Here is a 56,767-nt window from a genome sequence, read left to right as displayed (position 1 = left end):
TCCGGGTGAACCGGCCGGCATCCGCCGGCCGGTTTTCCCAAGCATGCCGAATGCAGCCGGACCATGCGGAACGAAGCCGCGTGAACGCTCGATGCGCCTCTGAGGGTCCATGAGGGGCGCATTCCTGGGGAGGAACTGTCATGCAGCAACTGTTATTCGCCATCTTCACGATGGTGGCGGGCGTGCTTGCCTGCGCCGTCTATTTCTTCGGAACGAACTGGCTGCTCGACAGGATCTTCCCCTCCAAGGGGCGGATGGGCGCCGAGGCGTCCCGCAACCTCAGGATCACCAATGCCGTCCGGCCCTGGCTCTTCATGGCGCCGGCGCTCTTCGCGCTCACCGTCTATCTCGTCTATCCGGTCTTCGAATCCGTGCGGCTCTCCTTCCACGACCGCTCGGGCCAGCAGTTCATCGGCTTGAGCAACTTCGCCTGGATGATCAAAGACGGCGAGTTCCGCCAGTCCATCTTCAACAATTTCCTCTGGCTGCTGGTGGTTCCGGCGCTTTCCACCTTCTTCGGCCTCGTCATCGCCGCGCTCACGGACCGCATCTGGTGGGGCAATATCGCCAAGACGCTGATCTTCATGCCGATGGCGATCTCCTTCGTCGGCGCGGCGGTCATCTGGAAATTCGTCTATGACTACCGTTCGGAAGGCTCCGAGCAGATCGGCATCCTCAACGCCGTCGTCGTCGCCCTCGGCGGCACGCCCGAGGCGTGGATGACCATTCCCTTCTGGAACAATTTCTTCCTCATGGTCATCCTGGTCTGGATCCAGACGGGTTTTGCCATGGTCATCCTCTCGGCCGCGCTGCGCGGCATCCCGGAAGAGACGATCGAGGCGGCCGTCATCGACGGCGCGAACGGCGTGCAGATCTTCTTCAAGATCATGGTGCCGCAAATCTGGGGCACCATCGCCGTCGTGTGGACGACCATCACCATCCTTGTCCTCAAGGTCTTCGACATCGTGCTCGCCATGACCAACGGCCAGTGGCAGACGCAGGTTCTGGCCAACCTGATGTTCGACTGGATGTTCCGCGGCGGCGGCGACTTCGGCCGCGGCGCGGCCATCGCGGTCGTCATCATGATCCTCGTCGTGCCGATCATGATCTGGAACATCCGCAACGCCACCAAGGAAATGGAGCGCTGAGATGATCGCCACCTCCCGTTCGCCGCTCATCCTCGTCGTCCATCTCTCGGTCCTCCTCATTGTCGCGCTCTGGACGCTGCCGACCGCCGGCCTTCTGATCTCCTCGCTGCGCGACAAGGATCAGCTCGCCGTCTCCGGCTGGTGGACGGCGCTGTCCACCTCCTCGCAGAACCTCACGGGCCGCGCCGCAACGCCGGAAGCGCAGGTCGAGCGCGAGGGCAAGTTCGTCATTTCCGGCAACCTCATCGACGACGGCGGCAATGCCAAGGTCTCCGCCTTCGGCTTCCGCCCCATGCAGCCCGCCGCCTTCGAGGCGGGCACCGCCGCCGACATTGGCGACGGCCAGATGCTGACCGTCAACGAGGACGGCAGCTACGAGATCGTCTCGCCGGCGAGGATGGAAGGCACGCGCGGCCAGCGCATCTTCTACACCGCCTCCGTCCCGCCGCGCTTCACGCTCGACAACTATCGGGAAGTTCTGAGCGCCGCCGGCATCGGCTCGTCCTTCATCAACTCGCTGACGGTGGCGATCCCCTCGACCATCATCCCGATCCTCGTCGCCGCCTTCTGCGCCTATGCGCTGGCCTGGATGCCGTTTCCCGGCCGGGCGATCCTGATCGCCGTCGTCGTCGGCCTGCTCGTCGTGCCCCTGCAAATGTCGCTGATCCCGCTGCTCCGGCTCTATAACGGCGTCGGTGCCTTCTTCGGCGTGCCGGCCAAGACCTATGTCGGCATCTGGCTCGCGCATATGGGCTTCGGCCTGCCGCTCGCGGTCTATCTGCTGCGCAACTACATGGCCGGCCTGCCGCGCGAGATCATGGAATCGGCCCGCGTCGACGGCGCGTCGGATTTCGACATCTTCGTGAAGATCATCCTGCCGCTGTCCTTCCCGGCGCTCGCCTCCTTCGCCATCTTCCAGTTCCTGTGGACGTGGAACGACCTGCTCGTCGCCATGGTCTTCCTCGGCACGGGCAATGACGAACTGGTGCTGACCGGGCGCCTGGTGAACCTCCTCGGTTCGCGCGGCGGCAACTGGGAAATCCTCACGGCCTCCGCCTTCATCACCATCATCGTCCCCCTCATCGTCTTCTTCAGCCTGCAGCGCTACCTCGTGCGCGGCCTGCTGGCGGGATCGGTCAAGGGTGGCTGACAACTTGCAGACAGGACAAACGGGAATGACGACGTTGGATTCGACTCTTCTCCAGCCGGACAAGGACTGGTGGCGCGGCGCGGTGATCTATCAGATCTATCCGCGCTCCTACCAGGACACCAACGGCGACGGGATCGGCGACATAAAGGGCATCACCGAGCGGCTCCCCCACGTCGCCTCCCTCGGGGTGGATGCGATCTGGGTCTCGCCCTTCTTTACCTCGCCCATGCGGGATTTCGGCTACGACGTCTCGGATTATCTCGACGTCGATCCGATCTTCGGGGAGCTTGCCGATTTCGACGCGCTGATCGCCGAAGCCCACCGGCTCAACATCCGCGTCATGATCGACCTCGTGCTCTCGCACACCTCCGACAGGCATCCCTGGTTCGTCGAAAGCCGCTCGCGCCGCACCAATCCGCGCGCCGACTGGTATGTCTGGGCCGATTCCAGGCCGGACGGCACGCCGCCCAACAACTGGCTGTCGATCTTCGGCGGCTCCGCCTGGCAGTGGGACCCGACGCGCCTGCAATACTACATGCACAACTTCCTGACCTCGCAGCCGGACCTGAACCTGCACAACCCGGAGGTCCAGGACACGCTGCTCGCGGTCGCCCGCTTCTGGCTGCAGCGCGGCGTCGACGGCTTCCGCCTCGACACGATCAACTTCTATTTCCACGACAAGGAACTGCGCGACAACCCGTCGCTCGCTCCCGAGCGCCGCAACGCGCAGACGGCGCCCGCCGTGAACCCCTATAACTACCAGGAACATCTCTACGACAAGAACCAGCCGGAGAACCTGGAATTCCTCAAGCGCTTCCGCGCCCTCATGGAGGAGTTTCCGGCGATCGCTGCCGTTGGCGAGGTGGGCGACAGCCAGCGCGGCCTCGAAATCGCCGGCGAGTACACCTCCGGCGGCGACAAGATGCATATGTGCTATGCCTTCGAGTTCCTGGCGCCCGATCCGCTGACGCCGGCCTTCGTCGCCGAGACGCAGCACGCGCTGGAGAAGGCGGCGCCCGAAGGCTGGGTCTGCTGGGCCTTCTCCAACCATGACGTGATGCGCCATGTCAGCCGCTGGGGCAGCGCCGTCACCGACCACGAGGCGCATGCCAAGCTGCTCGCGAGCCTCCTGATGTCGCTGCGCGGCTCCGTGTGCATCTACCAGGGCGAGGAACTGGCGCTGCCGGAAGCCGAGCTTGCCTACGAGGATCTCCAGGACCCCTACGGCATCCAGTTCTGGCCGGACTTCAAGGGCCGCGACGGCTGCCGCACGCCGATGGTCTGGGACAGCCGGCACGAGACCGGCGGCTTCAGCGCCGGCAGGCCGTGGCTTCCGGTTCCCGCCGCTCATCTGGAGCGCGCCGTCGACGTGCAGGACGGCGACGCGGCGTCGGTGCTTGCGCATTACCGCCGCTTCCTCGCCTTCCGCAAGGAGCATGTGGCGCTGGTCAAGGGCGAGATCGAGTTCCATTCGGCGGAGGGCGCGATCCTCTCCTTCGTGCGCACGCACGGCAACGAGAAGGTCTTCTGCACCTTCAACATGAGCCCGGTTCCGCGCCTGGCCGACCTGCCGTCCGGCACGCTGGAGGTGCTGGAGGGCCACGGGTTCGAAAGCGTGATGCATGCGGAAAGCATAGAGCTTCCGGCCTGGAGCGGGTTCTTCGCCCGCTTCGTATGACGGATCGATCCATGAGGAGCGCGAAGCGGTTCGCACGCGCAATCGGGACACAAGGGGAGGTAGCAACATGACAGGGCTGGTGCTCAAGGATATCCGCAAGTCCTATGGTGCGGTGGACGTGATCCACGGCATCGATCTCGACATCAGGCAGGGCGAGTTCATCGTCTTCGTCGGCCCGTCCGGCTGCGGCAAGTCGACCCTCCTGCGCATGATCGCGGGCCTGGAGGCCATCACCGGCGGCGACATGCTGATCGGCGGCGAGCGCGTCAACGACGTGCCGCCCTCCAAGCGCGGCATTGCCATGGTCTTCCAGTCCTACGCCCTCTATCCCCACATGACCGTCTACGACAACATGGCCTTCGGCATGCGGATCGCCGGCGAGAGCAAGGAGGAGATCGACCGCCGCGTGCGCTCGGCCGCCGACATTCTCCAGCTCACGCAATATCTCGACCGCCTGCCCAAGGCGCTTTCGGGCGGCCAGCGCCAGCGCGTCGCCATCGGCCGCGCCATCTGCCGCGACCCCAAGGTCTTCCTCTTCGACGAGCCGCTGTCGAACCTCGATGCGGCCTTGCGCGTCGCCACCCGCATCGAGATCGCCAAGCTCAACGAGCAGATGGCCGACACGACGATGATCTACGTCACGCACGACCAAGTGGAGGCGATGACGCTCGCCGACCGCATCGTCGTGCTCTCGGCCGGCCATATCGAGCAGGTCGGCCCGCCGCTCGAACTCTACGAGCGCCCGGCCAATCTCTTCGTCGCCCGCTTCATCGGCTCGCCGGCCATGAACATCATCCCCGCCAGGATCACCGCCACAGGGGAGGCGACGTCGCTGGAACTGACCGGAGGCCGCGTCTGCAGCGTCGGCATCCCGACTGTCGCCTCGGAAAACGGCAAGGCGGCAAGCTTCGGCGTCCGGCCCGAGGACCTGCAGATCACGACCGGCGAGGACTTCCTCTTCGAGGGAACGGTCTCCATCGTCGAGGCCCTCGGCGAGGTGACGCTGCTCTATATCGACGGTCTCGTCGAGGGCGAGCCGATCATCGCCAAGATCCCGGGCATCCTCGCCGTCAAGCGCGGCGACAAGGTCCGCTTCACGGCGGACAGGGCCAAGCTGCATCTCTTCGATGCGTCCGGCAGAAGCTACCGCGCGGCCTGAACAGGGAAACCGCCGCGATCCTTGTGCGACATGTCGGCCGGGCTGCAGGATTTAGCCTTGCCGCTCAACCCCGTGTTAAGCCTTGCTCCCCTACGTTTTCCCCGAAAATGGAAAGTGCCGGGGCAGCAGGCGGATGAGCATTCAGGGTCAAGACCCGCGGGGCAATTATCTGAACAAGGAAGAGTCCTTCATGTACGACCGGGAAAAGAGTTTCCCGCTGGAGGACACCTGCAACGAGGCCCGCATCGAGTTCACCGAGAGCGGCGGCCTCGTCAATCTCGTCTCCCGCCGCGGCGTCATCATCAAGCTGTCGCGCAGCGGCGCCGTCATCACCATGACGTCGAAGTTCCAGCTTCCGCGCAACTTCTACCTCGACATCGTCAGCGCCCGCATCCCGATGATCGGCTGCCTGACGCAGCGCGTCTATCCGAACGACGTGGTGGAAGCCCGCTTCCTGCGCCTTCTCTCCGACAAGGACCTGCAGCGCATCTTCGTCTACTCCACCCACCGCAACCACCAGGGCCGTACGCTGGATATCTATGGCTGAGGGTTTGAGGGGCGGCTTGCCCGATTACGCGAACAGCACGCTCGCCCCGTGATCCGCCGGCCCCGCAATCGCCCGGAAGGGGGCGAAGAGCTCGCGGCCCATGCCGAATTCGTTGCCGGAAAGGTCGGCCGCAGCCTGCGGGCGGGCGGCGAACTCGGCGGCGTCCACCAGGACCTCGATGGTGCCGTTGGCGGCATCCAGCCGGATCGTGTCGCCTTCGCGGATGCGGCCGATCGGGCCGTTGTCGACCGCCTCGGGCGTCACGTGGATGGCGGCCGGGACCTTGCCGGAGGCGCCGGACATGCGCCCGTCGGTGAGCAGCGCCACGCGCTGGCCGCGGTCCTGCAGGATGCCGAGCACGGTGGTCAGCTTGTGCAGTTCCGGCATGCCGTTGGCCTTCGGGCCCTGGAAGCGCACGACCGCGATGAAATCGCCCGTCAGCTCGCCGTTCTTGAAGGCGACATTGAGTTCCTGCTGGTCGTGGAAGACCTTGGCCGGCGCCTCGATGACATGGCGCTCCGGCTTGACGGCAGAGATCTTGATCACCGCCTTGCCGATATTGCCGGTCAGCATCTTCAGGCCGCCGGTCGGCTGGAAGGGCGCCTCGATGCTGGCGAGGACCTTCGGGTCGTGGCTGACCTTCGGCGCCGGCTCGCGGTGCACGGTGCCGTTTCCGCCGAGCCTCGGCTCGATCGTGTAGGCCTGAAGGCCCTGGCCGTAGACGGTGCGCACGTCGTCGTGCAGCATGCCGGTCTTCAGGAGCTCCTGGATGAGGAAGCCCATGCCGCCCGCCGCGTGGAAATGGTTCACGTCGGCAAGCCCGTTCGGATAGACGCGGGCAAGCAGCGGCACGACGTCCGAAAGGTCGGAAATGTCCTTCCAGGTCAGCAGGATGCCGGCGGCGCGCGCCATGGCGATGAGGTGCAGCGTGTGGTTGGTCGAGCCGCCCGTGGCGTGGAGCCCCACGACGCCGTTGACGATGGAGCGCTCGTCGATCATCTCGCCGGCCGGTGTGAACTCGTTGTCTTCGGCGGTGATGGCGAGTGCGCGCCTGGCGGCTTCCTTCGTCAGCGCGTCGCGCAACGGCGTGCCGGGATTGATGAAGGAGGCGCCGGGCATGTGGAAGCCCATGATCTCCATCAGCATCTGGTTGGAATTGGCGGTGCCGTAGAAGGTGCAGGTGCCGGGGCCGTGATAGGACTTGGATTCGGCATCGAGCAGTTCGGCGCGGCCGACCTTGCCCTCGGCATAGAGCTGGCGCACGCGGGCCTTCTCGTCGTTCGGCAGGCCCGATGTCATCGGGCCGGCGGGAATGAAGACGGCGGGAAGATGCCCGAAGGTGAGGGCCGCGATCGTCAGGCCCGGCACGATCTTGTCGCAGACGCCGAGATAGACGACCGAATCGAACATGTTGTGCGACAGGCCGACGCCCGCTGCCATGGCGATCAGGTCGCGCGAGAAGAGCGAGAGTTCCATGCCCGGCTGGCCCTGTGTGACGCCGTCGCACATGGCCGGCACGCCGCCGGCGACCTGCGCCACGCCGCCCGCTTCCCGCGCGGCCTCGCGGATCAGCGCCGGATAGGTCTCGAACGGCTGGTGCGCCGAGAGCATGTCGTTATAGGCGGTGACGATGCCGAGGTTGGGAACGCGGTCGCCGGCGAGCGCGTCCTTCTCGGCGGGGGAACAGACCGCAAAGCCATGCGCAAGGTTGCCGCAGGAAAGCACGGAGCGGTGCACGCCCCTGGAGGCGGCGGCGCGCACGCGCGCAAGATAGGGCTCGCGATGCGGCCTGGAACGTTCGACGATGCGGGCGGTAATGGCTTCGATGCGTTTGTCGGCGGACATGGGGCTATCCTGACTTTCTCGATTGCGTTCTGGCGCGGCAAAGCGAGCGGGAAAGCTGCGCCATCCGCGGGTAACGACGGCGCTTCGCGCCGGGCATGTTCGGCTTCAGCCGGCCGGGCGCCCTAGGGCGCCCAGTAGATGTCGACCGGCGTTGCCGCGCGCCGGAGAACGGCACGGATCGGCATGTCGGTTTCCGGGCCGTCGCCCGTGGCGGCGGCAAGCACGTCCTTCTTGCCCTGGCCTTCGATGTGCAGCACCAGAAGGCGGGCATCCTGAAGGCTGGCGAAGGTGAGGGTAAGGCGGGTTTCGCCCGCGCCCTCCGCTTCCATGGTGATCACGCCGCGGGGCGTTGCGGCCGAGATCGCCTCGGCAAGGTTGCTGCCGCCGGGGAAGAACGAGGCCGTATGGCCGTCCGTTCCCATGCCGAGGATGACGACGTCGAAGGGATGGCCGAGGCTTGCGACAGCGGCGGAGGCGATCTTCGCCGCCTCTTGCGCGCTGCCGGCGTCCCGGTAGAGCGGCAGGAAGCATGCGGCCTTCGCCTTGCCCTGCAGCAGGTTGTCGGCGACGAGCAGGTGGTTCGAGCGCGGATTGTCCGCCGGCACGAAGCGCTCGTCGACGAGCGTGACCGTCACCTCGCTCCAGTCGATGTCGCGGGCGGCGAGCGCCCGGAAGAAGGCCTTGGGCGTCGAGCCGCCGGAAACCGCGATGGTCGCGCGGCCGCGCGCGGCGATACCGTCGGCGAGTGCGGCGGAAACGCGGTCCGCAAGCGCTTCGGCCAATGCCGCGCCGTCCCTGAATTCATGCATTTCAGCGCTCATCGGCCTTCCTTACGTTTCGTGCCAGGTGCGGCCGTCGCGCTCGATGAGGGCGATGGCCTGGCTCGGACCCCAGGTGCCGGCGGTATAGCCCTGCACCTGCTGGCCGGTCGCTTCCCAGGCCTTCAGGATCGGGTCGACCCAGCGCCATGCGGCCTCCACCTCGTCGCGGCGCATGAACAGCGTCTGGTTGGCGCGCACGACGTCGAGCAGCAGGCGCTCGTAGGCATCGGCATTGCGCGCGTCGAAGGCTTCCGCAAAGCTCATGTCGAGCGAGACGTTGCGCAGGCGCATGCCGCCCGGGCCGGGGTCCTTGATCATCAGCGACTGCTTGACGCCCTCGTCCGGCTGGAGGCGGATGATGAGCTGGTTCGCCTCGATGCGGCCCGCCGAGGGATCGAAGATCGAATGCGGGATCGGCTTGAACGTGATGACGATCTCCGACACGCGCGCGGCAAGGCGCTTGCCGGTGCGGATGTAGAAGGGCACGCCCGCCCAGCGCCAGTTGCCGATCTCGGCCTTGACGGCAACAAAGGTCTCCGTGTTGGAAACGCCGCCTTCCAGCTCTTCGAGATAGCCCTTGACCGGGCCGCCGGCCGACGCACCGGCACGGTACTGGCCGCGCACCGTCAGGCGCTCGACATTGTACTGGTCGATCGGCTTCAGCGCGCGCAGCACCTTGAGCTTCTCGTCGCGCACGGCCTCGGCGTCCATGGAGGAGGGCACTTCCATCGCCACGAGGCAGAGGAGCTGGAGGATGTGGTTCTGCACCATATCGCGCAGCGCGCCGGCCTTGTCGTAGTAGCCCGCGCGGCTTTCGAGGCCGACCGATTCGGCGACCGTGATCTGCACATGATCGATATGGGCTGAGTTCCACAGCGGCTCGTAGAGCGCGTTGGCGAAACGTAGCGCCATCAGGTTCTGCACCGTCTCCTTGCCGAGATAGTGGTCGATGCGGAAGATCTGCTCTTCGTGGAAGACCTTGCCGATCGTGTTGTTGAGCGCATTGGCGGAGGCAAGGTCCCGGCCGATCGGCTTTTCGACGACGATGCGCGTCTGCTTGGTGATGAGCTTGTGGTCGCGGATCTTTTCCGAGATGTCGCCGAAGATGGCGGGCGCGACGGCAAGATAGAAGGCGCGCACGCGGTCCTTGCCCTCGTCGAGCAGGGTCTTCAGCTTGTCCCATCCCTGGTCGGACTTGGCGTCGACCGCGACGTAGAACAGCCGGTCGCAGAAGGTCTTGACCTGCTCGTCGTCGAATTCGCCGGCCTTCAGGTGCTCCCTCAGCGCATCGACGGCGAACTTGCGGTATTCCGCGTCCGTATAGGCCGTGCGCGAGGCGCCGATGATGCGCGTCGGGTCGGAGAGCTGGCCGGCGAGCTGCCGGTGGTAGAGGGCCGGAAGGAGCTTGCGTTCCGCAAGGTCGCCGGTTCCGCCGAAGACGACATAGTCGAAAGGTTCAACGGGAATGATCTGGCTGCTCATCGGATAATCTCGATCTCGTTCTGTTGCCGGGTGTTATAATCTAATCGATTTAAAAACACCAGCGTGCAACGCAACAAAATCGGTGCTTCCGTTTCGATCAGAGCCTGTCGCGCAGCGCGTACCATGTCATGGCGAGGAACAGAAGCGGCGAGCGCAAGCGCCGGCCACCGGGAAAGGCCGGAATCTTCAGGGCCTTCATCAGGTCCAGCTCGCTGCTGCCATCCGTCACGTCGTCCGCATAGAGCTTGCCGCAATAGTTTGCCAGCATGACGCCATGGCCGGAATAGCCGCCGATGGTGGTGATGCCCGGCATGACCTCGCGCACATAGGGCTTGCGCGGCATGGTGATGCCGACGGAGCCGCCCCAGGCATGGGTGAGCTCGATGCCCTTCAGCTCCGGATAGACCTCCTCGATCTGCCGGCGGATGGGCGGCGTCATGTCGTCGAGGTTTTCCGAATAGGCTTCGCGGCCGCCGAAGAGCAGCCGGCCGTCGCGGGTCTTGCGGAAATAGCGCACGACGAACCGCGTGTCGGCGATGGCCTCGCCGCCGGGAATGACCGAGGGGAACTTGTCGAGCGGCACCGTCGCGCCGATGAAGGAGCGGATCGGCATGACATGCGCCGCCGTCTTCTGCTCCAGGTCGCCGATATAGGCATTGCAGGCGACCAGCGCCTTGTCGGCGCGGATCGTGCCCTTCGCGGTGGTGATCACCGCCTTGCCGCCGGCTCGTTCGATCTTCAGCGCGGGGGTCTTCTCGTGCAGGCTGGCGCCGGCGGCCTTCGCGGCGCGGGCGATGCCGACCAGCAGCTTCATCGGGTGGATATGGCCGGTGCCGGTGTCGCGGATGCCGAAGAAGAAGCGCTTCGAGCCGACGCGCTCCTCCGTCTCCGCCCGGTCCATGTAGGTCATGTGCGGATAGCCGAAACGGGTTGCGGCGATCTCGACATGATCGCGGAAATCCTTCTCGAAGCTTGCCTTGTGGCTGACATTGAGCTGGCCGGGGACGTATTCGATGTCGAGGTTCTGCGCATCGGCGAAGTCCTGGACATGGCGCTTGGCATTCTCGGCGAGGTCGAAGAGGGCCTTCGCGCGCTCGTAGCCGAGTTCGGCCTCCAGCTCCTCCGCCTCGGCGCGCTGGCCGGTGCCGAGTTGCCCGCCGTTGCGCCCCGACGCGCCGTCGCCGAAGCGGTGCGCCTCGATGAGCGTGACGCGGACGCCCTTCCGCGCGAGATTGTAGGCGGCCTGCAGGCCGGTGAAGCCGCCGCCGACGATGGCGACATCGGTCTCCACCGAGCCGTCGAGGGGGGCATATTCGGGGCGGTCTCCGACACTCGCCTCATACCAGGAGATGCCGGGGGAAATCGGGCTTTGCCAGGGCATTGCGCACACTCGTGTTCGAGAGGGTGCGGCGGCGCGCCGGGGCGCCGCCGCTCTCAGGATCGGATCTCTTGCAGCGGCCCGGACCGCCGGCCGCTCAGACGTTGAGCAGCAGGAACTCGCGCTCCCAGGGGCTGATCACCTGCATGAAGGTCTCGAACTCGCCCCGCTTGACGCCGGCATAGAGGCCGATGAACTCGGCGCTCAGCACCTCGGCCAGAGCCGGGTCGGATTCGAGCAGCGACACGGCTTCGAGCAGGCCGCGCGGCAGCTCGATCGAGCCCTCGTTGGCGGTGTCCTCCGTCGGCGCGGTCGGCTCCAGCTTGTTCATGATGCCGAGCAGGCCGCAGCCGAGCGAGGCCGCGAGCGCGAGATAGGGGTTGGCGTCCGAGCCCGGCAGGCGGTTCTCGATGCGCCGCGCCGCGGCATCCGATACCGGCACGCGGAAGGCCGTCGTGCGGTTGTCGTAGCCCCAGGCATTGTTGACCGGCGCCGACATGTCGGGCGTCAGGCGCCGGTAGGAATTCACATAGGGCGCCATCATGACCAGCGTCTTCGGCACATAGGCCTGCATGCCGCCGATGAAGTGGAAGAACTCCTTCGACGCCGAGCCGTCCGGATTGGAGAAGACGTTCCTGCCGGTCTCGATATCGACCACCGACTGGTGGATGTGCATCGCCGAGCCGGCCTGCCCCTGCATGGGCTTTGCCATGAAGGTGGCGTAGATGCCGTGCTTGAGCGCCGCCTCGCGGATCGTGCGCTTGAACAGGAACACCTGGTCGGCAAGCTCCACGGGATCGCCGTGGCGCAGGTTGATCTCGAGCTGCGCCGGGCCTTCCTCGTGGATCAGGGTATCGATCTCGAGCCCCTGCTTTTCCGAGAAGTGGTAGATGTCGTCGATCAGCTCGTCGAACTCGTTGATGCCCGCGATGGAATAGCCCTGGCCGCCCTGGATGGAGCGGCCGGAACGGCCCTTCGGCGGATGCAGCGGATAGTCCGGGTCGTCGTTGACGGCGACGAGGTAGAACTCGATCTCCGGCGCCACCACCGGCTTCCAGCCGCGGTCGCGATACATGTTCACGACGTTCTTCAGGACGTTGCGCGGCGTATAGGGCACGCTCTCGCCGGTCGAGCCGACGATGTCGCAGATGACCTGCGCGGTCGGGTCTGTCTCCCACGGCACCACGGAAAGCGTGGAGAGATCCGGCACGAGCTTCAGGTCGCTGTCGCGCGGCTCGTAGCGGAAATTGCCGGTCTCCTCCGGATAGTCGCCGGAGATCGTGTGGCGGTAGAGCGCCGACGGCAGGGCGAGAGAGGTGTTCGACGTGAACTTCGATGACGGCATCATCTTGCCGCGCGGCACCCCTGCAAGGTCCGGCGTGATGCATTCGATGTCTTCGATGCCGCGGGCGCGAAGCCAGTCTGCGGCGTCCTTCCAGGTCTTTACCCCGCGCGGCACGCTGATGGCGGGAGGGATTTTAGAGGAGCGTGCGGCCTTTTCGACGGTGGGGGTAACGACTTTCTTTTTGGACGGCATGAGACACCGGGTTTGGTTGACGATGCGCCATCATAGCCGGAGTTTGACCCTTGGCTAGCTCCCCCCGGGGGGTAGAAAAGACGATTTTTCAGGAATTTGCGCGCTTTTCGCCGGTTGACTTTCGCCCGCGATGGCCGAAAGGAAGGCGAAACGGGGATCGGACACGTGGCGGAACGGCGGGACGTCGTCATCATCGGAGCGGGTGCGGCGGGCATGATGTGCGCCATCGAGGCGGGCCGGCGCGGCCGCCGCGTGCTGGTGCTCGACCATGCCCGCGCGCCCGGCGAGAAGATCCGCATTTCCGGCGGCGGGCGCTGCAACTTCACCAATATCCATGCCGGACCGAAGAACTTCCTCTCGGCCAATCCGCATTTCTGCAAGTCGGCGCTTGCCCGCTACACGCCGCGCGATTTCCTCGACCTCGTCGAGCGCCACCGCATTCCCTGGCACGAGAAGACGCTCGGCCAGCTCTTCTGCGACAATTCGGCGAAGGACATCATCGCCATGCTGCTGGCGGAGATGAAGGCTGTTGGCGTGGAACTGCGGCTTTCGACGCCGATCGCCGCCGTCGAACACGATGGCGATGCCTTTCGCGTCGTCACCGGTGAGGGAACGGTGGAAGCGTCGTCGCTGGTCATCGCGACCGGCGGCAAGTCGATCCCCAAGATGGGTGCGACCGGCTTTGCCTATCGCATCGCCGAGCAGTTCGGCCTGCCCGTCGTGGAAACCCGCGCCGGCCTCGTCCCGCTGACGCTCGACCCGGCGACGCTTGCCGCCCACGAAGGCCTGCCCGGCGTCTCGGTGGAGGTCGTCGCCCGCCACGGCAGGGCGGAATTCCGCGAGGCGGCGCTCTTCACCCATCGCGGCCTCAGCGGCCCCGCCATCCTGCAGATCTCGTCCTACTGGCGCGAGGGCGAGGAAATCGCCCTCACCATCTGCCCGGACGTCGATTTTTCCGCCGTCATCGCCGCCGCCCGGCGGCAGAACGGCCGGCAGGCGCTGCAAACCGTCCTGGCCGACCACATGCCGAAAAAGCTCGCCCAACTCCTCGTCGCCGAACTCGGCATCGACGGGCCGCTTGCCGAGCTTCCCGGCCGCCGCGTCGAGGCGCTCGTCCAGCGCCTCGGGGACTGGCGCCTGCGCCCGCCGGGCTCGGAAGGGTATCGCACGGCCGAGGTCACCCTCGGCGGGGTCGATACGGCAGCGCTGGATTCCCGCAGCATGGCGGCAAAGGCGGTGCCGGGCCTCTATTTCATCGGCGAGGCGGTGGACGTGACGGGCTGGCTCGGCGGCTACAATTTCCAGTGGGCATGGGCCTCGGGCCATGCGGCGGGCCAGGAAGCCTGACGCCGCGGCGGTCTTTACCATCCCTTAAGACCTCGGAGGGATGCTGGCCGGAAGTCGGCGTTTTCCGCCCTGCCCGAGGGGGAGGACAACATGATGTGGGCCGGCTGGCCGGATCATCCGGATTGCCTTTATCCCGTAACGGAGTATCGCTGCATGTCCGCCAGAAACCGCCCCTCCTGCGCCATCGCCGTCGCCGCGCAGGAAAGCCGCCGCCGCCTCGTCGCGATCGGCATCAATTGCACGCTCGCCGCAACCCTTCTGGCCGCCCTCGCCATCCTCGCGCTCTGACGCTTCGGACTGGTAATAAATCGGTTTAAAAAGTGAGGGAATCTTAAAGATTGCCGCCGAGTATCGCCCGCATAGGGTTCCGGAGGCCGTGTCCCACGATGGGCGCACGCGGCTGGCAATGACTGCTCCCCCCGGATGCGCGGCATTGCGGCCGCATGAAAGTCGGTAATCCGGCGTCCGATCCTGGGGAGGCCCGAAAAGGTCAGGGGTGGAGCACGCCGACAACGGATGTTCCGCCATGTTCATTGACAAGATTCTCGCCCGCTTCAAGATCCAGACCAAGGTTCTTGTCTTCATCCTGCCTTTCGTTCTCAGCATCTGCGCGGTCGGCTTCACCGGCCTTTATGCATCCGGCCTGCTGCAGGGCCGCATGGAGATTTCCAACAGCGTCCTCCAGTCGCTCAGCGGCTTCAAGGACGTCTATGCCGGCATGAACCGCTTCCTCCAGAACACCTCGGAGGAGAGCCGGGACGCCGTGCACCAGCGTCTCAACGCGCAGGGCGCCGTCCTCCAGGCGACGATGGATGCGCTGGCGCCCGATGCCGACAAGTCGCGCCTCGTCGACGCGCAGGCCCAGACCAGGGACATCGAGGCCCGCATGGACGGCCTGTGGGCGCTCTACGTCAACGAGACCGGCCTGCACGATGCGATGACGAAGAACCTCAACGCGCTCACCGCCGAGCAGGTCAAGATCCTCGACGAGGCCACGAAGCTCCAGCGTTCCGTGCGCCAGGACGAGAACAGCGCCAAGAGCATGCTGCGCGAGGCCGAGCGCCTGACCAATGCCGGCAAGTTCTTCGCCGATTTCCTCGCCGATTTCGGCAAGGGCGCGACGCCCGACGAGCAGTTGAAGCTGGTCAGGGAGCGCTACCCGCTGATTGCCAAGACCGACCGTTCGATCACGGCGATCCTGCCGAAGAGCCAGAAGGTCGTCTCCGTCACCATCCGCAACACGATCGAGGAACTCGGCGGCTTCCTGGCCTCGTCCGACCCGGCGGCCACCACCGTGCCTGAGATCGCGCGTCGCGTGAGCCGCTTCCGCCAGGTGGCCATCCAGCTCCAGGGCGCGGCCGCCGAGAAGATGCGCGAGGCGACCCGCATCTTCAGCGCGCTCGACGAACCGATCATCAAGTCCGAGGCGATCCTCGCCTCGACGCGCAAGCTGGTATCGACGATCGACGACATCAAGGTCGCCTCCGCGCGCTTCCTCGGCCAGACCTCGGATACGAACCGCGTCAAGCTTCTCGGTAACCTTTCCATCCTGCGCATCGACATCAAGAGCCTGCGCGGCAGCGCCAGCGGCCTGCCCTTCTTCGACGCGGTCGACGACGGCCTGACGCCGATGCTCGACCGGATCGAGGCCGACAGCGCCGCGCTGGTGAAGATCAGCACCGAGCGTGCCGCCGATTTCGAGGCCGCCGGCCAGTCGATCGATACGATCTGGAACCTGCTCAGCCAGTTCGCCGAGGAGCAGAAGACGAGCGCCGGCACCGAGCGGGAGAAGGCCAACCAGGTCTCGGTCGTCGCCACCGTCGCCGGTGCCGCGATCGCCGTGCTTGCCGGCATCGCCCTGGTGCTGACGCTGAAGGGGCCGATCGGCCAGATTACCGGCGCCATGCGCCGCCTTGCGGACGGCTTCCTCGATACCGGCATTTCCGGCGAGGGCCGCGCCGACGAGATCGGCGACATGGCCCGCGCGCTCGGCGTCTTCAAGGAGAACGCCCTGTCGAAGATACGCATCGAGGAGGAAAGCGAGCAGCAGCGTGCAGCGGCGGAAACCGAACGCGCCCGCAACGACGCCGAGAAGCAGGCCCTCGACCGCCAGATCGACTTCGCGGTCGATGCGCTCGCCGCCGGCCTCGGCCGTCTCGCCCAGGGGGACCTGTCGCGCCAGATCGAGACGCCGTTCACCGGCCGCCTCGAGCAGCTCCGCCAGGACTTCAACGTCTCGCTCGTGCGCCTTCAGGACACGCTCGGCCAGATCCGCAACAATGCGCTGTCGATCCAGCGCAGCGGCTCGGACATGCTGCAATCGGCCGATGCGCTTTCCAAGCGCACCGAATCGCAGGCCTCCTCGCTGGAGGAAACGGCCGCGGCGGTCGAGCAGATCACCGCCACCGTGCGCTCCTCCGCCGAGCGGGCGCATGAGGCGAACCTCGTCGTCGGCACGACCAAGCGCAGCGCCGACAGCTCCGCGGAGGTCGTCAGCAACGCGATTGCCGCAATGGGCCGCATCGAGGGCGCTTCGCGCCAGATCGAGCAGATCATCGAGGTGATCGACGACATCGCCTTCCAGACCAACCTCCTGGCGCTCAATGCCGGCATCGAGGCCGCCCGCGCGGGCGAGGCGGGCAAGGGCTTCGCGGTCGTCGCGCAGGAAGTGCGCGAGCTCGCCCAGCGTTCGGCGAGTGCCGCCCGCGAGATCAAGGGCCTCATCGAGAAGTCGACGAGCGAGGTCAGCGCCGGGGCGCATCTCGTGCAGGAGACGGGGGCGGTGCTCGCCTCGATCAGCCAGCAGATCGTCACCGTCAGCCAGCATGTTGACATGATGGCGACCGCAAGCCGCGACCAGGCGGCCGCGCTGCAGGAGGTCAACGGCTCCGTCAACCAGATGGACCAGATGACCCAGCAGAACGCCTCCATGGTCGACCTGACGACCACGGCAAGCCGCAAGCTCGCGGGCGACGCCGACACGCTGATGATGCTGGTCGAGCAGTTCCGCCTGGAGGCGGACGAACAGGCCAAGTATCGCGCTGCCTGAGACGGCGGCAACGGAACCTGGAAGGCCCGGCATCGCCGGGCCTTCTTCATTTCATGAGGCGGAACAGCCTCGCAATGCGGCGCAGCCGCGCGCGCAGCGGGTGTTTCTCGATGAGGTGGTCGAATTCATGCTTGCGACGGCCATCCTTGCTGGAAAGCTCGAAAAGCATGGCAAAGCCGAACATGTCGTGCATGGCGGTCTCCTTCGCGAAGGCGTGCAAAGCCGTGGCGCCGGAGGGCGCGCGTCGGACTTCTGTCGGGTGAGTGGCGCCGGGCGCTTTGTCTACGAACCGAATGTATCCTTCAGATTGTGGTTCAGAAACGTCGAATTCCGCGCTATGTTTTTCATCCATGAAAGACATGTCCTGGGAATCCTACCGCATCTTTCTCGACGTCGCCCGGCAGGGCGGGCTGACCGGGGCCGCGCAGGCGTCCGGCCTCAGCCCGGCCACGGTGGGGCGGCGCATCCTGCAACTGGAGGAGGCGATGGGCCGCGTGCTCTTCCAGCGCAGCCAGACGGGCTACCGGATGACGGCCGAGGGTCAGGCGCTCCATGACCGGCTTCTTGCCATGGAGGCGATCGCCCGCGGCATCGAGAGCTGGCGGCAGGAAGGGCAGGGCACGACGACGGTGCGGGTCATGGCCGGCACCTGGGTGACATGGCTCGTCTGCGAGAACATGACCGCGATCTGCACCGGGCGCGATCCGTTCCGCCTCGACCTTTCGGTTTCCGAGCGCCGGGCGACGCTGGCGCATCGCGAGGTGGATGTCGCTCTTCGAGCCGTCGAGCCCACCGAGCCGGCCCTCATCAGCCGTCCCGCCGGCGATGTCGCCTATGCCGCCTACCGGCGCAGGAATGCAGGCGACGCGCTCGCCGATCGCTGGCTGGCGGTGTCTGAGGAGGATGCGGTATCGGCCTATCTGCGCTGGCCGCATGAACGGATGGGCGGCTCCATCGCCATCGTCGTCAGTCGGCCGCGCTCGCTGCTCGATCTCGCGCGGTCGGGCGCCGGGCAGGCGGTGCTGCCCTGCTTCGTCGGCGATCTCGATCCGGACCTGGAGCGGGCCGGCGAGGAAATCCGCGAGTTGCGGCACCATCAATGGATCGTCGCCAACGGCGAGGACCGCCATCGGCGCGATATCCGCACCGTTTCCGACCGGCTGTTCCGGCTGCTGAAAAGCTACAGTGACCTCTTTTCCGGCAGGCGGCCGAGCCGGACATGAAAAATCCCCGGCGCAGGGAACGCCGGGGACTTCCTTTTGACCGGATTTCTGCCTGTCAGCCGCGGCCCTGCGTCACGATGACCGGGATCAGCAGGTCGCCCCAGTTGCCCTCGCCGCCGTGGTGGCGGGCGGAGCGGACGAGCTCCACCGAGACACCGGCCTCGACCGCCTTCATGACGGACTGGTTGAGGCGGTGCAGGTCGTTGGCGACCATGCGGATCATGGCCTGCTGGTCGGGGGTCATCGCGGATGCCTGTTCTTCGGCTCGTTCCTTGACGCGGGTCTGGACTGTCATGGCATTTCTCCTCTTCTGAGCATTTTGCAGGCAGGCGGTAGGCCTGCCGTCGCAGGAAATGCGGCTCTATGGGGTTCTTGAAAGGTTGACGGGTCGGGTTACTCGGCGGCCGGGCGGAACTGCTCGTGCTCGGTCGATTCATGCATGGCGGTGGTCGAGGACTGGCCGCCGGTGATGGCCATGGAGACGGCGTCGAAATAGCCGGTGCCGACTTCGCGTTGGTGCTTGGTCGCGGTGTAGCCGTTGGCCTCTGCCGCGAATTCCGCTTCCTGAAGTTCGGAATAGGCGGCCATCTGGCGATCCTTGTAGCCGCGGGCCAATTCGAACATGCCGTAATTCAACTGGTGGAAGCCGGCGAGCGTGATGAACTGGAACTTGTAGCCCATCGCACCGAGCTCGCGCTGGAACTTCGCGATGGTCGCGTCGTCGAGGTTCTTCTTCCAGTTGAACGAGGGCGAGCAATTGTAGGCGAGCAGCTTGCCGGGATGGGCCTTGTGCACGGCCTCGGCGAACCTACGGGCCTGTTCGAGGTCCGGCTTGCCGGTTTCCATCCAGATCAGGTCGCAGTGCGGCGCATAGGAGATGGCGCGGGCGATGCACGGCTCGATGCCGTTCTTGACCTGGTAGAAGCCCTCGACCGTCCGGCCCTTGTCCTTGTCGACGAAGGGCTGGTCGCGCTCGTCGATGTCGGATGTGAGAAGCTTTGCGGCCTCGGCGTCCGTGCGGGCGACGATCAGCGTCGGCACGCCCATGACGTCGGCGGCAAGGCGCGCGGCGTCGAGGTTGCGGATATGGGCAGCGGTCGGGATCAGGACCTTGCCGCCGAGATGGCCGCACTTCTTTTCGGAAGCGAGCTGGTCCTCGAAGTGGACGCCGGCGGCACCCGCCTCGATGAAGGCCTTCATGATCTCGAAGGCGTTGAGCGGGCCGCCGAAGCCGGCCTCCGCGTCGGCGACGATCGGGGCGAACCAGGTGTCGACCGAAAGCCCGTTGCCTTCCGCCGTCTCGATCTGGTCGGCGCGCTGCAGCGTGCGGTTGATGCGCTTGGCAAGCTCCGGCGCGGCGTTTGCCGGATAGAGCGACTGGTCGGGATACATGGCCGAGGCGGTGTTGGCGTCGGCGGCGACCTGCCAGCCGGAGAGATAGATCGCCTTCAGGCCGGCGCGGACCATCTGCATGGCCTGGTTGCCCGAGAGCGCGCCGAGCGCGTTGACGAAGTCCTCCTCGTGGATGAGCTTCCAAAGGCGGTTCGCGCCGTTTTCAGCCAGCGAATAGCGGATCTGGATCGAGCCGCGCAGCTTCTCGACCGTCTCGGCGGTATAGGGGCGCTCGATGCCGTCGAAGCGGCCCTTTGGCGCGCTCGGGACGAGTTTGTAAAAATCAGTCATGATATCCTCCGGTGCGATGTCTCGGGATCGGGACTTGCTGTCTTGCTGCCCCGATTTCATGTGACAGTATTTACATCGCACCGCACAATACGGCGAGAGAAAACCGGAAAACCAGAGGGATAATCGGGTAATGATGTCTTGTCTTTGACAAGTCAGCTCTGTAAAAAAGTAAAATCTGTAAAATTGACCGCGGCGGCCGGTCGTGTAAAGGATTTGACACATGGCGGAGAACAAGATCTTTGCCGGCCCGAAAGTCCGGCGTATCCGCAACGCGCTCGGCCTCACCCAGACGGCGATGGCGGAGGGATTGTCGATCTCGCCGTCCTATCTCAACCTGATCGAGCGCAACCAGCGTCCGCTGACCGTGCAGCTCCTCCTGCGCCTCGCCTCCGTCTACAAGGTGGATCTGGACGAGCTGCAGGGCGAGAGCGCCGGCAATGCGCGCCAGCTCCGCGAGGTCTTCGCCGATCCTCTGCTCGCCGGCGAACTGCCGGGGGATCACGAGCTGGTGGAGATCGCCGATGCGGCGCCGAATGTGGCGAGCGGCATCCTGAAACTCTACCGCGCCTACCGCGAGCAGGCCGCGCGCCTGACCGATCTTGCCGACGTCCTCGCGCGCGAAGGCCATGCCACCACGCTGTCAGGCACGCTGCTGCCGATGGACGAGGTGCGCGACAAGCTGGAAAGCCGCCCCAATTATTTCGGCGCCATCGACGAGGCGGCCGAGCGCTTCCACGCCGCACTCGCGCCGGGCGATGATCTTGCCGCGGCGCTCAAGGGCTGGCTGCGCAAGGAGCACGGCGTCGTCGTACGCCTCTTGCCGGTCCATACCATGCCGAACCTGCGCCGCCGGTTCGACCGGCATTCCATGCGCCTCTTCCTCTCCGAGCGCCTGTCGCCCTTCGACCAGTTGCGCGAGATCGCCATGGAGACCGTGCAGCTTGCCTTGCAGGACGAGATCTTCTCCGAGCTGGGCCTGCTCGCCTTCTCGACGGCGGAGGCGAGGCGCATCGCCCGCTTCGAGCTGGCGCGCTATGCCGCCCATGCCCTGATGATGCCCTACGAGGCCTTTCATTCCACCGCCCAGCGCGTGCGCTACGATGTCGACGTGCTGCGCTCGCGCTTCGGTGTCTCCTACGAGCAGGCGGCGAACCGGCTCACCATGCTGCAGCGGCCGGGCAGGGCGGGCGTGGCCTTCTTCATGCTGGAGATCGACAATGCCGGCCACCGCTTCCGGCGGGCGGGCGCGCAGGGCTTTCCGCAGGCGCGCTTCGGCGGCGGCTGTCCCAAGCTCGGCGTCCATTCCGCCTTTTCCCAGCCGGGCCAGATCCTCGTCGACCGCGTCGAGATGCCGGACGGCGGCGCCTTCCTGACGGTCTCGCGGACGCTGGAGGGGCCGCAGGGTGCCTTCGCCGAGCGGGTGCGCCGTACCGCGCTCCTCCTCGGCTGCGATGCCGCGCATGCCGAGGAGACGGTCTATGGCGAGGCGGTGCGCCGGGAGGGGGCGGTCGCGGTCGGAGCGGCCTGCCGTTTGTGCGAGCGGCAGGGCTGTCTTGCCCGCGCCGAGCCGCCCGTCACGCGCCCGCTCGGGCTGGACGAAATGGTCGCCGGCCTCAGCCTTTTCGACTTCCAGTGAATTTCCGCTTGATTTCCGCCGGGGATGGGGTTTGAAATATGATAGGAATGGGAACAATGTGATACAAAAATTCGCCCTATGTTTGCGTAGAATGCCGCTTGTCGCCTCTTGAAAAAAATCCATAATCGGTGACTGTTCTTCATACGAACTCATAGGCCCCGCGAAAAAACTGGGAGAAAAATCAATGATAAGGCATACTCTTTTGGCGACTGCTGCCGTTGTCGCGCTGTTTGGCGCAAGCGGCGCGCTCGCGCAGGAAAAAGTCGTTAACGTCTACAACTGGTCCGATTACATCGATAGCTCGATCATCGACGATTTCACCAAGGAAACCGGCATCAAGGTCGTCTACGACGTCTATGACTCGAACGAGATCCTGGAGACGAAGCTGCTTGCCGGCGGCACGGGCTACGACGTCGTCGTTCCGACCAATACCTTCCTCCAGCGCCAGATCGCCGCGGGCGTCTACCAGAAGCTCGACAAGTCCAAGCTGCCCAACCTCAAGAACATGTGGGACATGGTGTCAGAGCGCATGCAGCCGTTCGACCCGGGCAACGAATATTCCATCAACTACATGTGGGGCACGATCGGCATCGGCTACAACAAGGCCAAGATCAAGGAAGCGCTCGGCACCGACCAGATCGATAGCTGGAGCGTGATCTTCGATCCGGCCAATGCCGAGAAGCTCAAGGATTGCGGCATCAACATGCTGGATTCGCCGACCGACATCCTCCCGGTCACGCTCGCCTATCTCGGCCTCAACCCCGACAGCCACGACCCGGCCGACATCGCCAAGGCCGAGGAAGCGCTCATGAAGGTCCGCCCCTTCGTGCGCAAGTTCCACTCGTCCGAATTCATCAACGGCCTTGCCAACGGCGACATCTGCATCGCCATCGGCTGGTCGGGCGATATCTTCCAGGGCCGCGACCGCGCCGAAGAGGCCGGCAACGGCGTCGAGGTCGGCTATGCGATCCCGAAGGAAGGCACCCAGATGTGGTTCGACCAGATGGCGATCCCGGCCGACGCGCCGCATGTCGAGGCGGCGCACGCCTTCCTCGACTACATCATGCGCCCGGAGGTCATCGCCAAGGCGTCGACCTATATCCACTACGCCAACGGCAACAAGGCCTCGCAGGCGCTCCTGCCGGACGACATCGTCAAGGACACGACCATCTACCCGGATGACGCGACACTGAAGAAGCTCTTCACCAACACGACGCTGGACGCCAAGACCCAGCGTATGTTCACACGGACCTGGACCAAGATCGTGACCGGCCAGTAACCGGTCCGACGCGAATTGCCCGGAAGCATCTTCCGGGCAATTTCATTTCGACGATCAGAAAAGAGTTGGGGACAGGCAATGAAATCTCTCGGCAACATCCGTCGTTCCTTCGCGCCCTGGACGGATCCGGACGCAAAACCGTTCATCACCTTCCGAAACGTCACGAAGAAGTTCGGCGATTTCACTGCCGTCGACGACCTCACCCTCGACATCTATCACCGCGAGTTCTTCGCCCTGCTCGGTGCCTCGGGCTGCGGCAAGTCCACGCTCCTGCGCATGCTGGCCGGCTTCGAGCGGCCGACGTCCGGCGAGATCATCCTCGATGGCCAGGACATCGCCGGCATCCCGCCCTACAAGCGGCCGGTCAACATGATGTTCCAGTCCTACGCGCTCTTCCCGCACATGACGGTGGAGAGCAATATCGGCTTCGGCCTCAGGCAGGACGGCATGCCGAAGAACGAGATCGCCGAGCGCGTCGCCCAGATGCTCAAGCTCGTGAAGCTCGAGAAATTCGCCAAGCGCAAGCCGCACCAGCTTTCCGGCGGCCAGCGCCAGCGCGTGGCGCTCGCCCGCTCGCTCGCCAAGCGCCCGAAGGTGCTTTTGCTCGACGAGCCGCTCGGCGCGCTCGACAAGAAGCTGCGCGAGGAGACCCAGTTCGAGCTGATGGACCTTCAGCAGGAGCTCGGCCTCACCTTCGTCGTCGTGACGCACGACCAGGAGGAGGCGATGACCATGGCCGACCGCATCGCGGTGATGAGCCACGGCAAGGTCATCCAGGTCGCCACCCCGGCGGAAATCTACGAGGCGCCGAATTCCCGCTTCGTCGCCGACTTCATCGGCGACGTGAACATCCTCGACGGCAAGGTCTCGGCCAGCGGCAACGGCAAGATCGAGCTTGCCGCCAACGAAGGCTTCACCATCCGCACCGCGGCCGCCGGTGACCCGGCGCCCGGCAGCGCGGCCGGTTTCGCGATCCGCCCGGAAAAGCTGAAGGTCTCGCGCAACGCGCCCGCCGATGCCACCTTCAATGCGGCGCAGGGCGAAATCTGGGACATCGGCTATCTCGGCGACATGACCGTCTTCTACGTCAAGCTCGACAGCGGCAAGGTCGTGAAGGCCTCCATGCTGAATGCCCAGCGCGAGGTTGAAAACCCGATCGCCTATGATGAAAAGGTCTGGGTCTCCTTCGGCGAGACGGCCGGCGTCGTGTTGAAGGACTGATGCGATGAACAAGCTCGGCTCCGCCATCTTCAGCCGCCTTGTCATCATCATCCCCTATGCGTGGCTGCTGTTCTTCTTCCTCGTTCCCTTCTTCATCGTCTTCCGTATCTCGCTCTCCACCACCGCGATCGCCCAGCCGCCCTACGAGCCGGTCTTCGCGCTGTCCGACGGCCTTTCCGGCCTCTGGGCAAAGCTCGGCGCGCTGCACTTCGACAATTTCGTCTGGCTCACCGAGGACGCGCTCTATATCAACGCCTACCTGTCGAGCCTCTGGATCGCCGCTGTTTCGACCTTCGTCACGCTCCTGATCGGCTATCCCATCGCCTACGGCATGGCCCAGGCGCCGCGCTCCCTGCGCCCGACCCTGCTGATGCTCGTCATCCTGCCGTTCTGGACGAGCTTCCTGATTCGCGTCTACGCATGGATCGCCATCCTGAAGCCGGAAGGGCTGCTCAACCAGTTCCTCATCGGCATCGGCGTCATCGACCAGCCGCTGATCATCATGAATACCAACTGGGCGATCTATATCGGCATCGTCTATTCCTACCTGCCCTTCATGGTGCTGCCGCTCTATTCGGCGCTGGAGAAGATGGACAACACGCTGATCGAAGCCGCGCAGGATCTCGGCTGCCCGCAGATCTCCGCGTTCTGGAAGATCACCTTCCCGCTCTCCATCCCCGGCGTCGTGGCGGGCTGCATGCTCGTCTTCATCCCGGCGGTCGGCGAGTTCGTCATCCCCGACCTTCTCGGCGGATCGCAGACGCTGATGATCGGCAAGACGCTGTGGAACGAATTCAACGCGAACCGCGACTGGCCGGTCTCGGCCGCCGTCGCAACCATCCTGCTCCTCATCCTGGTCGTGCCCATCGTGTTCTTCCAGAATGCGCAGGCCAAGGCCGAAGAGCAGGGGAGGTAAGCCCATGAACACCTGGTCCCGTTTCAACATCGTCTCTGTCGTTCTCGGCTTTGCGTTCCTCTACCTGCCGATCGTGCTTCTCGTCGTCTTCTCCTTCAACGAATCCAAGCTCGTCACGGTCTGGGCCGGCTTCTCGACGAAATGGTACGTGTCGCTCTTCCATAACCAGGGGCTGATGGATGCGGCCTGGGTGACGATCCGCGTGGGCTTGCTCGCCGCGAGCGTCGCGACCGTCCTCGGCACGATGGCGGCGCTGGCGCTGACGCGCTACACGCGCTTCCGCGGGCGGCTGCTGTTTTCCGGCATGGTCTATGCGCCGCTCGTCATGCCGGAAGTCATCACCGGCCTGTCGCTGCTGCTGCTCTTCGTCGCCATCGGCTTCGACCGCGGCTTCGTGACGGTGACGCTCGCGCATATCACCTTCTCGATGTGCTTCGTGACGGTCGTGGTGCAGTCGCGCCTGCTTTCCTTCGACCGCTCGGTCGAGGAGGCGGCGCTCGATCTCGGCGCGACGCCCGTCAGGACCTTCTTCGAGGTGACGCTGCCGATCATCGCGCCGGCCGTGCTTTCCGGCTGGATGCTGGCCCTGACGCTCTCGCTCGACGACCTCGTCATCGCGAGCTTCACCTCCGGCCCGGGCGCGACCACCCTTCCAATGAAGATCTACAGCCAGGTGCGGCTCGGGGTGACGCCGGAAATCAACGCGGCCTGCACGCTGCTCATCGGCGTCGTCGCCATCGGCGTCGTCATCGCCTCGATCATGACCAAGCGGCGCGAGGTCCAGCGCATGCGCGACGAACAGGCCGCCTTCGCCGGCGGCTAAGGCGTTTCCAGCGAAAGTGCGCGACGGCTTTGCGGCCGGCCGGCGGTCACTGGCGGGGCGGCTGCCCCGTCAGGATCGAGGCGGGGGAGATGACGGGCTCCGGCCAGGAGCCGCCGACGAAGAAGCTGAGGGGCGGATTGACGGTCGCTGCCCCATCCCCCTGCGGGCGGTCGGCAAGCGTGCCGGCCAGCGCCACGCTGCCGGTGCGGTAGGGGATCATGCCCGAGAGCGTCAGCAGTTTTTCATTGCCCTCGATTTCCGCCTTGGTGAGTTCGGCAAGGCCGCGGTCGAGCCGGGCCTCGACATCCGCGCGCACGAAGTCGAAGGAGCCGCCGGCGGCCTCGGAGATGTTGAAGAACGTGTTCTTGGCCGCGCGCTCCTCGAAGGCGTGGCGGTTGAAATGGGTGAGCGTGCCGCTGCCCATGCGCAGCCGGAAACGGCCGGACATGTCGGATGCGCTCGTCGCCCACAGCGGCCGGTCGGTCGAAAGCTCGAAATCGGCCGAACCGATCCCCGAGGGCAGCGGGCCGGGCAGGGCGAGCGTGCTGACGATGGCGCCGATATCCACATTGCTCAGCGACATCTGCACCTGGCCGCCGCCGCGAAAACCATCTTCCGCCAGCGCGATGCGCCCGGTCATGCGGCCGTCGAGGAAGGTGCTGTCGCCGACGTCGAAGGAGGCGCGGCCGTTCTCGATGCGCATGCCGGCGGCAAGGTCCTGCAGCGAGAAGGGGGCGAAGCTGGCGGTCCTGGCGGACAGGCGCAGGTCCATGCCGAACTGGTGGATGAAGGCGGTGTCGACCGTCGGTGCGTTCTGGTCGCTGCCGGGCAGCGGTGAAAAGGCCGTCAGGAAGGCGCGCAGGTCGATCCGGTCGAAGGCGAGCGTGCCGCCGATCTGCGGCATGCCTTGCGGGGGCATGGCAATGTCGAGAACGCCGGTCGCCTGCGCATCGTCGAGCGTCAGCTTGACGTTTTCGAGCCTGGCGGAATAGCCTGACGTCGCGATGTTGGCCTCCACGCTCAACTGCCCGATATTGCCCACCGCCGGGATGTCCGTGCCCTGCCAGGCAAGCACGCGGGCGAGCGAGGGCGTTGCAAGTTGCAGGGCGCCGGAGACGTAGGCATTCGCGGAGAGATTGGCCGTGCCCTCGAAGCCGATCGTGGTCGGATCCGCCGAGAGGCTGGTGCGAATAGTGGCGTTCCGCCCGGCCAGAAGGGCAAGCGGCTGGTCGCTGGCAAAGGACCACCGGGTCATCTCGCCGTTGACGACGCCGGAGAGCGAGAGTTCGAGGTGCTGGCGCAGCGACGGCCAGGTGATGCTGCCGTCGATGTCGGTGATGCGATAGGGCTGGCCGCCACGCGCGATGTCGAGGATGCCGTCGCGTATGGAGATCGTGCCGATGCGTTCGTTGGTAAGGTCGGTCGCCGGCTGTCCCTCGGGCGCCTTGGCGGTGGCGTCGATCGCCTCGATCAGCCAGCCGCTGTGCCGCCAGTTGAAGACGCCCTCGGCGCTCCAGCCGACATGGATGACCGGCCGGACCAGTTCGAAGTCGCTGAAGGCCGGCCGGCCGCGCACGGCGCCGAAAAGATCGAAGGTCGCGGATATGGCTTCGGCGGTGGCAAGGTCGCCGCTGCCGCCCTCGGCCTTCTTGCCGACGATGCGCACATTGCCAAGCGTCACGCGCGGATACGGCCAGAAGGCGAATTCCGCGCCCTTGCCGACATGCACGTCGGCGCCCGTCCAGTTCTCCAGCGCCCGTTCGATCCCCCTTTCGACCGTCGCCGTCTGGACGAGAAAGGGAAAGGCGATGCGCGCCGCCGCCACGGCGAGGACAAGGGCAAGGAGTCCCCGCACCAGAAGCTTCGAACGGAGGAAACGGGAAAGGCTCATGCGGGGCGCGGCTCCTCTGCCGGCAATGATCTCGTCTCAAGCAAAACGGGGATAGGCGCTCACGGGCAAGAAATCAAATGCCGGCGTGGCGGAATTGCGTTCGGTAAGGGCGCTCGCCACTTTATGCCGCGGCGCAACATGCTATACGGGTGCCATGGAGTGGAGGAAAGCATGACGTCAGAAATGCCCTTGTGGGAACCCACGGCCGCAATTCTCGCGGCAAGTCCGATGGCCCTGTTCATGAAGGCGGCCGGCCGGGCCGCCGGACGGGATTTTGCGACCTATGACGCGCTGCACGCCTGGTCTGTGGAGGACAGGGCTGCGTTCTGGAGCGCGGTCTGGGATGAATGCGGCGCGGTCGGCGAGAAGGGCGCGGTGCCGATGGAGCACGGCGACCGCATGCTGGAGGCGCGTTTCTTCCCCGAGGGACGGCTGAACTTCGCGGAAAACCTCCTGAAGAAGACCGGGGCCGGCGATGCCATCGTCTTCCGCGGCGAGGACAAGGTATCCTACCGCTGGTCCTGGGACGAGCTGCGCGCGCGCGTCTCGAAACTCCAGCAGGCCTTCGCCGCGCTCGGCGTCGGCCAGGGCGATCGCGTCGCCGCCATGATGCCGAACATGCCGGAGACCATCGCCTGCATGCTCGCGGTCGCCTCGCTCGGCGCCATCTGGTCCTCCTGCTCGCCCGATTTCGGCGAACAGGGCGTGCTCGACCGCTTCGGCCAGATCGAACCCAGGCTCTTCATCGCCTGCGACGCCTACTGGTATGCCGGCAAGCTTCAGGACGTCTCGGCCAAGGTGAAGGCCGTCGCCGGCAAGCTCGGCGCCCCGGTCGTCGTGGTGCACTATGCCGGCGATGCGGAAGCGCTTGCTGCCGGGCTGCCGGATGGGCGCACGCTCGACGCGCTGACGGCACACTACGAGGCAAGGCCGCTTATCTTCGCGCAGCTCCCCTTCCGCCACCCGCTCTACATCCTCTTCTCGTCGGGCACGACCGGCGTTCCCAAATGCATCGTGCATTCGGCCGGCGGCACGCTGCTGCAGCACCTGAAGGAACACCGCCTGCATTGCGGCCTCGTCGAGGACGAGCGGCTGTTCTATTTCACCACCTGCGGCTGGATGATGTGGAACTGGCTGGTCTCAGGCCTTGCCGTAGGCGCCACGCTCTGCCTCTTCGACGGCTCGCCCTTCCATCCCGACGGCAACGTGCTGTTCGACTATGCTGCGGCGGAAAAGTTCGCGGTCTTCGGCACATCGGCCAAATATATCGATGCGGTGCGCAAGGGCGGCTTCACGCCGGTGACCACGCACGACCTGTCGAGCCTGCGCCTCCTCACCTCCACTGGATCGCCGCTGTCGCCGGAGGGGTTCTCCTTCGTCTACGAGGGCATCAAGCCGGACGTGCAGCTCGCCTCGATCTCCGGCGGCACGGACATCGTCTCCTGCTTCGTGCTCGGCATTCCGCTGAAGCCGGTCTGGCGCGGCGAGATGCAGGGACCCGGCCTCGGCCTTGCCATGGATGTGTGGGACGAGGACGGCCGTCCGGTGCGCGGGCAGAAGGGCGAGCTGGTCTGCACGAAGGCCTTCCCCTCCATGCCGGTCATGTTCTGGAACGATCCCGACGGCGCGAAGTACCGCGCCGCCTATTTCGAGCGCTTCGACAACGTCTGGTGCCACGGCGACTTCGCCGAATGGACCAGCCACGGCGGCATCGTCATCCATGGCCGCTCGGACGCCACGCTCAACCCCGGCGGCGTGCGCATCGGCACGGCGGAGATCTACAACCAGGTCGAGCAGCTCGAAGAGATCGCCGAGGCCCTGTGCATCGGCCAGGACTGGGACGACGACGTGCGCGTCGTGCTCTTCGTGCGCCTTGCCCCCGGCGTCGTGCTGGACGAGGCGCTGGAAAGGAAGATCAGGACGAAGATCCGCACCGGGGCCTCGCCGCGCCATGTGCCGGCGAAGATCATCGCGGTCGCGGACATCCCGCGCACGAAGTCGGGCAAGATCGTCGAGCTTGCCGTGCGCGAGGTCGTGCATGGCAGGCCCGTCAGGAACAAGGAGGCCCTCGCCAATCCCGAGGCCCTCGACCTCTTCGCCGGCCTGGCGGCGCTCCAGTCCTGAGCGCTGCCGGCATTAACGATTTTAGCCTCGCGGCGTTAACCAAGTTTGCGAAGTTGTGAACGAAAGCCACGCGGCGAAACCCGCCGGATAAGGATTTGTTAATCCGCGCCGACGCAAGGTCGTGCCAACTTGAGCGCGCCCGATGAAGGGCGTTCCGGGCGCACCCGGCCCCGATGGCATGAAGCCGTTCACCTCCGCTTTCGTTGGACAGCATTCAAACTATCGGGGCGGCTTCTGCCGCCCTCTTTTTTTACCGTTCTTCCGTCCGGCGCGCCCGCTGCCTCAGTCCGCCAGCACGCGCGGCGAGGGGAAGATCACCTCGACCAGCGTGCCTTCGTTCGGCGTTGAGCTGATGGCGAAATTCGCCCGGTTGGCATCCACCATCGCCTTGGTCAGCGGCAGGCCGAGCCCGGTGCCGTCGCCGCGCTTGCGCGCGCCCGTCGTCACCTGCCGGAAGGGCTTCATCGCCTGCTCCAGTTCGCTGCGCGTCATGCCGACGCCGGTGTCGCGGATGCGCAGCACGACGCTGCCGTTGGCCTCGTAGGCGGTCGACACGACGATCTGGCCGCCGGACGGCGTGAAGCGAATGGCATTCGACAGGATGTTCAGCGCGATCTGCTTGATGGACCTGAGGTCGGCGACGATCTGCGGCACGTTTGCCGAAAGCGAGGTGCGGATGATGACGCGCTGGGCATTGGCCTGCGGCTGCACCAGCGAGACGGCTTCCGAGATCGTCTCGTTGAGGCCGACGGCGGTGAATTCCAGCTCCATCTCGCCCGCCTCGATCTTGGAAATGTCGAGCAGGTCGTTGACGATGTCGAGCACATGGCGGCCGGAGCGGCCGATGTCGTTGGCATATTCGATGTAGCGCGAATGGCCGATCGGCCCGAAGCGCTCCGTCGCCATCATGTCGGAAAAGCCGATGATGGCATTGAGCGGCGTGCGGATCTCGTGGCTGACGCGGGCGAGGAAGTCGCTCTTGTGGGCATTCGCCGTCTCGGCCGCGCGCTTGGCGTTGCGCAGTTCCTCTTCCGTGCGCTTCCACTGGGTGATGTCGCGGATGACGGCGCAATAGCCGGCGGAGGAGGAAAGGCGGCCCATGGTCATGAACAGCGGGATGAAGCCGCCGCCGGCCTCCCGGCCGATGACCTCCCGCCCGTCGTTGAGCACGCTCGCCACGCCATGCCCGGAAAGGCCGGCGAGATAGTCGAGCACCGCCTTCTGGCTTTCATGGGCGAACAGCATGGCGAAGGGGCGGCCGCGCGTCTCGTCCTCGTCGTAGTTGAAGAGGGCGCTTGCCGAACGGTTCATCGAGCGGATGTCGCCGTCCTGGCCGACGACGACGACGCCGTCCGTCGCGGTTTCGAGAATGGAGCGCAGTTCGCTCACCTCGATGCGGAGGGCAGAGACGGCAGCCTGGTCGGCGCTGCGCTCGTCGGTGGCCGCGGCGGGCGGCGTTTCGACCAGCGTCAGGGCCGGTTTTTCCTGCACGGGGGTCAGTGCCAGCATGAGTGCCGTGCCGTCCTCCCAGCGGATGGACTGGAGGCGGGCCCGGACCGCGCTCGTGCTCTCGCCGTCGGCATGGCGCAGCGCCATGGTGCCGTCGCTCTCCTCCGCACCCTCCTCGGGACCGTCGAGCAGGATGTCGAGCCCGCCGGAGGCTTCGAGGTCCTCCAGGTCGCCATAGCCTGTCAGGCGGAAGAATTCCGGATTGGCATGAATGAGCCGGTCGCCGACATGGACCAGCAGCGCGACGGGCAGCGCATCGACGACGGCGGCGGTCAGGCCGTAGTCCATCTGCCGGCGAGAGGGGGCAAAGCCCGCGCGCTCGCCCGGATGCTCGTCGTGCAGCATGTCGTCGGCATGCGGGCCGATTTCCAGGCCGGGCATCTCCGTCTCGGTTTCGCCGGCGGCTTGCGCAACGGGCTTGCCGTCTTCCGTGAGCACCTCGGCCGGCGCCTCGCCGGAGGGGCGGTCTTCGGGCTTGCGCTTGCCGAAGGTCTCGCCGAGCTGGCGGGCGATCTCGCGGAATGCCGCCTGTTCGCCGGTCGAAAGACCGTCGAAGAGCCCGCCGCGGCCGCGCCGCGTTTCCAGTTGCACCACCTTGTCGGACTGCCGGCGGGCCGGCGTCTCGACGAGGCGCAGCGCCGGGCGCTCGCCGCGGAAGGCATCCTCTTCGTCGCCCTCTTCAGGGATATCGGAGGCGGGAGCCGCTTCCTCGGGTCGATCCGTTTCGGCGGAGCCGCCTGCCGCCGCAGTCTCGTCCGTCGAGGCGGACGGCTCGCTTTCCGCGCCGGCTTCCGCGTCCACGGCAGGGTCGTCCGGTTCGGTAGCCGCTGTCTCCAGCAGGACGCCGGTTTCCGCGCTCAGGGTTTCCTCGACGAGGACGTCGTCCATGCCGCGGGGCTCGTCCAGCGCGAGGCCACGGGCATGGGGATCCTCGACGGCATCGGCGACGCGCACGATGCCGAAGCCGCGGAAGCCGTCGAACTCGCGGTCGCGGGAATAGGTGGGCAGCGCGGCGAGGTCGACCGGCACGACGAGGCGCGTGCCTTCCACGGGCCAGAGGATCGTCTTGCCGGACCAGGTGTCGCGGCGGCGCAGCAGGTCGCCGATCTTGCCCGTGGGATCGAGCTCGAAGCGCGCGGCGACGTCGCTGAAACGCTCGCCGGAAATCGCTGCGGCATGTGGCCCGACGGCGGCGGCGAACTCGTCGGAAATCTCGCTGAACCGCCCCGTGGCGTCGATCTTCCAGACGAAGCGGATCGGGCGGCCCTGGGGATTGAAGGTGAAGCCGGTGGTCTCCGTCATGCCGGCAGCCGCGACGGGCTCGGCAATCCCGGTATCGACCGTTTCCGGCGACGCTTCGCCGGCCGGTTCCTCCGCGATGTGGCCGATGCCGGCCGGCTCCTCGCCAACCGCTTCGGGCGTCGTCTCGTGCGCGGGGGCCCCTTCCTCGGCAGCGCCGCCGGCGTCGGGCGCCACGGTTTCGGCGGTTGCCTCCTGCGGCTCTTCCACCGCAGCAGGGGGCGCCTCGGCGACGGGGGCGTCCTCGTCCGGATCGAGATGCCCGAGAATGGTTTCGACGGCGAAGAGCAGATGCAGCGGGGGATCGTTGGAGATGCGGCCGATGGCGGCGGGCAGGTGGCCGCGGCCGGTGGCGATGGGGCGTTTGACGAGCCGTTCGGCGCTGCGGCCGGCCGCCTCGACAAGGGCGTGCCGCGTCTCTCCGCTGATGGAAAGGCCTTCGAAGCCGTCGGAGGCGGCGACGACGGTGCCTTCCCCGTCCAGCACCGCCATATGCGTGTCGGGATCGTCGAAGCCGGCGAGCATCGCGCGCGCGGCCTCCTTGTCGTCCTGCCTGCCGGCGACGGGCGCGCTGAACAGGATCGCCTCGTCGCCGGGGCGGATGGTGATCGCCTCTACCGTTGCATTGACCGGTATGCTGCGAAAGCCGCTGCCGATGCGCATGAGGAAGCTGCGCCGCTCACCCGGCGCCTGCACCTGCCGGGCGGTTGCCGCAAGCTGGCGGAAGGCGACGTCCGCCCGGTCGGGGCCGACGTCGAGCAGGTCGTAGATATTGTCCTGGCCGAAAAGGGCCGCGCCCCGGCCGTTAGACCAGAGCACCCGCGCCATGTCCCTGGAGAACAGGACGACCGCCTCGCCCCGGGCAAAGGGCAGGCGCACCCGTTCATGGACGGCGACGTCGATAAAGGGGTACTGCTTTGCGGACATGTTCAGGCCTGTCTCTCGCTCCCGGCGCCCCGGACTTCCATTAACGCTTTATTAATAGCGGTGCAGGCGCGGAGGGTCCAGCGGCGGTGCCTGCAAGCCCGGGGCTTTCAGGCGAAAGGGTTAACGGCTTCCGGGATTATTGTGCGCTGCACAATAATGTTGCAATGCGAAAGAAGTTGGACTATATAGAGGTCATCCAAGAACACGGCGCCTCTGGAGAGGGCCAAACCAAGGAGTGCAGAAAATGGCTGCCAAGAAGACCGACGACGTATTTTCCATCGCATCCCTCGACCCGAGCAAGTTTTCCGAAAGCTTCCGCGATTTCGCCGAAAAGGGCGCCGCGCAGACCAAGGAAGCCTATGCCAAGATGAAGGAAGCTGCCGAAGACGCCACGAAGACCGTTGAAGCGACGTTCGAAAGCGCGCAGGCCGGCTCCGTCGAACTCGGCCTCAAGGCCATCGAAGCGCTCCGCACCAATGCCGAAAACTCGCTTTCCCACATGGAAGCCCTGCTCGGCGTGAAGTCCGTTGCCGAACTCTTCGAGCTGCAGACCGCCTTCCTGCGCAAGCAGGCCGAGGTTGTCGTCGAGCAGGCCAAGACCCTTCAGGAAACCTCGAAGAAGGTTGCCGAAAAGGTCATCGCTCCGGGCAAGTCCGCCGCCGAAAAGGCCGCGAAGTCCTTCAAGGCCGTCTGAGCCGCCGCAAGGCGCGGGGCCACGGCCCGATATTGGAATGGCCGGGCGTTCGTCCGGCCATTTTCGTTTGTGGGCAGCGCAGAAAAGGCTTGAAAAAAGGTGCGGCTGCCCGTATGTGACGCACCAACGGCGCCGAGCGCGCCTTGTGCGGTTGTAGCTCAGTTGGTTAGAGCGCAGGTTTGTGGCACCTGAGGTCGTAGGTTCGATTCCCACCAACCGTACCATTTCTCCTTTCAGGACCTGATCGTTTCCGCCTCGCGGCAGGGTTTTGTCCCTGGCCCGTCGGTGACGGCGCTCCCGCTTTTTCCACATTGGCCACGGCGATCATCGAGCCGGACCGTTCGGCCGTAAGCCGCTGTAAACCCTTCATTTACCACGCCTTCGGCCGTATTCCCGATTTGGCACTCTCATTAGCAATCCGTTGACCAATGAATCCCTAGGGTCGGTTCGTTCTCAAGGGGAGAACCGGTCCGCATGACGCGCCGCCGCGATGCAAATGGGGTTCTTCAAATGCACATGACGTGCGTCAAATGGCTGGCGATTCCTGCCGGCATGCTCGGACTGTTCCTTCTCTGGCTGCCGATCAGCCTTCAGGCACAGCTCATTCTCAGTTTCGCCGTGCTCGGCGTGATGTTCCTGGCCATGACGCGGCCGGCCAGCACCACCCTGCGGCTCGTCACCTTCACCTTCGCCGGCATCCTCGCCATGCGCTACGCCTTCTGGCGCACCACGGAGACGCTGCCGAGCATCCATGAACCGCTGAACTTCATTCCCGGCCTGATCCTCTATCTGGCGGAAATGTACTGCCTCGCCATGCTGGCGATCAGCTTCTTCATGCTGGCCGATCCCTTGAAGCGTGCGGCACCGGCGCCGGGCGAGGCGGCCGACCTTCCGACCGTCGACGTCTTCATTCCCTCCTACAACGAAGAGCCGGAGCTTCTGGCCGGCACGCTCGCCGCGGCAAAGTCGCTGCTCTATCCGAAGGACAAGCTGACCGTCTATCTGCTCGACGACGGCGGCACGGAAGCCAAGCGCAACCACAAGGACCCGCGGGTTTCCATCGCCGCGATCCGCCGGCACGAGCAGTTGAAGGCGCTCTGCGCCTCGCTCGGCGTCGTCTACCACGCGCGCAAGCAGAACGATCATGCGAAAGCCGGCAACCTCAACGAGGGCCTGAAGGTCTCGAAGGGCGAACTCGTCGTCGTCTTCGATGCCGACCATGCCCCCGTGCGCGAGTTCCTGCGCGAGACGGTCGGCTTCTTCCGCGAGGACAAGAAGCTCTTTCTCGTCCAGACGCCGCACTATTTCCTCAATCCCGATCCGCTCGAAAAGAACCTGCGCACCTTCGCGCGCATGCCCTCGGAAAACGAGATGTTCTATTCGATCCTGCAGCGCGGGCTCGACAAGTGGAACGCCTCGTTCTTCTGCGGCTCGGCGGCGGTGCTGCGCCGTGCGGCGCTTGCGGCGGCGAACGGCTTTTCCGGCCAGTCGATCACCGAGGACTGCGAGACGGCGCTGGCGCTCCATTCCAAGGGCTGGCACAGCGTCTATGTCGACAAGCCGCTGATCGCCGGCCTGCAGCCGGAGACCTTCGTGTCCTTCATCGGCCAGCGCGCGCGCTGGTGCCAGGGCATGCTGCAGATCCTGATCCTGAACCGGCCGTTCCTCGCCAGGGGCCTGACGCTTGCCCAGCGCATCTGCTACGCCGGCATCAACCTCTTCTGGCTCTTCCCGCTGTCGCGGCTGGCCTTCGTCTTCTCGCCGCTGCTGTACATCTTCTTCTCGCTGGAAATCTACCAGGCCAACATCCTCGAATTCGCCTCCTATGCGGTGACCTACCTCATCGGCTCCTTCGCCATGCAGAGCTACCTCTACGGGCGCGTCCGCTGGCCCTGGGTCTCCGAGCTTTACGAATATGTGCAGTCGGTGATGCTGTTCGGCTCCATCGTCTCGGTGGTGCGCAACCCGCGAAAGCCCACCTTCAACGTCACCGCGAAAGGCCAGACGCTCGACCGCAGCATGCTGTCGCCGCTCGCCCGGCCGTATTTCGCCATCTTCTTCCTCCTGCTGGCGGCGGCGCTCTATTCCGGATACCGCTTCCTGACCGAGCCGGTCGCAAGCGAACTCCTGACCATCGTCGCGGCCTGGAACCTCATCAATCTCGGCCTTGCCGGCGCCGCGCTCGGCGTCGTCGCCGAACGGCGCGAGCTGCGTCGCAACCAGCGCCTGCCGGTCAAGCGCCATGCCCTGATGAAGGCGGACGGCAAGCTCAGCAACATCATCATCCAGGACGCCTCCTTCGGCGGCATCTCGGTGGAATTCGTCGAGGACAGGCCGCAGATCGATCTGGATCACCCGCTGGAGGCGACGATCCAGCTTCGCCGCGCCGGCCAGGTCATCGCCTTCGACGTGGTCTGCCGCTCCACCCACGGCGCGGGCGCGGACACGCTCTACGGCTTTGCCTACAAGGAACGCACGCCGGAAACCTTCATGGCGATCGCCGAGCTGATGTATTCCGACCAGTCCATCCTTCAGGAGCGCCTGACCCGCCGCCAGATCCGCCACAGCTTCTTCTGGGGCACCTCGCGCTTCGCGATGTGGAGCATCCTCGAGACGCTGCGGGCTCTGCGCTACTCGTTCGGCCTCCTTCGTGAGAACGCCGTCAAGTCCTTCGCCGATGCCCCCATCGTCGTGAAGGAAAGCAATGCCCAGATGTCCGGCCGCGTCCCCGAGCAGCCGCCGGTTCTGCAAGGAGTGCAGGCCTATGGCTAAGACCCCTCTTCTCGGAACCCTGGGCCTTGCCCTTCTCCTCGCCTCGGCCGGCATGGGCCGCGCCGGCGAACTGGTCGCGGATGCCGTGCAGCCGCTGCTTGAAGGCACGGCGCTTGCCGGCGGCCTTCTGCCCGATCCCGCCGGCAGGGTAAAGCCGGCGCTGCCCCAAACGGCCGCCCCCGGACATCTCGTGCCGTTCGAGCAGTCCGCCGATGCCTACATGCTGTCGGGCGAGGACGACGTCGCCACCTTCACCTTCGCGCTGGAAGGTCCCCAGGTCGCCGCGGGCGGCATGCTGAACATCGCCTATGTCAATGCCGTCTCCGTGCTGCCCGATACCGCGCGCATGGATGTCGAGATCAACGGCCGCGATGCCGGCGGCTTCGCCATCGCCTCGCCGGGCGGCGTCAGGACGGAGAAGCTCTCCGTGGCGGCGGAATTCCTGAAGCCCGGCCGCAATGTCGTGCGCCTTCGCGCCCGCCAGCATCATCGTGTCGATTGCTCGCTGGCGGCGACCTATGAGCTCTGGACGAAGCTCGATCCGGCGCTGACCGGCTTCGCCTCGACGCTGCCGTCAGGCCTTGCCGATTTCGATTCCCTGCTCGCCATCCGCCGCAATGCTGCCGGGCGCACCGATGTCCGCCTCGTCCTGCCGGCTGCGCCGGATGCCGCGGCCTTGAACGAAGCCGCGCCCGTCCTGCAGGCGCTCACCCTCTTCCTCGATCGCGACGACGTGACGGTCTCGGTCGCCGACAAGCCGGGCACCGGACCGGGCATCGACCTTGTCATGGCGATGGACCGCGACGGGGCGGCGGCGCTTGCAAAGCGCGGCCTTGCCGCCGCGCCCCGCGGGCTTTCGGTGCAGGCGGGCGCGTCGGCGGACCGTGCCATGGTCGTGATGCGCGCGGCCGATGCCGGCGACGTCACGACGGCCCTGCTTGCCGCGGTGAAAGGCCCGATGGCGGACGGCCTGCAATCCGGTGTCTTCGGGAAGGGCAGGGGCGTTCTCGCCGTCGATGCCGGGGAGCGGCGCACGCTGAAGGAGACGGGCTACGAGACCCGTGTCTTCTCCGGCCGCCTTTCGCGCACGGATTTCACCGTCGAGATGCCGGCGGATTTCTATCCGGCCGAATATGCCACGATCGACCTGCGCCTTTCGGCAGCGACGTCGCCGGGGCTGGAACAGACCGCCCAGCTTCTCGTGCGCGTCAACGACAGGGTCGTGACGAGCCACCCCTTCCGCAACCGCGAGGGCCAGCAGTTCGACGGCAAGCGCATCGAACTGCCGCTGCGCGCCTTCCGGCCCGGCGTGAACACGGTCGAGCTGCTCGCCGAGCTGCCGGTCGCGGTCGACGCCGCCTGCCGGCCGGAGGAGCGCGACGACACCAAGCCCCGCTTCATCCTGCTCGACACGACGGCGATCGAGGTACCCCAGCTTGCCCGCGTCGGCCGGCTGCCGGATCTCGCGGCGCTCGCCGGCAAGGCCTACCCCTATGGTGCCGGCAAGCCCTTCGACCTCTTCATCGACCGGGCGGACACGCAATCGGCCGGCGCCGGCCTCACCATGCTCTCGCGCCTGGCGCTTTCCGCCCGCGCGCCGCTGAATGCGAGGATCGCCATCGGCGCGCCGTCCGAAGGCACCGGCCGCGACGCGCTGGTCGTTTCCTCGCAGCAGGATTTCGCCGAGCTCGGCGCATCGGGAAAGACGGACTTCCCCGATCCCGCAAGGCCCGATCCCATGGTTACGGCATCCGTCTCCCCGGCGGCATCCGGCAACGATGCGGCCGACCTTCTGGAGGCCTTCCGGACTTCCACCGCGTCCCGGCAGGAGGAAGGGTCGCTCGGTTCGCGCATCCAGCTCGGGCTCTCCGCCGCCACCAGGAGCTTCCGCCGCTGGCTGAGCTATGAGACGGACGACGCGCGCGCCGCCGCGCATGGCGAGGGTTCGCTGGTGACGCTGTCGCAGATGCGCTCGCCGGACGGGCTTGCCACCTGGACGGTGATCCGCGCCGGCTCCCCGCACGATGCGGCAGCCGGGGTGGAGCGGCTCGTGGCGCCCGCCGTCTGGCGGGACCTCCAGGGCGGCACGGCGTCCATCGAGACGGCGAGCCTGTCCGTGGTCAGCCTGCCGGCTGCCGAGCGCTATGTCGCCGACCTCGATGATCTCAGCCCCGGCAACCTTCGCCGGCTCGCGGCCGCCTGGTTCTCCGACAATTTCCAGATCTATGTGCTGGTCGTCCTCGCAAGCCTCGGCCTCTTCGCCGCCTGGCTCGGGCTGACGGTGCCGCGCAAGGGCGTGAGGTCCGACACATGAGAACGCTGATCCTGTCCGCCCTTCTTCTCGGTTCCTCCGCGCTTTCGTCCACGGCCGCCGGCCCCGACGCCGTGGAGCTTGCCGGGCTGTATTACTATGCCGAACAGAAGCAGGAGGACCGGCTCGCCGCAGAGACGAACCGGCTGCGGCTGAAATATCCCGATTTCGTGGTGCCCGTCGACGTCTACGCACCAACCGCGCGGCAGATGGACGAAGGCGTGCTCTGGGCGCTTTACGAGAAGAACGATTTCGTCGGCATCGACGCCGAGATCGGCCGCAAGCGCGTGGAAAGCCCTGAATGGTCCCCCAGCGAGGACTTTTCCGGCAAGCTCGCCCGCCGCAAGCAGCGCGTGGAGATGACCGCCGCGACGGCCCGGAAGGACTGGATGGGCGTGATCGAGGCGGCCGGGACGCTCGACCCGTCGAGCGAGACGGAAGTCGACCTCGTCTGGATGCTGCTCGACGCCTATGCCGAGACCGGCGCGAGGGACGCGCTGACCGGCGCCTATCGCGGCCTTCTCTTCCGCGAGGGCGACAAGCGCCTGCCGGATGCGCAGATCCTCACGACCCTGCAGAAGTCGACGCGCGATTTCTCGTCGGAGGAGGTGCGCAAGGCGATGCGCCTCGTCGCGACGTCTCCCGCCCTGCAGGCCGGCCTTCAGCCGGTCGAGCTGGACCTGACGCGCAAGGACGTCGCCGGCTTCAACGCGGATGAGAAGCGCCAGACACCGGTGGCGGAGGGCGAGGTCGCCGTGCTGCGCACCACAGCGGAAAAGGACGGGCGCCTTGAGGACCTTTCGCTGCTCGGCTGGTACGACCTGAAGCTCAAGGCGCCGGAAAGCGCCGAGCGCTGGTTCAAGGCCGCGCTCGCCAAGCGCCGCGACGAGGAGAACGCCAAGGGCTTCTATCTCTCGCTCGCCGCGCAGAACAGGCAGGAAGAGGCCTATGCCGTTGCGCAGGACTATATCGAGGAGTTCTCCGACGACCCCGAATTCCTGATGAACGCGCTGTCGCTGCGCTTCTCCCGGCCCGACCAGCCGGACGCGGATGTCAGGACCGTCACCGCCTACAGCAACGCCATCCTTTCGACGGCAAATGCCGACCACGCGGAAATCCTCGCCTGGTACGCCTACAATGCGCGCCAGTACGAAGCCGCGCGGGCGTGGTTCGGAAAGTCGCTCGACTGGGAAAGCGCGCCGGTGCGCGTCAAGGGCCTGGCGCTCAGCCTGCTGCGGCTTGGCGAGAAGAAGGATTATGCGGCGCTGGAAGCGGAATATCGCGATGTCTATCCGGAAATCTGGACGGAGATAAAGGTCGCGGTTGCACCGAAGGGGGAAAAGCGCAGCGTCGCCGTCGAGATGCCCACCGCCGCGGCGGCTGCACCCGGCGGCACCGGCTACCTCGCGCATTTCAAGGCGAAGCGTTTCGGCGCCTGCATCAAGGACATTTCCGCCATGGAAGCGCGCGGTGCGGCGTCCGCCGACGCCATGCTCATCAAGGGCTGGTGCCATCTGGAGCTCGGCCGTCTCGCGGAGGCCCGCAACGCCTTCGAGACGGCGCTCGGCAATGCCCGCACCCAGCAGGACGCCGCCTATGGTGCGGCGCTCGCGCTGCTGCGTGGCCGCCTGACGGACGATGCCGAGGCGATGGTTTCCATGTATCCGCTGTCGGCAAAGCGCGACCGGGAGGTACGGGCCGAGATTTACTGGCAGCGCGCCCGCTCGGCCTTCGACCACAAGCGGTACCGGCGCGTGCTCGATGCGCTGAACGCCCGCGCGAGCCTCGTCGCCGAGCCCGCCGATCTTAGCCAGTTGCGCGGCTGGTCCTATTACCATCTCGGCGACCGCGGGCAGGCGCAGGCCGTCTTCGCCCGGCTGAACATGCATCTCTACGACCCGGCGGCCGCGCGCGGCCTCGCCGTCTCCTCCACCCGATAGGCTTCCCATGCGCTGGTTGATCCTCGCCGCCCTTCCGTTCCTCGCCGCCGGCTGCACCGCCGTCCCCGATCCCTTCCTGGAGACGGGCGCCATCCGGCCGGATGCCCCGCCGATCTCGACGGAAGTCTCGCCGGACTTCGCCGCCGCCTACCTGCCGTCGATTTCCGGCCGCATCGAAAGCGTGCGCCAGACGGCGCGGGACGGCTTCCTGGAGCAGGCCATCGTTTATTCCAACGCGACCGCTCTTTCCGGCGAGAACCTGCTGACCGTGCGGGTCGGCACGCCTTCCGAGGGGCCGGCCTTCCTGCGCGCGCCGACGCGCCGGGCCATCCTCGCCGAGATGCGGCAGGCCCTGCCGGGCATCGCCATGACGATCAGCCCGGCAATGGGCGAGAATGTCCACGGCGTCTACGGCTACGCCACGGGACCGCTCGGCGCCTCGGGAAGCTGCCTCTATGCCTGGCAGTTCGCCAAGCGCGTCTCGCCGGTGAAGGAGACCGCGATGGGACGGCTCGAGACGGGCAACTATTCGGCGCAGGTGCGCCTGCGCTTCTGCCACCCGGCCATGCCGGAGGATCGCATCGCCGCGCTGATGGCCGGCATGCGGCTGAAGCCGGTGACGCGCGATACCTTCGCCCTGCTGCAATATGCCGGCGGCACCGGCCATGCGCGCAGTCAGCCGGCCCTTGTCGTCGAGGAGAAGGTGGCGCCGGCCCCGGCGAGACACCGCGTCGTGGAAGAAAAGAAGGCGGAGGAGCCGGTCGTCGTCCGCAATGCCGTGCGCGTCCCGTTGCCGGGGGAAGTGGCGGAAAAGAAGGTCGCGATTGCCGCCAAGCCCGCGGAGAAGGCCGCGGAACCGGTGCAGGCCCGGTCCGTGAGCGCGCTGGTGCCCCTGCCGGAAGCCGTCGCGGACTGAGCGTCAGAGAAAGATGCCGTGCTCCTGCCGCACGAGTTCCTGCACGAATTCGGCGACGGTGCGCACGCGCACCAGGTCGCGGGCGCTTTCGTGCCAGGTCGTCCAGTAGGCGCGGCGGATCGAGGCGGCGGGCAGCAGGCGGACGAGCTCGGGATGTTGCCGGGCGATATAGTCGTGCAGGATGCCGATGCCGGCGCCAGAGCGCACCGCCTCCGTCTGGCCGGTGGCGCTCGAAATCTCGAAACCGGCATCCCAGCTACGCATGATCTCGCCGGTGAAGTTGAGCGAGGCCGTGAAGATCAGGTCCTCCACATAGCCGATCCGCCGGTGCGCCTTGAGGTCCTCGACGGTGTCAGGCGTGCCGTTCTCGTCGAGATAGCCGCGCGAGGCGTAGAGGCCGAGCGTATAGTCCGTGAGTTTCGAGGAGACGAGCCGTCCCTGTTCCGGGCGCTCCAGCGTGATCGCGATGTCCGCTTCGCGCTGCGACAGCGAGAAGGAGCGGGGGATCGGCACGAGCTGGATTTTCAGTTCCGGGTGTCGTGCCGTCAGCCGGCCGAGGCGGGGGGCCAGGAAGGAGACGCCGAAGCCGTCCGGCGCCCCGACGCGCACGGTGCCGGCAACCGCGGTGTCGATACGGCCGATGCTGGCCTGCACCGCCAGCATCTCCGTTTCCATCCGCTCGGCCGCGCGCAGAAAGGCCTCGCCCTCGGCGGTGAGATCGCAGCCGTTGGTGCGGCGAATGAGAAGGCGTGTCTTCAGCGCTTCCTCCAGCGCGCTGACGCGGCGGCTGAGCGTGGCGTGGTTGACGCCGAGGCGGCGGGACGCGGCAAGCAGTTGCCCGGTGCGGGCCACCGCCAGGAACATGCGGGCATCGTCCCAGTTCATTGTCGCCTCCGGCTTTAATTTACGCACAACGGTTCCTTATCCGAGGTGATTGTGTTGTGCAAATTGAAGTGCGATCATCCTGCCATAACCACGGAGGACTCCCCATGTACGAGATCGGACATTTCATCGACGGCAAGCATGTGCCGGGCACGAGCGGCCGCACCGCCAACGTCTACAATCCCGCCACGGGCGAGGTTCAGGCCAGGGTCGCGCTCGCGAGCGACGCCGAGCTGCAGGCCGCCGTCGACGCCGCCAAGGCCGCGCAGCCGAAGTGGGCCGCCACCAACCCGCAGCGCCGCGCCCGCGTCTTCATGAAGTTCGTCGACCTGCTCAACCAGAACATGGACGAGCTGGCGGTGCTGGTCTCGCGCGAGCACGGCAAGACAGTCGAGGATTCCAAGGGCGACGTCATCCGCGGCCTCGAAGTCTGCGAGTTCGTCATCGGCATTCCGCATCTGGCCAAGAGCGAGTTCACCGAAGGCGCAGGCCCCGGCATCGACATGTATTCGATCCGCCAGCCGGTCGGCATCGGCGCCGGCATCACGCCGTTCAACTTCCCGGGCATGATCCCGATGTGGATGTTCGCCCCGGCGATTGCCTGCGGCAACGCCTTCATCCTCAAGCCCTCCGAGCGCGACCCGTCCCTGCCGATCCGCCTTGCCGAACTGATGATCGAGGCCGGCCTGCCGGCGGGCATCCTCAACGTCGTCAACGGTGACAAGGCCGCGGTCGACGGCATCGTCGCCCATCCCGACATCGGCGCCGTCTCCTTCGTCGGCTCCACGCCGATCGCCCGCTACGTCTACGGTGCCGCCACGGCTAACGGCAAGCGCGCCCAGTGCTTCGGCGGCGCGAAGAACCACATGATCATCATGCCCGACGCCGACCTCGACCAGGCCGTCAACGCCCTGATGGGCGCCGGCTACGGCTCGGCCGGCGAGCGCTGCATGGCCGTCTCCGTCGCCGTTCCGGTCGGCGAGGAAACCGCCAACCGCCTCATCGAGAAGCTGACGCCCAAGGTCGAGAGCCTGCGCATCGGTCCCTATACGGACGAGAAGGCCGACATGGGCCCGGTCGTCACCAAGGAAGCCCAGGCCCGCATCCGCAGCCTCATCGACAAGGGCGTGGAAGAGGGCGCCACGCTCGTCGTCGACGGCCGCGACTTCAAGCTCCAGGGTTACGAGAACGGCTATTTCGTCGGCGGCTGCCTGTTCGACAACGTCACGCCGGACATGGAAATCTACAAGACCGAAATCTTCGGCCCGGTCCTGTCCGTCGTGCGCGCCAGGAACTACGAGGAAGCGCTCGACCTGCCGATGAAGCACGAATACGGCAACGGCGTCGCGATCTACACCCGCGACGGCGATGCCGCCCGCGACTTCGCCAGCCGCATCAACATCGGCATGGTCGGCATCAACGTTCCGATCCCGGTTCCGCTGGCCTACCACTCCTTCGGCGGCTGGAAGGCCTCCGCCTTCGGCGACCTCAACCAGCACGGCACGGACTCCATCAAGTTCTGGACCCGCACCAAGACCGTGACGAGCCGCTGGCCGTCCGGCATCAAGGACGGCGCCGAATTCGTCATGCCGACGATGAAGTGATCCACCCCGGATCGACCATGAAGAGGGCTCCCGTCGGGAGCCCTTTTTGCACTTCAGCCCCATGCCCTGCGGGGAGTTGGCCGTGCGCGAGACCGCGATGACGCGGCGGCCGGCGGACAGGTCGCCCGCACGGCTCCCGGCCCGCCGTATTTATTCCCGATGGCCGTGGTCAGACCTGGCGACTTGCCCCTTGCGGGCAATCGTGCGACCACTCGCATAACATGAATGTGATTTTCCGCTTTTTGGAATTGTTCTAAATCGCGATCTGTCCTATATGTGACCTGTCTTCAAAATCGGATTCGGAGTTTTCCATGCGCCTGACGAAGCAAACCAACTATGCCGTGCGCATGTTGATGTACTGCGCGGCAAACGGGGACAAGCTCAGCCGCATCCCGGAAATCGCCAAGGCCTACGGCGTTTCGGAGCTTTTCCTGTTCAAGATCCTTCAGCCGCTGACCAGGGCCGGCATCATCGAGACGGTGCGCGGCCGCAACGGCGGCGTGCGCCTGCCCAAGCCCGCCTCGGAAATCACGCTGTTCGACGTTGTGCGGGTGACGGAGGATTCCTTCGCCATGGCCGAATGTTTCGAGGTCGGCGAGATCGAATGCCCGCTCGTCGATAGCTGTGGCCTCAATGCGGCGCTCCGCAAGGCACTGAACGCCTTCTTCGAGGTGCTCCAGCAGTACACGATCGATGATCTCGTCAAGGCGCGTCCGCAGATCGGCATGCTGCTCGGACTGGAGCATACGCGGGCGGCCCAGCAGCAGGCGGCCCAGCAGCCGGCGGCCTGACGCCGGCTGTCGTCAGATTCCCGCGCCGACGTCGCGCTGCACATATTCCTGCAGGATGAACTCGATGGCCGTCGGATCGAGCTCGGCCTTGTCGATGCGGAAGTCGACGCCGTAGTCCTCGATCTTCTGGAAATAGGCGTCGCTGATCGACGAGGAGATGACGCCGACCGGGCCGATATAGCCGGCGCGGCGCAATTCCGGCACGGTTTCCCGGAAATCGGCCTGCGGCTGGAGCCGGTTGTCCATCAGGATCATGTCGAGCCGCACGCCGGACGACCGGATGAAATCCAGCGCGCCCTCCACCGTCTCCACATAGTGCAGCGTGATCGTGTAGCTTGCCACCTTGCGCATCAGCGCGCTGAGAATGACGTTTTCCGCGGGATCGTCATCAACAAGCAGGAGATGCACTTTTGCTGTCATGGCAGTAGGTGGACCCGGTTGTGCAAGGGCAGCAGCCCCGAAGACTGTGGCTACTCTCGTTCAGTCCGCGAATATTAACAAGTCCCTAACGCGGTTATCCGCAACGCCCGAAGGCGTTTTGCGGCATTACTGGATGATCTGTTCGCGGATCGCCTTGGCGACCATCTGGGTGCGGTTGACCACGTCGAGTTTCTTCAGGATCGTCGCCGTGTGCGAGTTCACCGTATGCTCGGAGACGGAAACGATGAGCGCGATCTCGCTTGCCGTCTTGCCGTAGGAAATCCAGCGCAGGATCTCCGTCTCGCGCGGCGTCAGCCCCATGCCCGCCTTGTTGGCCAGCACCTGGCGATGGAAATAGTCGAAGGCGCAGTTCGCTTCGTAGCAGATCTCGAAATGTTCGCTCCGGCCGATCTCCTCCCCGTCGCCGAGGAAGAGGACGACATAGCGCGTGCCGGTGACCGAATGGACGGGAATGGACATGGCCATGTCGAAGCCGATCTGGTCGAGGAAGTCGGCACCCTCGGCCGACCCGTTCTCCATTGCGTCCGGCGCCCGCCAGACGGTCGGGATCGTGGACTTGTAGAAGCTCTTGAAGAGGGCGGAATCGTTGAGGCGGTAGCGCTTGTCGTAGGTTTCGGCAAGCCCGGCCGGCAGGTCGTGCAGCATCAGGCGCCCGGCAAGCAGGCTGGTCTCGTGCTCGTTGGCGAGTTGAAGCACGCCGAAGTGCTCGAACCCGTAGCGCAGCGCCATCGTATGGAAGATGCGAAAGAAATCGACGCGATTGAGAGCCTTCTCCAGATCGCCTTCGAAATCGTATCGCTTGAAGTGTCTGTTCAATGCGGGCACGTGGCCTCCCAGGTTCCACGCCAAGCAATCTAACGCCGCAATCTCTGGCGGCAAAGTCCTTGCGGGGACAATTCCGCCGACGGCGGCGTCTTTTCTCGCCCGCCGCCCGCCGCGATCCGTCCCAACGCCGCGTAACGGCGGGTTTCTCCCGCATTTTCAGCGGTTCTAATGCTGTGGAGAAGAATATTGCGGCAATTTTTCCATTTGGACAAATTTGTCCGCCGACTTATTGCAATCCTGCGGCAAATGTCGTTCCATCCGCGCAAGGCCGGGGCTGGAACCTGCACCCGTGCCCGCACACAACGAAGAAAAAAGCAAACCTGGGAAGCTCACTATGAAAAAGCTGACTACTCTCCTCGCAGCGACGGCGCTCGCCTCGATGATGGCAGGCGCTGCCTGGTCGAAGACGCTGGTCTATTGTTCGGAAGCCTCGCCGGAAGGGTTCGACCCCGGTCTCTACACCGCCGGCCAGACCTTCGACGCCGCCTCGCGCACCGCCTATAACCGCCTGGTCGAGTTCAAGCACGGCAGCACGGAGCTGGAGCCCGGCCTCGCCGAGAGCTGGGACGTATCGGCTGATGGCAAGGAATATACCTTCAAGCTGCGCAAGGGTACGAAGTTCCAGACGACCGAATACTTCACCCCGACCCGCGAACTGAACGCCGACGACGTCATCTTCTCCTTCGAGCGCCAGTACAAGGACGACAATCCGTGGCACAAGTATGTCGCGGGCGCTTCCTGGGAATATTTCGCCGGCATGGGCTTCCCGGACCTCATTGAGAAGATCGAGAAGGTCGACGACCTGACGGTCAAGTTCGTGCTGAAGCGTCCGGAAGCGCCGTTCATCGCCAATCTCGGCATGGACTTCGCCTCGATCCTCTCCAAGGAATATGCCGACAAGCTGCAGGCCGACGGCAAGATGGAGCTGTTAAACCAGCAGCCGCTCGGCACCGGCCCGTTCACCTTCGTCGCCTACCAGACGGACGCGGCGATCCGCTTCAAGGCCAATCCCGACTACTGGAACGGCAAGCAGCCGATCGACGACCTCGTCTTCGCCATCACGACGGACGCCGCCGTGCGCGCGCAGAAGCTGAAGGCCGGCGAATGCCACATCATGCCCTATCCCAACGCGGCTGACGTCGCCGAGCTCAAGGCCGACCCGAACCTCCAGGTCCTGGAGCAGGAAGGCCTCAACGTCGCCTACCTCGCCTACAACACGCTGGTTCCGCCGTTCGACAAGGTCGAGGTCCGCAAGGCCCTCAACATGGCCGTCAACAAGCAGGCCATCGTCGACGCGGTCTTCCAGGGCGCGGCGACCGTCGCCAAGAACCCGATCCCGCCGACCATGTGGTCGTACAACAATGCCGTCGAGGACGACAAGTACGATCCGGAAGCGGCCAAGAAGATGCTCGAGGAAGCCGGCGTCAAGGATCTCAAGATGAAGATCTGGGCGATGCCCGTCGCGCGCCCCTACATGCTGAACGCCCGCCGTGCGGCGGAACTGATGCAGGACGACCTCGCCAAGGTGGGCGTCACGGCCGAGATCGTCTCCTACGAATGGGCCGAATACCTCAAGCTGTCCTCCGCCAAGGACCGCGACGGCGCGGCCATCCTCGGCTGGACGGGCGACAACGGCGACCCGGACAACTTCCTCGACACCCTGCTCGGCTGCGATGCCGTCGGCGGCAACAACCGCGCGCAGTGGTGCAACAAGGAATTCGACGACCTGATGACCAAGGCGAAGGAAACCGCCGATGTCGGCGAGCGCACCAAGCTCTATGAAGAGGCCCAGGTCATCTTCAAGCGCGAGGCGCCGTGGAACACCCTCGACCATTCGCTGGTCGTCGTTCCCATGAGCAAGAAGGTCTCGGGCTTCAAGATGGACCCGCTCGGCATTCACCGCTTTGACGGCGTGGACATCGCCGAGTAAGGTCGGGCAAGAATAAGGCACGCCGCAAAGAGCGTGCAATGGCCGGCGGCCCGAAGACATTCGGGCCGCCGGTTTTTCAAAAAAAGAAGGGATTGGCTCCCATGTTTCGTTTCATCTTCGGACGGCTCGCCGTCCTGATACCCACGTTCATCGGGGTATCGATCATCGCGTTCTCCTTCATTCGACTTCTGCCGGGCGATCCGGTCATGCTGATGTCGGGCGAGCGCGTCATGTCGCCGGAGCGTCATGCCGAACTGATGCATCAGCTCGGCCTCGACCGGCCGATGTACATCCAGTATTTCGACTATCTGACCGGCCTGCTGTCGGGCGACTTCGGCTCGTCGATCGTCACCAAGCGGGCGGTGCTGGAAGATTTCCTCAACCTCTTTCCCGCGACGCTGGAGCTTTCGCTCTGTGCGATCATCGTCGCCGTCGTGCTCGGAATCCCGGCCGGCGTGCTTGCGGCGGTCAAGCGCGGGACGTGGCTCGACCAGTCGATCATGGGCGTCGCCCTCGTCGGCTATTCGATGCCGATCTTCTGGTGGGGCCTGCTGCTCATCATCTTCTTCTCCGGCTATCTCGGCTGGACACCGGTCTCGGGCCGCATCTCGCTGATGTACTTCTTCCCGCAGGTCACCGGCTTCATGCTGATCGACAGCCTGATCTCGGGGCAGGCGGGGGCGTTCAAATCGGCGCTGACATACCTGATCCTGCCGACCGTGGTGCTCGCGACCATCCCGCTTGCGGTCATCGCGCGCCAGACCCGCTCGGCCATGCTCGAAGTGCTGGGCGAGGACTATGTCCGCACCGCCCGCGCCAAGGGCCTGCCGCCGTTCCGCGTCATCGGCATCCATGCCCTGCGCAATGCCATGATCCCCGTCATCACGACGATCGGCCTGCAGGTCGGCGTGCTGCTGGCGGGCGCCATCCTCACCGAGACGATCTTCTCCTGGCCGGGCATCGGCAAGTGGATGGTCGACAGCGTCTTCAAGCGCGACTATGCCGTGGTGCAGGGCGGGCTGATGCTGATCGCGGCCGTCATCATGATCGTCAACCTCGTGGTCGACCTGCTCTATGGCTGGGTCAATCCGCGCATCCGGCACTAGGAGGCGATCCCATGAGCTCCGTTCAAAACGCAGCGGAAGTCAAGACGGGCGGCACGCCGCCGTCGGGCCTTTCCGAATTCTGGTTCTACTTCTCGCGCAACAAGGGCGCCGTGATCGGCCTTGCCGTCTTCCTGGTGATCCTGTTCGTCGCCATCTTCGCGCCCTTCGTCGCGCCGCACAATCCGAGCGTCCAGAACCGCGAGGTCCTGCTCCTGCCGCCGGTCTTCCAGCAGGGCGGCACCTGGGGGCACATCCTCGGTACCGACCCGGTCGGCCGCGACATCCTCTCGCGCCTGATCTACGGCGCGCGTTTCTCGCTCTTCATCGGCCTCGTCGTCGTGACGCTGTCGGTGCTCTCGGGCGTGCTCATCGGTCTCGTCGCCGGCTATTTCCGTGGGCGTGTCGATACCTTCATCATGCGCATCATGGATATCATCCTGGCCTTCCCCTCGCTGCTGCTCGCCCTCGTGCTGGTGGCGGTGCTGGGGCCGGGCCTGCTCAACGCCATGATCGCCATCTCGCTCGTCAACCAGCCGCATTTCGTGCGCCTGACGCGCGCGGCGGTCATGACGGAAAAGTCGAAGGACTATGTCGTCGGCTCGCAGGTTGCCGGTGCCGGCACCCTGCGCCTGATGTTCCTGACGATCCTGCCGAACTGTCTTGCCCCGCTCATCGTCCAGGCGACGCTCGCCTTCTCGGCGGCGATCCTCGACGCGGCCGCCCTCGGCTTTCTCGGCATGGGCGCCCAGCCGCCGACGCCGGAATGGGGCACGATGCTCGCCGAAGCGCGCGAATTCATCCAGCGCGCCTGGTGGGTCGTCACCTTCCCCGGCCTTGCCATCCTCGTCACCGTGCTCGCCATCAACCTCATGGGTGACGGCCTGCGCGACGCCCTCGATCCCAAACTGAAGAGGTCGTGATGTCGCTGCTCGAAATCAAGAACCTCACCGTCGAGTTCCAGACGGCCTCCGGACCCTTCCGCGCCGTGGACGGCGTCTCGCTCAAGGTCGACGAGGGCGACGTGCTCGCCATCGTCGGCGAATCCGGCTCGGGCAAGTCCGTCTCCATGCTCGCCGCCATGGGCCTCCTGCCCTGGACGGCGAAGGTGACGGCGGACGTCCTCACCTTCAACGGCCGCGACATGAAGGCCATGTCGGATGCCGAGCGGCGCAGGATCATCGGCAAGGACATCGCCATGATCTTCCAGGAGCCGATCGCCAGCCTCAATCCGTGCTTCACGGTCGGCTACCAGATCGAGGAAGTGCTGCGCATCCACACGGACCTCAATCGCAAGGCGCGCCGCGACCGGGCGATCGAACTGTTCCAGCTGGTGGGCATTCCGAACCCGGAAGAACGCCTCGGCCACTATCCGCACCAGATGTCGGGCGGCCAGTGCCAGCGCGTGATGATCGCCACGGCGCTCGCCTGCAATCCGAAGCTCCTCATCGCCGACGAGCCGACCACCGCGCTCGACGTGACGATCCAGAAGCAGATCCTCGACCTCCTGATGAAGCTCCAGGCCGAACACGGCATGGGCCTCATCATCATCACCCATGACATGGGCGTCGTCGCCGAAACCGCCGACCGCGTCATCGTGCAGTACAAGGGCCGCCAGATCGAGGAGGCCGACGTCCTCTCGCTCTTTTCGGCGCCGAAGAGCGTCTACACCAGGGCGCTTCTTTCGGCCCTGCCGGAAAATGCCACCGGCGGCCGCCTGCCGACGATCACCGAAAAGCTGACCGACGCCGAGATTTTCGCAGGAGCCCTCCGATGACGCCCGTTCTCGAAGCGCGCGACCTGAAGCGCGACTATCACATCCCCGGCAGCCTGTTCAAACCGGCCAAGACCGTTCACGCCGTCAAGGGCGTGAGCTTCAAGGTCGAGGAGGGCAGGACGCTCGCCATCGTCGGCGAAAGCGGCTGCGGCAAGTCCACCCTTGCCCGCATGGTCACGATGATCGACCCGATCACCGCGGGCGAGATGCTGATCGACGGCCGCAAGGTCGACATCGCCAGCGAGCCGCTGACCTCCGAGATGCGCAGCAAGGTGCAGATCGTCTTCCAGAACCCCTACGGGTCGCTGAACCCGCGCAAGAAGATCGGCGACATCCTGACGGAGCCGCTGGTCATCAACACGAAGATGCCGGCAGGCGAGCGGCGCGACCGCGCCATGGCCATGCTGAAGAAGGTGGGGCTGGAGGAGAGGCATTACGGGCGCTACCCGCACATGTTCTCCGGCGGCCAGCGCCAGCGCGTGGCGATTGCCCGCGCGCTGATGCTCAATCCGCGTCTCCTGGTGCTCGACGAGCCCGTCTCGGCGCTCGACCTCTCGGTGCAGGCGCAGGTTCTCAACCTCCTTGCCGACCTGCAGGACGAGTTCCACCTCACCTATGTCTTCATCAGCCACGATCTTTCGGTCGTGCGCCACATCGCGGACGACGTGATGGTGATGTATTTCGGCGAGGCGGTGGAATACGGCAGCCGCGACCAGGTCTTCGACGACCCGCAGCACAGCTATACCAAGACGCTCTTCGCCGCGACGCCCCGCGTCGACGTCGATGCCATCCGCGCCCGCGTCGAGCGGCGCAAGCGCGTCGCCTGAGGACGAGCGGCCCGTGACGCCCCCGCGCGCGATCGTCGTCATGGGCGTTTCCGGCTGCGGCAAGACATCGGTCGCCGAGGGCCTTGCTGCAAGCCTCGGCGCCGCCTTCATCGAAGGCGACAGCCTGCATCCCGCCGGCAATGTCGAAAAGATGTCCCACGGCATCCCCCTGACGGACGAGGACCGCTGGCCCTGGCTCGATGCGATCGGCCAGGTGCTGGCGCAGGCGCTCGGCAAGGACGGGAGCGTCGTCGTTTCCTGCTCGGCGCTGAAGAGGGCCTACCGCGACCGGCTGCGCCAGGCGGCGGGCGGCGCGCTCGCCTTCGTCTTCCTCAAGGGCAGCCGCGAACTGCTGGTCTCGCGGATGGCCGCGCGGCAGGGCCACTTCATGCCCGCCAGCCTGCTCGACAGCCAGCTCGCCACGCTGGAGGATCCGTCCGGCGAGCCCGGCGTCGTGACGGTCGACATAGACGCTTCCGTCGAGGAGATCGTCGCCGCGGCCCTCCAGGGACTGGCGTCGCGCGGATAGAATTTGCGCCGCGCCTCTGGCGCCGCGGGAGCCCGCCCCCTATAGACGGCAGGCCCGCCGGCCCTTGCATGTCCGCGGGTTATCGAAGCTTCCGCGACCTGACAGGAATGAGACATGGATATCAAACGCTTTGAAACCGGCCCCCGCATGAGCCAGGCCGTGGTGCACAACGGGACCGTCTATCTGGCCGGCCAGGTCGGCGAGGCGGGCTCCGACGTCACCGAGCAGACGAAGCAGGCGCTGGCCGAGGTCGACCGCCTGCTGGCGCTCGCCGGCACGGACAAGACGCGCATCCTCTCCGCGCAGATCTGGCTCGCCGACATGGCCGATTTTTCCAAAATGAATGCCGTCTGGGACGCCTGGGCGCCGCAAGGCCATACGCCCGCCCGCGCCACCGGCGAATCCAGGCTGGCGACGCCGGATTACCTCGTCGAAGTCATCGTCGTCGCCGCGCTCTGATACGTTCGACCGACCGGAATGAAAAGGCCCGCTTTCGCGGGCCTTTTTGCTTTAAGCGGATTTGGCGAGCCGCGCCTGCTCGTCGAAGAACAGCGCCTGGCTGATCAGCGCCTTCACCATGTCCGGGTTGAACGGCTTGGTGACGAGGAAGGCCGGTTCCGGCTTCTCGCCGGTCAGGAGGCGTTCCGGGAAGGCGGTGATGAAGATCACCGGGATCGTGCTGTTCTTGAGGATATCGTTGACGGCGTCGATGCCCGAGCTGCCGTCGGCAAGCTGGATATCCGCCAGCACCATGCGCGGCGAGGTGCGGTGATAGAGCTCGACGGCTTCGGCATGGGTGCGTGCGATGCCTGTCACCCGGTGGCCGAGGCCCTTCACCATGTCCTCGATGTCCATGGCGATGAGGGGCTCGTCCTCGATGATCATGATGTCGGTCGCCACCTGCCGCGAGATGTCGCGCGAGGCTTCATCCAGCAGCTCGGCGAAGCGTTCTTCCGGGACGTTGAGAATATCCGCGCCTTCCGCGATGTCGAAGCCCTCGACGGCGACGAGAAGGAAGGCCTTGCGCTCCGCCGGCGGCAGGTTTGCAAGGTTCGCGGCGGCCTGGCGCTCCCAGCCGAAGGGCGAGGAGGTATCCGGCAGCGTGATGTCGAGGTTGTCGAAGAGCGTGCAATAGAGGCGATACAGCGCATTGCGGTCGCTGCGGCCCTCGGGATAGAGCGTGATGTCGGCGACGAGCGCTTCGAGCATGGCGGCGACATAGGCGTCGCCGGACGTCTGCGAACCCGTCACGGCACGGGAAAACCGCCTCAGATAGGCGAGATGCGGTGCGATACGGGTGGAAAGTGACATTTCGTTCTCCCTGAATATGTTCCGTATCGGAACCGTTTCCGCTAGTGTTCACTCTGCGGAAACCTATTGGTAGCATGCTGAGTCTGACTTGCTATTGGGAATCTTGGGCAAAAGGAAGATAGCGGGCGGCGAGCGATGGAAACAAGACCATGATAGAGCCCGGTAAAGACAAGAGACGCGGCGTTGCCCCCGCGAAGGCCGCCTTCGACCCCAATGGCCCTGTCGGCCGCAAGCTGAAATCCTTCTACGACGTCATCGAGACCGAGCCGGTGCCCGATCGCCTGCTTGACCTTCTGGAAAAGCTCGACGAAGCCGAGCGCAGGGCCGAGCGCGGTTCCTGATCTCATTCGTTCTTCCTGCTCAAGACGCCAAGAAACGGGCCGCAAGGCCCGTTTCTCGTTTCGGATGGATATGCCGGTTAGCGGCAACGCGCCTCATACCGTTCGCCGGTATGCCTGTTGCGGTAGATGCAGTAGCCGCGGCGATCGGAGCGGGCGATGAGATAGCCGGCGGTCGCGCCGACTGCGGCACCCACGAGCGCGCCGCCCGCGCGGCCGGTGACGGCACCGCCGATGATGGCGCCGGACGCCGCGCCGATGGCGGTGCCGCGTTCGGTCTGGGTGCAGGCGGAAAGCGTCACGGTGGAGGCGACGAGGCAAAGCGCGATGATGATGTTCTTCATGGTTCCGGTTCCTGGCTGGTTGGTCGGGGTCAGATGCGTCCCATGAGGACAAGGATGAGAAGGATGACGACGATCAGGCCCAGACCGCCGGAAGGGCCATAACCCCAGCTGCGGCTGTATCCCCAGTTCGGCAAGGCACCGATCAGAAGAAGAATGAGGATGATGAGGAGAATGGTGCCGAGCATCTGCGCTTCCTTTCACGTCCGGGTTCGCGGTTGAGCGATGGGCCGACAACGTGGCTGGCGGAACTTTGTTCCCGAAAATGTGACTGGCCCCGGTGTTTTCCGCTCAGGGAACTTTCCCATGGGCCGCCCGTTGCTTTCGCGATCCGCCAGGGAGAGTGAAATGGAACACATTGCCGCTATCATGCTTCTGGTCGGCTGCAATTCCGGCAGCCTCGCCTGCGAGGAACTGCCGGCCCCGCAGGTCGCCTTCGAATCCATGGAGGACTGCGTCGGCGCCCTTCCGTCCGCCCTCGGTGATGCCGGCCTGGCAAAACGCGTCGTGCATGGCCGTTGCGCGGCGGTCGATCCCGCATGGGTCGAGGAGGACGTGGAAATCACATGGCGCATGAGCCGGCAGAGCGGGCTCGAAGTCCATGTGCAGCAGGTCGCCCCGCCGGCCGAAGGCGTCGTCGTGGCCGAAAACGCGCACCCCGTGAATGCCCTGGCTGCAACGCATTGAGGAACTTTTCCGCCGTCCGGCGATTTCCTCCCATCGACACCAACGCGTTCACCGGAACAGAAAGGGCAGCCACATGAATTGGGATATCATCGAAGGCAAGTGGAACGAATACAAGGGCAAGGCGCAGGCCCAGTGGGGCAAGCTGACCGACGACGACCTCGACGTCATCAAGGGTCGCCGCGTCGAACTCTCCGGCAAGATCCAGCAGCGCTACGGCCTCGCCAAGGAGGAGGCCGAGCGGCAGATCGACGACTGGGCGCGCCGCCACTAGAGGCCGGCCGCGAACTGTCGGTCACCGCTCATGCCGCCGCGGCCTCAAAGCCGCGGCGGCATTGCTTTGTGTAGAGACGAGTATTCTCGAAATACTGTATTCCGGTGGGTCTTCGGGAACCTTTTTCAGTCGCTTCCGTTTTGCTTGCCATACAAGGAAGGAGTTCTAAAATGCTGTATTATGCTGTTGTCTTTCTCGTGATTGCACTTGTCGCCGGCGTGCTCGGCTTCGGCGGCATCGCCGGTGCTTCGGCCGGTATCGCGCAGATCCTGTTCTTCGTCTTCCTGGCGCTTCTGGTCCTGTCCCTGATTGCGGGCCTGTTCCGCAGGGCATGAGGACGCAGTATCATCAAAGGGGCGGCGTTTGCGGACGCCGCCCCTTTTGCGTTTCAGGGCCGCTCCATAGGGTTTCGCAAGCCGATAGGGGAGGGTGCCAAGGGCGCCCCGGCGCGGCTACTCTTTGCCGCAAGTCAAGCGAAATTCTCGCGATACCCCCGTCATTCTACTTTTGCACCGACGCTTCCAGCGTGCCTGACGGGAATATTGCCGTTTCATCGGGTCGCCGGCGTCTCGAGGGCGCAATATCCGGGATGTTCTCTATGTTTCGGAGAGCGAGCTTAAGGTACCATCCGGAATCGAAGTTTAGAATCAAGGGCTTGCGAGATTTTTGATTTTTCTCGAATACGCCTGTTGACGCTTAGAAATGTTGGGCCTATAACGCCGCTCATCGAACGAGAGCGGCGGCGCTTCTGGCGGCCGACGAGCTCGCTCTAGGGTTTCCTTGAGAAGCTGGTGAGAATTGGGCC

At 65.6% G+C, this 56,767-nt stretch carries 49 protein-coding genes and 1 tRNA gene; 34 read left to right on the top strand and 16 right to left on the bottom strand.

The annotated features are described in order from the left end of the window. The first annotated feature begins 140 nt into the window (after window positions 1–140). From L0976_RS19565 to L0976_RS19545, 5 genes are all read left to right on the top strand, one after another. Window positions 141–1,148, top strand: a complete 1,008-nt coding sequence (locus tag L0976_RS19565; RefSeq protein ID WP_234188917.1) for a carbohydrate ABC transporter permease — start codon at window positions 141–143, stop codon at window positions 1,146–1,148. 1 nt (window position 1,149) lies between these two features. Next, window positions 1,150–2,298, top strand: coding sequence for a carbohydrate ABC transporter permease (locus tag L0976_RS19560; RefSeq protein ID WP_234188916.1), 1,149 nt, complete (start codon window positions 1,150–1,152; stop codon window positions 2,296–2,298). 25 nt (window positions 2,299–2,323) lie between these two features. Further along, entirely contained in the window at window positions 2,324–3,976 is a 1,653-nt protein-coding gene (locus L0976_RS19555) for an alpha-glucosidase (RefSeq protein WP_234188914.1), read from the top strand. A gap of 67 nt (window positions 3,977–4,043) precedes the next feature. Further along, the gene (locus tag L0976_RS19550) at window positions 4,044–5,135 is read left to right on the top strand and encodes an ABC transporter ATP-binding protein (protein ID WP_234188913.1); all 1,092 of its coding nucleotides are present in this window, start codon (window positions 4,044–4,046) and stop codon (window positions 5,133–5,135) included. A 133-nt stretch (window positions 5,136–5,268) separates the two neighbouring features. Continuing rightward, window positions 5,269–5,682, top strand: a complete 414-nt coding sequence (locus tag L0976_RS19545) for a hypothetical protein (RefSeq protein WP_203317618.1) — start codon at window positions 5,269–5,271, stop codon at window positions 5,680–5,682. A 24-nt stretch (window positions 5,683–5,706) separates the two neighbouring features. On the opposite strand, the gene edd is transcribed toward L0976_RS19545, so the two are convergent. The 5 genes from edd to L0976_RS19520 all read right to left on the bottom strand — a co-directional run bounded on the left by edd (window position 5,707) and on the right by L0976_RS19520 (window position 12,745). Next, window positions 5,707–7,527 (bottom strand): phosphogluconate dehydratase, encoded by a 1,821-nt coding sequence (gene edd / locus L0976_RS19540; protein WP_234188911.1) that lies wholly within the window; start codon window positions 7,525–7,527, stop codon window positions 5,707–5,709. A 122-nt stretch (window positions 7,528–7,649) separates the two neighbouring features. After that, the gene (pgl, locus tag L0976_RS19535) at window positions 7,650–8,348 is read right to left on the bottom strand and encodes a 6-phosphogluconolactonase (protein WP_234188910.1); all 699 of its coding nucleotides are present in this window, start codon (window positions 8,346–8,348) and stop codon (window positions 7,650–7,652) included. A gap of 9 nt (window positions 8,349–8,357) precedes the next feature. Beyond that, complete coding sequence (zwf, locus tag L0976_RS19530) at window positions 8,358–9,830, bottom strand: glucose-6-phosphate dehydrogenase (RefSeq protein ID WP_203317621.1); 1,473 nt, start codon at window positions 9,828–9,830, stop codon at window positions 8,358–8,360. A 97-nt stretch (window positions 9,831–9,927) separates the two neighbouring features. Further along, window positions 9,928–11,211, bottom strand: a complete 1,284-nt coding sequence (locus tag L0976_RS19525) for an FAD-binding oxidoreductase (protein ID WP_234188909.1) — start codon at window positions 11,209–11,211, stop codon at window positions 9,928–9,930. Window positions 11,212–11,305: 94 nt separating this feature from the next. After that, window positions 11,306–12,745: a glutamine synthetase family protein gene (locus L0976_RS19520; protein WP_234188908.1), complete on the bottom strand. Its 1,440-nt coding sequence runs from the start codon at window positions 12,743–12,745 to the stop codon at window positions 11,306–11,308. A 165-nt stretch (window positions 12,746–12,910) separates the two neighbouring features. Here L0976_RS19520 and L0976_RS19515 point away from each other — a divergent pair, with 165 nt between their 5' ends. From L0976_RS19515 to L0976_RS19510, 3 genes are all read left to right on the top strand, one after another. Further along, window positions 12,911–14,092, top strand: a complete 1,182-nt coding sequence (locus L0976_RS19515) for an NAD(P)/FAD-dependent oxidoreductase (RefSeq protein WP_234188907.1) — start codon at window positions 12,911–12,913, stop codon at window positions 14,090–14,092. 153 nt (window positions 14,093–14,245) lie between these two features. Beyond that, entirely contained in the window at window positions 14,246–14,380 is a 135-nt protein-coding gene (locus tag L0976_RS28645; RefSeq protein WP_255696081.1) for a hypothetical protein, read from the top strand. Between the two features lie 238 nt (window positions 14,381–14,618). Further along, a complete protein-coding gene (locus L0976_RS19510; protein WP_234188906.1) occupies window positions 14,619–17,141 on the top strand; it encodes a methyl-accepting chemotaxis protein in 2,523 nt (840 codons plus the stop codon). Between the two features lie 46 nt (window positions 17,142–17,187). Here the strand turns inward: L0976_RS19510 and L0976_RS19505 are convergent, their stop codons facing one another. Further along, window positions 17,188–17,502, bottom strand: coding sequence for a hypothetical protein (locus L0976_RS19505; protein WP_234189027.1), 315 nt, complete (start codon window positions 17,500–17,502; stop codon window positions 17,188–17,190). On the opposite strand from L0976_RS19505, the gene L0976_RS19500 reads away from it, so the two are divergent. Next, complete coding sequence (locus L0976_RS19500; protein ID WP_234188905.1) at window positions 17,492–18,364, top strand: LysR family transcriptional regulator; 873 nt, start codon at window positions 17,492–17,494, stop codon at window positions 18,362–18,364. The genes L0976_RS19505 and L0976_RS19500 overlap by 11 nt on opposite strands. Before the next feature lie 55 nt (window positions 18,365–18,419). Here L0976_RS19500 and L0976_RS19495 read toward each other — a convergent pair whose 3' ends face one another. Together L0976_RS19495 and aceA are read right to left on the bottom strand one after the other, a co-directional pair. Beyond that, a complete protein-coding gene (locus L0976_RS19495; RefSeq protein WP_023516665.1) occupies window positions 18,420–18,659 on the bottom strand; it encodes a hypothetical protein in 240 nt (79 codons plus the stop codon). A gap of 98 nt (window positions 18,660–18,757) precedes the next feature. Then, on the bottom strand, window positions 18,758–20,047 hold the full coding sequence (gene aceA, locus L0976_RS19490; protein ID WP_234188904.1) for an isocitrate lyase: 1,290 nt from the start codon (window positions 20,045–20,047) through the stop codon (window positions 18,758–18,760). 220 nt (window positions 20,048–20,267) lie between these two features. Between aceA and L0976_RS19485 the strand changes: the two genes are divergently transcribed. From L0976_RS19485 to L0976_RS19465, 5 genes are all read left to right on the top strand, one after another. Next, window positions 20,268–21,683: a short-chain fatty acyl-CoA regulator family protein gene (locus tag L0976_RS19485; RefSeq protein WP_234188903.1), complete on the top strand. Its 1,416-nt coding sequence runs from the start codon at window positions 20,268–20,270 to the stop codon at window positions 21,681–21,683. Between the two features lie 169 nt (window positions 21,684–21,852). After that, entirely contained in the window at window positions 21,853–22,962 is a 1,110-nt protein-coding gene (locus L0976_RS19480; RefSeq protein WP_203319920.1) for a polyamine ABC transporter substrate-binding protein, read from the top strand. A gap of 78 nt (window positions 22,963–23,040) precedes the next feature. Beyond that, a complete protein-coding gene (locus L0976_RS19475) occupies window positions 23,041–24,183 on the top strand; it encodes an ABC transporter ATP-binding protein (protein WP_203317630.1) in 1,143 nt (380 codons plus the stop codon). Window positions 24,184–24,187: 4 nt separating this feature from the next. Next, window positions 24,188–25,099, top strand: a complete 912-nt coding sequence (locus L0976_RS19470; RefSeq protein WP_203317631.1) for an ABC transporter permease subunit — start codon at window positions 24,188–24,190, stop codon at window positions 25,097–25,099. A 4-nt stretch (window positions 25,100–25,103) separates the two neighbouring features. Continuing rightward, window positions 25,104–25,922 carry an ABC transporter permease subunit gene (locus L0976_RS19465; RefSeq protein WP_203317632.1) on the top strand — a complete coding sequence of 273 codons (819 nt, stop codon included), beginning with the start codon at window positions 25,104–25,106 and terminating at the stop codon, window positions 25,920–25,922. A gap of 46 nt (window positions 25,923–25,968) precedes the next feature. Here L0976_RS19465 and L0976_RS19460 read toward each other — a convergent pair whose 3' ends face one another. Further along, entirely contained in the window at window positions 25,969–27,813 is a 1,845-nt protein-coding gene (locus L0976_RS19460; RefSeq protein WP_234188901.1) for an AsmA-like C-terminal region-containing protein, read from the bottom strand. A gap of 171 nt (window positions 27,814–27,984) precedes the next feature. Between L0976_RS19460 and L0976_RS19455 the strand changes: the two genes are divergently transcribed. Next, the gene (locus L0976_RS19455) at window positions 27,985–29,937 is read left to right on the top strand and encodes an acetoacetate--CoA ligase (RefSeq protein WP_234188899.1); all 1,953 of its coding nucleotides are present in this window, start codon (window positions 27,985–27,987) and stop codon (window positions 29,935–29,937) included. Between the two features lie 282 nt (window positions 29,938–30,219). On the opposite strand, the gene L0976_RS19450 is transcribed toward L0976_RS19455, so the two are convergent. Then, the gene (locus tag L0976_RS19450) at window positions 30,220–33,672 is read right to left on the bottom strand and encodes an ATP-binding protein (protein ID WP_234188898.1); all 3,453 of its coding nucleotides are present in this window, start codon (window positions 33,670–33,672) and stop codon (window positions 30,220–30,222) included. Window positions 33,673–33,916: 244 nt separating this feature from the next. Between L0976_RS19450 and L0976_RS19445 the strand changes: the two genes are divergently transcribed. The 6 genes from L0976_RS19445 (at window position 33,917) to bcsN (ending at window position 42,305) form a co-directional block, all read left to right on the top strand. Then, window positions 33,917–34,366 carry a phasin gene (locus tag L0976_RS19445; protein ID WP_203317636.1) on the top strand — a complete coding sequence of 150 codons (450 nt, stop codon included), beginning with the start codon at window positions 33,917–33,919 and terminating at the stop codon, window positions 34,364–34,366. A 147-nt stretch (window positions 34,367–34,513) separates the two neighbouring features. After that, window positions 34,514–34,590, top strand: a tRNA-His gene (locus L0976_RS19440). A 250-nt stretch (window positions 34,591–34,840) separates the two neighbouring features. Continuing rightward, window positions 34,841–37,138, top strand: a complete 2,298-nt coding sequence (gene bcsA, locus L0976_RS19435; protein WP_370643742.1) for a UDP-forming cellulose synthase catalytic subunit — start codon at window positions 34,841–34,843, stop codon at window positions 37,136–37,138. Next, window positions 37,131–39,452 carry a cellulose biosynthesis cyclic di-GMP-binding regulatory protein BcsB gene (locus tag L0976_RS19430; protein WP_234188896.1) on the top strand — a complete coding sequence of 774 codons (2,322 nt, stop codon included), beginning with the start codon at window positions 37,131–37,133 and terminating at the stop codon, window positions 39,450–39,452. The genes bcsA and L0976_RS19430 overlap by 8 nt, the downstream gene beginning before the upstream one ends. After that, window positions 39,449–41,389 (top strand): hypothetical protein, encoded by a 1,941-nt coding sequence (locus tag L0976_RS19425; RefSeq protein ID WP_234188895.1) that lies wholly within the window; start codon window positions 39,449–39,451, stop codon window positions 41,387–41,389. Before L0976_RS19430 ends, L0976_RS19425 begins: the two co-directional genes overlap by 4 nt. Before the next feature lie 7 nt (window positions 41,390–41,396). Beyond that, window positions 41,397–42,305 (top strand): cellulose biosynthesis protein BcsN, encoded by a 909-nt coding sequence (gene bcsN / locus L0976_RS19420; RefSeq protein WP_234188894.1) that lies wholly within the window; start codon window positions 41,397–41,399, stop codon window positions 42,303–42,305. A gap of 3 nt (window positions 42,306–42,308) precedes the next feature. Here bcsN and L0976_RS19415 read toward each other — a convergent pair whose 3' ends face one another. Continuing rightward, window positions 42,309–43,190 (bottom strand): LysR family transcriptional regulator, encoded by an 882-nt coding sequence (locus L0976_RS19415; protein WP_203317641.1) that lies wholly within the window; start codon window positions 43,188–43,190, stop codon window positions 42,309–42,311. Window positions 43,191–43,294: 104 nt separating this feature from the next. Here L0976_RS19415 and L0976_RS19410 point away from each other — a divergent pair, with 104 nt between their 5' ends. Together L0976_RS19410 and rirA are read left to right on the top strand one after the other, a co-directional pair. Beyond that, window positions 43,295–44,791 (top strand): CoA-acylating methylmalonate-semialdehyde dehydrogenase, encoded by a 1,497-nt coding sequence (locus tag L0976_RS19410; RefSeq protein WP_203317642.1) that lies wholly within the window; start codon window positions 43,295–43,297, stop codon window positions 44,789–44,791. A 311-nt stretch (window positions 44,792–45,102) separates the two neighbouring features. After that, complete coding sequence (gene rirA, locus L0976_RS19405) at window positions 45,103–45,582, top strand: iron-responsive transcriptional regulator RirA (protein WP_203317643.1); 480 nt, start codon at window positions 45,103–45,105, stop codon at window positions 45,580–45,582. A 12-nt stretch (window positions 45,583–45,594) separates the two neighbouring features. Here the strand turns inward: rirA and L0976_RS19400 are convergent, their stop codons facing one another. Together L0976_RS19400 and L0976_RS19395 are read right to left on the bottom strand one after the other, a co-directional pair. Next, window positions 45,595–46,002, bottom strand: a complete 408-nt coding sequence (locus L0976_RS19400; protein ID WP_234188893.1) for a response regulator — start codon at window positions 46,000–46,002, stop codon at window positions 45,595–45,597. A gap of 126 nt (window positions 46,003–46,128) precedes the next feature. After that, window positions 46,129–46,848, bottom strand: a complete 720-nt coding sequence (locus tag L0976_RS19395) for a LuxR family transcriptional regulator (RefSeq protein WP_234188892.1) — start codon at window positions 46,846–46,848, stop codon at window positions 46,129–46,131. Between the two features lie 334 nt (window positions 46,849–47,182). Here L0976_RS19395 and L0976_RS19390 point away from each other — a divergent pair, with 334 nt between their 5' ends. From L0976_RS19390 to L0976_RS19360, 7 genes are all read left to right on the top strand, one after another. Continuing rightward, complete coding sequence (locus L0976_RS19390; protein WP_234188891.1) at window positions 47,183–48,778, top strand: ABC transporter substrate-binding protein; 1,596 nt, start codon at window positions 47,183–47,185, stop codon at window positions 48,776–48,778. Between the two features lie 101 nt (window positions 48,779–48,879). After that, window positions 48,880–49,884 carry an ABC transporter permease subunit gene (locus L0976_RS19385; protein WP_203317647.1) on the top strand — a complete coding sequence of 335 codons (1,005 nt, stop codon included), beginning with the start codon at window positions 48,880–48,882 and terminating at the stop codon, window positions 49,882–49,884. An 11-nt stretch (window positions 49,885–49,895) separates the two neighbouring features. After that, window positions 49,896–50,804: an ABC transporter permease subunit gene (locus L0976_RS19380; RefSeq protein WP_203317648.1), complete on the top strand. Its 909-nt coding sequence runs from the start codon at window positions 49,896–49,898 to the stop codon at window positions 50,802–50,804. Then, on the top strand, window positions 50,804–51,658 hold the full coding sequence (locus L0976_RS19375; protein ID WP_234188890.1) for an ABC transporter ATP-binding protein: 855 nt from the start codon (window positions 50,804–50,806) through the stop codon (window positions 51,656–51,658). Before L0976_RS19380 ends, L0976_RS19375 begins: the two co-directional genes overlap by 1 nt. After that, window positions 51,655–52,485, top strand: a complete 831-nt coding sequence (locus tag L0976_RS19370) for a dipeptide ABC transporter ATP-binding protein (RefSeq protein WP_234188888.1) — start codon at window positions 51,655–51,657, stop codon at window positions 52,483–52,485. The genes L0976_RS19375 and L0976_RS19370 overlap by 4 nt, the downstream gene beginning before the upstream one ends. Before the next feature lie 40 nt (window positions 52,486–52,525). Next, the gene (locus L0976_RS19365; protein ID WP_234189012.1) at window positions 52,526–53,014 is read left to right on the top strand and encodes a gluconokinase; all 489 of its coding nucleotides are present in this window, start codon (window positions 52,526–52,528) and stop codon (window positions 53,012–53,014) included. 114 nt (window positions 53,015–53,128) lie between these two features. Further along, window positions 53,129–53,473 (top strand): RidA family protein, encoded by a 345-nt coding sequence (locus L0976_RS19360; RefSeq protein WP_234188886.1) that lies wholly within the window; start codon window positions 53,129–53,131, stop codon window positions 53,471–53,473. A gap of 51 nt (window positions 53,474–53,524) precedes the next feature. On the opposite strand, the gene L0976_RS19355 is transcribed toward L0976_RS19360, so the two are convergent. Beyond that, the gene (locus L0976_RS19355) at window positions 53,525–54,325 is read right to left on the bottom strand and encodes a response regulator (RefSeq protein WP_203317653.1); all 801 of its coding nucleotides are present in this window, start codon (window positions 54,323–54,325) and stop codon (window positions 53,525–53,527) included. A 149-nt stretch (window positions 54,326–54,474) separates the two neighbouring features. Here L0976_RS19355 and L0976_RS19350 point away from each other — a divergent pair, with 149 nt between their 5' ends. Continuing rightward, window positions 54,475–54,666: a NepR family anti-sigma factor gene (locus L0976_RS19350; protein WP_234188884.1), complete on the top strand. Its 192-nt coding sequence runs from the start codon at window positions 54,475–54,477 to the stop codon at window positions 54,664–54,666. Window positions 54,667–54,743: 77 nt separating this feature from the next. Here the strand turns inward: L0976_RS19350 and L0976_RS19345 are convergent, their stop codons facing one another. After that, entirely contained in the window at window positions 54,744–55,007 is a 264-nt protein-coding gene (locus tag L0976_RS19345) for a glycine zipper domain-containing protein (RefSeq protein WP_234188882.1), read from the bottom strand. Window positions 55,008–55,036: 29 nt separating this feature from the next. After that, the gene (locus L0976_RS19340) at window positions 55,037–55,192 is read right to left on the bottom strand and encodes a DUF3309 family protein (RefSeq protein WP_184145099.1); all 156 of its coding nucleotides are present in this window, start codon (window positions 55,190–55,192) and stop codon (window positions 55,037–55,039) included. Window positions 55,193–55,352: 160 nt separating this feature from the next. On the opposite strand from L0976_RS19340, the gene L0976_RS19335 reads away from it, so the two are divergent. The 3 genes from L0976_RS19335 (at window position 55,353) to L0976_RS19325 (ending at window position 56,297) form a co-directional block, all read left to right on the top strand. After that, window positions 55,353–55,691: a hypothetical protein gene (locus L0976_RS19335; protein WP_234188881.1), complete on the top strand. Its 339-nt coding sequence runs from the start codon at window positions 55,353–55,355 to the stop codon at window positions 55,689–55,691. 73 nt (window positions 55,692–55,764) lie between these two features. Continuing rightward, complete coding sequence (locus L0976_RS19330; protein WP_203317657.1) at window positions 55,765–55,962, top strand: CsbD family protein; 198 nt, start codon at window positions 55,765–55,767, stop codon at window positions 55,960–55,962. Between the two features lie 170 nt (window positions 55,963–56,132). Further along, the gene (locus L0976_RS19325; protein ID WP_203317658.1) at window positions 56,133–56,297 is read left to right on the top strand and encodes a DUF1328 domain-containing protein; all 165 of its coding nucleotides are present in this window, start codon (window positions 56,133–56,135) and stop codon (window positions 56,295–56,297) included. Window positions 56,298–56,767 lie beyond the last annotated feature (470 nt).

It is taken from the genome of Shinella sp. NM-101 (assembly GCF_021401195.1).
Classification (GTDB): domain Bacteria; phylum Pseudomonadota; class Alphaproteobacteria; order Rhizobiales; family Rhizobiaceae; genus Shinella.
The sequence above is the reverse complement of the archived record's forward strand: the minus strand, read 5'-3'. Positions and strand labels throughout refer to the sequence as shown.

Coding starts and splice junctions, on each gene's coding strand:
- L0976_RS19565 (WP_234188917.1), top strand. CDS start 141: ATGCAGCAACTGTTATTCGCCATCTTCACGATGGTGGCGGGCGTGCTT.
- L0976_RS19560 (WP_234188916.1), top strand. CDS start 1,150: ATGATCGCCACCTCCCGTTCGCCGCTCATCCTCGTCGTCCATCTCTCG.
- L0976_RS19555 (WP_234188914.1), top strand. CDS start 2,324: ATGACGACGTTGGATTCGACTCTTCTCCAGCCGGACAAGGACTGGTGG.
- L0976_RS19550 (WP_234188913.1), top strand. CDS start 4,044: ATGACAGGGCTGGTGCTCAAGGATATCCGCAAGTCCTATGGTGCGGTG.
- L0976_RS19545 (WP_203317618.1), top strand. CDS start 5,269: ATGAGCATTCAGGGTCAAGACCCGCGGGGCAATTATCTGAACAAGGAA.
- edd (WP_234188911.1), bottom strand. CDS start 7,527: ATGTCCGCCGACAAACGCATCGAAGCCATTACCGCCCGCATCGTCGAA.
- pgl (WP_234188910.1), bottom strand. CDS start 8,348: ATGAGCGCTGAAATGCATGAATTCAGGGACGGCGCGGCATTGGCCGAA.
- zwf (WP_203317621.1), bottom strand. CDS start 9,830: ATGAGCAGCCAGATCATTCCCGTTGAACCTTTCGACTATGTCGTCTTC.
- L0976_RS19525 (WP_234188909.1), bottom strand. CDS start 11,211: ATGCCCTGGCAAAGCCCGATTTCCCCCGGCATCTCCTGGTATGAGGCG.
- L0976_RS19520 (WP_234188908.1), bottom strand. CDS start 12,745: ATGCCGTCCAAAAAGAAAGTCGTTACCCCCACCGTCGAAAAGGCCGCA.
- L0976_RS28645 (WP_255696081.1), top strand. CDS start 14,246: ATGTCCGCCAGAAACCGCCCCTCCTGCGCCATCGCCGTCGCCGCGCAG.
- L0976_RS19510 (WP_234188906.1), top strand. CDS start 14,619: ATGTTCATTGACAAGATTCTCGCCCGCTTCAAGATCCAGACCAAGGTT.
- L0976_RS19500 (WP_234188905.1), top strand. CDS start 17,492: ATGAAAGACATGTCCTGGGAATCCTACCGCATCTTTCTCGACGTCGCC.
- L0976_RS19505 (WP_234189027.1), bottom strand. CDS start 17,502: ATGTCTTTCATGGATGAAAAACATAGCGCGGAATTCGACGTTTCTGAA.
- L0976_RS19495 (WP_023516665.1), bottom strand. CDS start 18,659: ATGACAGTCCAGACCCGCGTCAAGGAACGAGCCGAAGAACAGGCATCC.
- aceA (WP_234188904.1), bottom strand. CDS start 20,047: ATGACTGATTTTTACAAACTCGTCCCGAGCGCGCCAAAGGGCCGCTTC.
- L0976_RS19485 (WP_234188903.1), top strand. CDS start 20,268: ATGGCGGAGAACAAGATCTTTGCCGGCCCGAAAGTCCGGCGTATCCGC.
- L0976_RS19475 (WP_203317630.1), top strand. CDS start 23,041: ATGAAATCTCTCGGCAACATCCGTCGTTCCTTCGCGCCCTGGACGGAT.
- L0976_RS19470 (WP_203317631.1), top strand. CDS start 24,188: ATGAACAAGCTCGGCTCCGCCATCTTCAGCCGCCTTGTCATCATCATC.
- L0976_RS19465 (WP_203317632.1), top strand. CDS start 25,104: ATGAACACCTGGTCCCGTTTCAACATCGTCTCTGTCGTTCTCGGCTTT.
- L0976_RS19460 (WP_234188901.1), bottom strand. CDS start 27,813: ATGAGCCTTTCCCGTTTCCTCCGTTCGAAGCTTCTGGTGCGGGGACTC.
- L0976_RS19455 (WP_234188899.1), top strand. CDS start 27,985: ATGACGTCAGAAATGCCCTTGTGGGAACCCACGGCCGCAATTCTCGCG.
- L0976_RS19450 (WP_234188898.1), bottom strand. CDS start 33,672: ATGTCCGCAAAGCAGTACCCCTTTATCGACGTCGCCGTCCATGAACGG.
- L0976_RS19445 (WP_203317636.1), top strand. CDS start 33,917: ATGGCTGCCAAGAAGACCGACGACGTATTTTCCATCGCATCCCTCGAC.
- bcsA (WP_370643742.1), top strand. CDS start 34,841: ATGACGCGCCGCCGCGATGCAAATGGGGTTCTTCAAATGCACATGACG.
- L0976_RS19430 (WP_234188896.1), top strand. CDS start 37,131: ATGGCTAAGACCCCTCTTCTCGGAACCCTGGGCCTTGCCCTTCTCCTC.
- L0976_RS19425 (WP_234188895.1), top strand. CDS start 39,449: ATGAGAACGCTGATCCTGTCCGCCCTTCTTCTCGGTTCCTCCGCGCTT.
- bcsN (WP_234188894.1), top strand. CDS start 41,397: ATGCGCTGGTTGATCCTCGCCGCCCTTCCGTTCCTCGCCGCCGGCTGC.
- L0976_RS19415 (WP_203317641.1), bottom strand. CDS start 43,190: ATGAACTGGGACGATGCCCGCATGTTCCTGGCGGTGGCCCGCACCGGG.
- L0976_RS19410 (WP_203317642.1), top strand. CDS start 43,295: ATGTACGAGATCGGACATTTCATCGACGGCAAGCATGTGCCGGGCACG.
- rirA (WP_203317643.1), top strand. CDS start 45,103: ATGCGCCTGACGAAGCAAACCAACTATGCCGTGCGCATGTTGATGTAC.
- L0976_RS19400 (WP_234188893.1), bottom strand. CDS start 46,002: ATGACAGCAAAAGTGCATCTCCTGCTTGTTGATGACGATCCCGCGGAA.
- L0976_RS19390 (WP_234188891.1), top strand. CDS start 47,183: ATGAAAAAGCTGACTACTCTCCTCGCAGCGACGGCGCTCGCCTCGATG.
- L0976_RS19385 (WP_203317647.1), top strand. CDS start 48,880: ATGTTTCGTTTCATCTTCGGACGGCTCGCCGTCCTGATACCCACGTTC.
- L0976_RS19380 (WP_203317648.1), top strand. CDS start 49,896: ATGAGCTCCGTTCAAAACGCAGCGGAAGTCAAGACGGGCGGCACGCCG.
- L0976_RS19375 (WP_234188890.1), top strand. CDS start 50,804: ATGTCGCTGCTCGAAATCAAGAACCTCACCGTCGAGTTCCAGACGGCC.
- L0976_RS19370 (WP_234188888.1), top strand. CDS start 51,655: ATGACGCCCGTTCTCGAAGCGCGCGACCTGAAGCGCGACTATCACATC.
- L0976_RS19365 (WP_234189012.1), top strand. CDS start 52,526: ATGGGCGTTTCCGGCTGCGGCAAGACATCGGTCGCCGAGGGCCTTGCT.
- L0976_RS19360 (WP_234188886.1), top strand. CDS start 53,129: ATGGATATCAAACGCTTTGAAACCGGCCCCCGCATGAGCCAGGCCGTG.
- L0976_RS19355 (WP_203317653.1), bottom strand. CDS start 54,325: ATGTCACTTTCCACCCGTATCGCACCGCATCTCGCCTATCTGAGGCGG.
- L0976_RS19350 (WP_234188884.1), top strand. CDS start 54,475: ATGATAGAGCCCGGTAAAGACAAGAGACGCGGCGTTGCCCCCGCGAAG.
- L0976_RS19345 (WP_234188882.1), bottom strand. CDS start 55,007: ATGAAGAACATCATCATCGCGCTTTGCCTCGTCGCCTCCACCGTGACG.
- L0976_RS19340 (WP_184145099.1), bottom strand. CDS start 55,192: ATGCTCGGCACCATTCTCCTCATCATCCTCATTCTTCTTCTGATCGGT.
- L0976_RS19335 (WP_234188881.1), top strand. CDS start 55,353: ATGGAACACATTGCCGCTATCATGCTTCTGGTCGGCTGCAATTCCGGC.
- L0976_RS19330 (WP_203317657.1), top strand. CDS start 55,765: ATGAATTGGGATATCATCGAAGGCAAGTGGAACGAATACAAGGGCAAG.
- L0976_RS19325 (WP_203317658.1), top strand. CDS start 56,133: ATGCTGTATTATGCTGTTGTCTTTCTCGTGATTGCACTTGTCGCCGGC.